The organism is Cellulosilyticum sp., assembly GCF_982396655.1.
Genome location: NZ_CEVXFV010000013.1, coordinates 1 through 57,671, shown reverse-complemented (window position 1 = coordinate 57,671; position 57,671 = coordinate 1). Strand labels below are relative to the sequence as shown.

Here is a 57,671-nt window from a genome sequence, read left to right as displayed (position 1 = left end):
TGATTTTCATCCCAGAGCATTATTTGAAGGCCGTCAGAAATAATATAGGCCTTATCATAATCATACACACCATTTTCTACCAAATCAGTTAATGGGCCCTCATAGTTTAAATGAATATATTTTTGTTCCTTTGGTGCTAATTCATAAGGGTAGTCACATGTAAAGCTGCCACTAGGATGATTTTCATCTTGAGCTAGGGTGACTGTTATTTTAAATGGGCCTACTGTTTCATCAGAACAGTTTTTTAGTCGGATAGAACCTTCTGATCGATACATTTTTTCTTTTCCTACTGAAATATCATATAAATTAATGCCAAACATCTTATTTCTATCTAAATAAATAGCGTTTAAACCAGATTGAAGTCCTCTTATTTTTTGAATGACTGGTGCATTAATGCCACTTAATAGATTCACGAAAATTAATGTACAGATAAAACACTTCCAGCCTTTATTAAACAAATAATTCCCGGTCGTATAATAAAAAGCTCTAAATAAGTTATAAATGACAATTATAAGAATGATTGTTCCTGTAAAGAAGGTCATGTCTTCATGCTTAAAAGGTGGAAATATCCGATTAAGCCATGATAAAGTATGATAATTATCATTTAGCCCTAATGCACTTATGATGAGTAGCCCTATCCAGATTAAACTATATTGCAGCCAGGTATGCGATTTGATATATGTTTTAATTTGCCGAAGTGTTTTCTTCATTTTCTCCCTCATTTCTTATAGATACTATTTTCTTTCATGAACCTAAAATTAGAATTATTAAAGTAATCTAATTGTAATATATTATAGTTGAAAAATATGATAATATAAAGCGAAGGACTGATAGGATGAAAAAGAAACACTATATTAATTTATAAAGACAAAATCTGGGGGAGAAAATGAATCAAGTTAGAGTAAAGGTAAACGGGTATAGGATTATGGTAGTTATTAATATTGCAGTGTTAATAGCTACATATTTTACATGCAAGTGGATGTATGGTTTAACGGTGCCTAAAATATATTTTGGACAGGTGGGAGTATATTCTTATATAGGTCTGGGAGTGCTAGGCATCTTGCCAGGTTTATATAGTGTATTAAGATTACTATCCTTAAATAAAGAGGAGCAACAATCTTTAGGAAAACATGTCATAAATGTAGTAATAGTGATGATTTTATGGGTGATAAGTCTAGGAAGCATTGGGATTTTAATAGTTGTAATACCACCTATAAGAGATTATACAAACAATCCTAAAGCATATTTAATGACAAATGAAGATATGGAGAGGTATGCACCTATTTACAAGCAGTTCTTCCCTACAGAAATACCTAAGGAAGCAACTGAAGTAGTGTATATTTATGAAGGATATAGTACCTTATTAGTAAGTGAAGGGAAAATAGAAGCTTCTTGGAAGTTGCCTATAAATGAATATGAAAAAAGTAAGGAAGAAATAGCGCATATAGCTTATATGGAGGAAGTCGATAAAGAGAAATATAATATTTACTTATTAAATTGTGCTTATCCAAATAGGCTTAAATTACAATTTAAGTATGATGATCAGAATCAACGTGTAATGTATAGCATGTTTGTAGGAGAAGAATGATGGTGAGTCTATTTACAACGCCTTGGGGGATATTGTGTGGAGGAGTATTTCTGATATTTGCAACTGCTGTAGTTATGCAGAAGGATGATTTAAATCGAAAAGAAACAAGGATACTAGGTGTTAAGTATTTTATCTGGTATATAGCAACCATAGTGATTAATTATAAGTTCCCACAGTGGGAAATACTGGACGAAAATATGATTTTATATTTTGTGACATCTATTTGTATGATAGAAGCAGCAGCATTTCTAATCGGGAACTGCCGTTAAGGTGTAGATGTTCATCAATATAATAGGAGATAGGTATGAAGAAAATTTTGTTTTATATGCCATTTTTTGTAGCTGTTATTTTTTATGGGGCAGTAGCATTTTTAGGTGGTCTTGCAGTTTCACCTGTTGTTATTTTGTGGATTGTATTATTGTGGATAAGTGGTTTTGTGCTAAGCAGAGCTCACTTTTGGGGTGCCTTAATAGGTGCATTGCCTGCCGTACATTTGATTTATATGGGAACACAGGACACTGGACAAATTGTGAAGGAAACGCCTATAGGTATTATGCTTTTGATATTTTATATTATCTGTGGCATTATGGTTTATTTAAAGTACAAAAAATAAGCAGAAGAATAGAAGAGTAGCCAAGGCATTGTGTCAAGGCTACTTTTAATCTTATACTTATATACTTTATATTTAAACCTATATAAGGATGTAATCAAAGTTTAACTTGATTCATATCTAATATGTTATATAATGGAATGGCTATATTTAAATATAGTAGCTTAGGCAGGGGATAAAAATATAATATAAAACGAAAAAATGACAACCTATGGAGGTGCAAAATGAAAATGTCGAAAATATTGGCAACGATTGTTGCCCTTGGTTTGATTGGTGGTGTGGGTTATAACCTCACACAAGAGCGAACCAATCAAATTGTAAGCGAAAGCAATAAGGTACAAGGTGAAATAGCACCAGAGACAGAGGTGGCTCAAGTTAGTGAAACTAATGAAACAAATGAAGAGGCAAGTGAGGACACTAATCTTGTTGCAGATAATGTAGCTGTAGAAGGGTCTGAGCCTACTCAGACAGAGGATAATGCAGAGGTTGCAATTAGCACGGAAACTAAAGAACAGGCTGCAGTAGTTGAAAGCAAATTAGCAGCTGCCAATACTGCTTTTGTAGCAGATGGTATGAATGATGTTTATGCTAAACTTCGTTCAAGTCAGAAGAAAAAATGGCTTAAACAGATTAATGAAAATGATTATTTTGATGACGATTCTCTTCAATATCAAATTAGTAGTATTTATGAACTTGGAGACAATCAATATTACATATTAGGATGGTCAGCACCATCTGATGGGAAATTAGCGTTAGCAGAAAAATGGTCAGAATCACAAAGAGAAAGTTATCCAGCGCAAGATATTTTTGAGTTGGTATTAAGAGAAGAAAATGGTAATTACTTTGTGACACAGGCTATTTATCCAAGTGAGCAGGTTTTAACAAGTGATGAAGTAGCTTTATATAAGAAAGAAGAACAAGCAGAAAGTAACGTGGCAATTGAGTATAAAAAGGTACGTAATTTCGAAGGTGTCGATGAGTACGTAAACTATTTAGATGAAGCTATTAATGAACTCAAAGGCGAAAATATTACTAGCGGAAATAATGCAAGTAGCAACAATGAGAATGCAGCTGATCTTAATGCTGCGCCAATCAATGATGCTGGTAAAAGTGAAGTAACACAATATGTACAATATGCAATTGAAGATTTATCTTCAACATCAACTGTAGCAGAAGACAATACGATTGATGTCAAAGCAGAGCTCTTAACACAAATGAAAGAAGCTATGACAACGGCTAAAGATAAATTTGATAATCTTTTAAGTGAAAATGATATTAGTTTTAATAAGAGCCTTAATACTGTTTTAAAATTGCAAACAGAAGAAACAAGCTTTAAAAAGCCTATTTACATTCAGCTTCCTGATAGCTTTGAGGATTTAGGAGAAGTGAGTGGGCTTCGCGTGGTTATTGATGAAAATAGCTATGTGTATATTAACGGGGAAGACCTTGATGCACTTGCTGGTCTTAAAATTAAAATTGAGCGCTTACAAGACAAGAAAAGTTATGAAATTACTTTCTTAGGAAAACAAGATGAAATTATACCACAACTAGATCAAACCATTACATTTGCTTTTAAAGCAAAAGATGAGTTTACGACAGTTGTAAGAGTAATAAGTGATGAAGAACAAAACTGGGGTGGTCAATATGAAGGGGCTACAAGTAGCATTTCATTTGGTACAAAATATTCAGGAACATATAAAGTCATTGATAACAATGTAAAAATCAGAGATATCGCACTACTACCAAGTAGTCAGCAATCAGCTATTAAATTTATGGTATCTAAAGGTTACTTAACACTTGAAAATGAACGTTTCAATCCAGAACATACATTTACACGTTACGAGTTTGCAGAAGCCCTTGTAAAAATGTTCTTTGCCTTAGATACGTCTCTAGAAGCGAGCTTTACAGATGTACCAACAGATAGTCAGTATTATCCATATGTAGCTTCAGGTGAAACTTATGAGATTATTAAAGGGTTTGCAGATGGTACATTTAAGGGCGATACAAAAATCTTAAAAGAACAAGTAATTTCTTTATGTGCAAGAACGATTGCAGATAAAAAGGGGTATGTTTACCCAGAACATCCAGAAGACTACTTAAAATTTGCAGATACTGATGAAATTGGCAAATGGGCGTTAGATGATATTGCCTTAGCTGTCCAAAGTGGTTTAACAACAGCAGGTGGAACCCTTAATCCGAAAGCTGAGATTACAAAAGCTGAGAGTGCAGAAGTTTTATATGGACTGTTTAACTTACTTTATGAAACAGCACCAGGTGAAAATGTTGTTGAAATGACACCAACACAAAAAACATATTCTATTTTAGGAACAGTACTTGTATTAGGTCTTGCTTTATGGCTCATTTGGAAATTTATTAAGAAATTCAAAGTCATCCTTACAATGATTGCATGTACAGCAGCGATTATTATTACTTTAATCATTGGCTTTAAGGGTGGTTTCTAGTAAGCTTATAAATCCAAATACTGTTTTTTAGATGTTAGAAAATTATGTTATAATAAATCATTCATGAATGATTAAAAAACATAAGGAGAAAGAGTGTGGAGAGAAAAAATTCAGTCTTAAAAATGACAATGCTCGCAATGTTGGTGGCAGTAGGTGTGGTTATATCCCCTATTTTAAGAATAGAAGGCATGTGCCCTATGGCGCACTTCATTAATGTGGTAGCAGCTGTATTATTAGGACCTTTATATGCCTTTTTATGTGCTTTGCTGATTGGCCTTATTCGTATGTTTTTTATGGGAATCCCACCTCTAGCACTTACGGGTGCTGTCTTTGGCGCATTATTATCAGGGATTTTATATAAAGTTTCAAAAGGAAAAATCATAGCAGCTGTCATAGGAGAAATTATAGGCACAGGCATCATAGGCGCAATTGTTTCTTATCCAGTCATGACCTGGATTTGGGGAAGAACAGGTTTAACCTGGTTCTTTTATGTGCCATCCTTCATAGGAGGAACACTTATAGGCGGCAGCATTGCCTTTATCTTTCTAGTAGCCCTCAAAAAAACAGGTCATCTAGTAAAATTTCAAAGAACTTTAGGTACAAAAACCTACGACACATCAAAACTATATTTATAAAACTGACAATACAAAGGGAGTGCCACGGCACTCCCTTTAATCGTTTTCTTTTAATTTCCCTAAACAAGCTTTTTCGTAATGTGCCAACTCTAGCCGCTGCGTCATAATCTAATGGGTGTCCATGCCCCTAGAAGACTAATCAGCAGTGGCTAGCACTTTACGAAACCCTAACCTTTTTACCCTTGTATATGTTTTTTGAGTGCTTCAAAGCTTTCCTTGCTAATGACATGTTCCATCTTACAAGCATCTTGATCGGCCACTTCTTTGCTAACACCAAGGCCTTGTAGCCAAGAGGAGAGTAGCGTATGTCTCTCATAAATCATTTCGGCAATTTCCTTGCCATTAGGCGTTAAAGAAATAAAGCCTTCATCACTAACGACAATGAAGTTTTTTTCGCGTAGGTTTTTCATAGCAACACTTACACTAGGTTTACTAAAGCCTAATTCATTAGCAATATCTATAGAACGTACAACAGGATAAATCTTACTTAAAACTAAAATGGTTTCAAGATAATTCTCTGCAGATTCATTTATACTCATTGGAATACCTCTCATTTATAAAAATATTAATAAATACTTAATTTATAAGGTTTAGGTAAGTATATCATAGATACAGTAAGAATACAAAAAGTTGAAGTTTATAAAATAATTGAGAAAAAATATCATTTTCATATTGAAAAAAAACAAAGTTAAGAATATAATATAAGCGTAAAAGAAATGAAAATCATTATTAAATTATATAGAAAGAAGATGATAGGATGCCTTTAACAATGGTAAAAGCAGGTGAACCTAATGTGATAAAAAAAGTAGGTGGCAAAGAAGAAACAAAGAAATTTCTTGAAAGCCTAGGTTTTGTTGTAGGTGGGATGGTAACAGTTGTGTCTGAGATTAGTGGGAATATGATTGTAAATATTAAGGAATCAAGAGTAGCTATTAATAAAGAAATGGCCAATAAGATACTTGTATAAATAGAAATATTGGAGGAGCGTAGATAATGAAAACTTTAAAACAAATACCATGTGGCCAGACAGTTAAGGTTAAGAAGTTAACTGGAGAAGGTGCAGTAAAAAGACGTATTATGGATATGGGTATTACAAAGGGTGTTGAAGTCTTTGTAAGAAAGGTAGCACCATTAGGAGACCCTATTGAGGTGACGGTAAGAGGCTATGAACTATCACTTAGAAAAATGGATGCGGAAATGATAGAAGTGGAATAAATTTTTTTGACTATGGGTTAGTAAATACTAACTATAGTTAGGCATAGCAAATAAAAGTTAGATAGAACAAACAAAGCCGTATGGGCGAAAGGAGACGCATATGTCAATTAAGATTGCATTAGCAGGTAATCCTAACTGTGGGAAAACAACGTTATTTAATGCACTGACAGGATCAAATCAGTTTGTAGGAAACTGGCCAGGAGTTACAGTGGAAAAAAAAGAAGGTAAGCTTAAAGGTCATAAAGATGTTATTATTATGGACCTTCCAGGTATTTATTCATTATCACCTTATACATTAGAGGAAGTTGTAGCGAGAAATTATCTTATTGGTGAAAGACCAGATGTGATTCTCAATATTGTTGATGGGACTAATATTGAAAGAAATCTTTATTTATCAACACAGTTAATGGAACTAGGTATTCCTGTTATTATGGCAGTAAATATGATGGATGTCCTAGAAAAAACGGGAGATAAAATACATATTGATAAACTAAGTAAGAAGTTAGGATGTGAAGTCGTTTCTATATCAGCGCTAAAGGGAACAGGAATTAAAGAAGCCGCTCAGAAAGCTGTAAAGTTAGCACAAAACAAAAATACAGCACAAATTGTTCATAAGTTTGACAGTCGTGTAGAGGGGATTTTAAATTCTATAGAAGATAAAATAGCAAATGAAGTACCGAAAGAACAACGCCGTTTCTTTGCAATTAAATTACTTGAAAATGATGATAAAATTGCAAGTCAAATGAAGCAGGTACCAGATGTATCAGAAGAGATTAAGTTCATCGAAGATGAGATGGATGATGATACAGAAAGTATTATTACTAATGAACGTTACAACTATATTTCTGCTATTATTGATAGCTGCTATAAGAAGAAAAATAAAGGAAAGCTTACAACATCTGATAAGATTGATCAAATTGTAACGAATAGATGGTTGGCATTACCTATTTTTGCAGTAATTATGTTCCTTGTTTATTATGTATCTGTTACAACAGTAGGAACATGGGCTACAGATTGGGCGAATGATGGTGTATTTGGCGAAGGATGGCGCTTATTTGGCTTAGAAATACCAGGTATTCCTGTGCTTATTGAATCTGGCTTAAATGCTATAGGTTGTTCAGATTGGTTACAAGGACTAATTCTAGATGGGATTGTTGGTGGGGTAGGAGCTGTACTTGGTTTCGTACCACAGATGTTAATCTTATTTATTTTCTTAGCTTTTTTAGAAGCTTGCGGATACATGGCAAGGGTAGCCTTCATTATGGATAGGATTTTCCGTAAGTTTGGTCTTTCTGGTAAATCATTTATTCCAATGCTTATTGGAAGTGGTTGTGGTGTGCCAGGTATTATGGCATCTCGTACAATTGAAAATGATAGAGACCGCAAGATGACAATTATGACAACAACATTTATTCCTTGTGGGGCAAAGTTACCTATCATTGCGCTGATTGCAGGTGCATTATTTGATGGCGCATGGTGGGTAGCACCAAGTGCATATTTTGTAGGAATTGCAGCAATCATTTGCTCAGGAATTATTTTAAAGAAAACAAAAATGTTTGCTGGAGACCCAGCACCATTTGTTATGGAACTTCCAGCTTATCATATGCCAACAGTAGGTAATGTTTTAAGAAGCATGTGGGAACGTGGTTGGTCATTTATTAAAAAGGCTGGTACAATTATCCTTCTTTCAACAATTATTATTTGGTTTATGACTTACTTCGGATGGGTTGATGGTCAGTTTAGAATGCTTGAAGATATGGAAATGGAAAACAGTATTTTAGCAGCTCTTGGAAATGGCATCAGTTGGTTATTCATTCCTCTGGGATGGGGAGACTGGAAGTCAGCAGTAGCTGCGATTACAGGGCTTGTAGCAAAAGAAAATGTAGTAGGTACATTTGGTATTTTATATGGCTTTGCAGAAGTGGCAGAAGATGGCAGCGAAATTTGGGGAACACTTGCAGGAAGCATGAGTGCGGTAGCAGCATATTCATTCTTAGTATTTAACCTCTTATGTGCACCTTGTTTTGCAGCAATGGGAGCTATCAAAAGAGAAATGAATAATGCAAAATGGTTCTGGTTCGCCATTGGTTATCAAACAGGACTTGCTTATGTTGTAGCTTTATGTGTTTACCAAATAGGTACACTTATTACAACTGGAGCATTTGGTATAGGTACAGCTGTTGCTTTCTTACTAATTGTGGCATTTATTTATCTTCTTGCAAAACCTCATAAACAAAGCACTACATTAGATATAGCAATAGGTAAATAAAATAATGATTAGAACCTGTACTTTCTTAGAGGAAGTACAGGTTTCATTTTTAGGAGGGTTTATATGGGAACAATAATAGTAGGAATTATTTTATTAGTTATAGTAGGATTTATTATTAGAAGTATGATTAAAGATAAAAAAGCAGGTAAATCTATTCAGTGTGGCGGTGAGTGTAAGCACTGTGGTGGCCATTGCCATAAATAAGATTTAATAAGTAGATAAAAATGATAGGATAGCTAAAAGTAGTATAGATTAGTAGTATAGATTAATGGAAGAGAGTAAAATTAGGCTTTGCGGCTGGTGTAATGTTTGGTTTTTTAGTTATGATGATATTAGATGTGGCATTAGGTTAAGGCGTAGTATAACCATGCAAAATTTGTAAAGGAGCGTACATTGGCTTCTAACTCGAAAGATAGATGAGTAAGTAGAGGGAATAAGTACAGTTAGGAAGAGGCTAACTGTACTTATTTATTAATGAAATAACTTTGTTTTGTATCTAGAGGCTGCATTATAGCTACCAATAGCACCATAGGAATAAAGTTTATTATACTGCGAACTAGAAGATTTAAAGTCAATAAGGATAGGTGTATCTAGAAGTTCGGGATGTGCATCAAAGAAGGGCTGATCAGCAATGTAAATAGCCTGAAGGGCAAGTGGCATTTCGCGTTTGAAAATGTTATAACGCTGCTTAGAATTATCCTCTATGCCATTGCCATCGATTAAGACTTCTCCATAAAGTAAATCTTTAGTATTTAATGTAGTCCATTTCAGATACACTTGGTCTTGAAGTTCGTTAGTTTTATCAGTGGCATAGTCAAGGCCTATTACAACAAAAAGATCACCTGTTTCATCAGAGTGTGTCATAGTATAAGTACGATTTTTTAGAGGACGGGTCTTAGTGACATTGTCTCTATACTCTACAAAGACTTGACGATTTCTTTTATTACGCATATGAATCATCCTATTATATGAGCCTATAATAGAATATGTAAAGTTAGAGAAAAGATGTCAAATATCAGAAAGGTTAAAAGGCTGTGTTAGTTACATTTTACAGCAGTTTTTTTTATATGTAAGACAAAAGAGATGGTCTTTTTTTTTCTTATCCCTATAATAGAGGTTGTTGGAAAGGATTCCGGAAAAGGAAACAAAGGAATATTATGAGGAGGGATAAGATGGATAAATGTTTGCAAAGAACAGCAAAATTACTTGCATTAATGACAACAGTAACGTGTACTTTTTGTACACCGGTATTATATGCAGCACCTACAGCAGCAGTAGTTGCTAATGATGCCACGATTAAAAAGGTAGATAAACCTTGTTTTTCTAGGGAAAGCGGATTTTATAAAGACGCCTTTTTACTTGAGATAGCTACAACTACAGCAAGTGGGGTTAAAATTTACTATACGACAGATGGCAGCGTACCGACTAATGAATCGACATGTTATGAGGGAGAAATCTTAATTCAAAATCGTACAAATGAACCGAATGTATTAGCATCAAAAACAGGGATAGGGACTTTAAGTGGTTATATACCTAATTTTAACATTGATAAATCTACAGTTATTAGGGCAATAGCATATGATGAAGAAGGTAATGCAAGTGAAGTTGTAACAAAGACGTATTTTGTAGGCATGGAGATGGAAAAGTATAATCATTTGCCGATTATATCTATAGTAACGGACCCAGATAATCTGTTTGATTATAATACAGGTATATATGTACAAGGTGCTACTTATGATGAGTGGATTGCAAATGGTGGAGACCCTAATACAACTAATAGTTGGGAACTGCCTGGTAATTATACTCAAGAGGGAAGAACATGGGAAAGACCGGTACATATTGATTACTTTGAAGGAGATGGCTCTTTAGGATTTTCACAGGATTTGGGGATGCGTATAATGGGAGGTGGCTCTCGTTCCTATGAGCAAAAGAGTTTAAAGTTTTTTGCAAGAGAAGAATATGGAAAGAAAAATGTAAAGTATCCTTTGATTCCAGGTCTTACAAAAGAAGTAGATGATACAACTCCTTTAACTACCTTTAAAACTTTTGTGCTTCGAAATGGTGGTAATGACAATTTTTATGCTAAGCTTAGAGATCCTTATTTTCAAAGTTTAGTGGAAGATCGTAATATAGAGACGCAAGGTGCTAGGCCAGTTATTGTTTTTATAGATGGAGAGTACTGGGGACTCTATTCTCTAAATGAAGATTACTCTGATGATTATATTAAAAATAATTATAATATTGATAAAGATAATGTAGTTATGATTAAAAGAGGGAAAATTGAAGAAGGTACTGAGAAAGACAAATTGCTGTATGATGAACTTATTAGCTTTGCAAAAAATAATGATTTAAGTGTAGCTAAAAACTATGACGAATTAAGTCATATGATGGATATACAAAGTTTCATTGATTTTTGTGCTACTGAAATATACTTAGGCAATGAAGATTGGATTAATTATAATAACAACTACCGTTTATGGCGTTCTCGTACCACATCAAGTCAACCTTATGAAGATGGCAAATGGCGCTGGATGATTTATGATACAGAGTATTCTTTAGACTTATATAATCTAGGAAAGAATTATGAGTTCGATGCCATTCAATATATTTATGATTGGGGAGAAATTGGCCAAGATTATTTTACACAGATTGTATTGTTTGAAGCTTTGATGCAAAATGAGGATTTCAAGGAACAGTTTGTAACGACATTTATGGACCTTGCAAATTTAAACTTTGAACCCAATAGTGCAAGTAATAAATTAGATGAGATTGTAGCACAATATAGTCCTTGTATTAATGATAGTTTCTATCGTTTTGGACCTGATTTTGTAGTGGATTACTGTGTACCACAAGATTATTTTAATGAGCAAGTTGATGCAATACGCAGTGCATTATATAATCGAAATCATTATGTACCTAATATGTTAAAAAAACATTTTGATTTAGAGAAAGACCCTGTTGATGTAACAATAACAACTAATACACCAGTAGGTGGAAGTGTAAAGATTAATACAATACAACCTGATTTTTCAAATTGTACATGGACAGGAAAGTATTTTACAGACTATCCCATTACTGTAACAGCTATTCCTGCTGAAGGATATCATTTTATTGGCTGGTTAGATGATGTGATTAGTACAGAGCAGACGATTACAGTTAATTTTGATCAAGCCATTCATTTAAAGGCTCAGTTTATGAAAGACTATAGAGAAACCAACTAAAACCTTGAAATATACTCAATGATTTCACATGACTCAAAACTATGAATAACTAGAATTTATAAATGTGAAATCTATAGATGCATTGATAAATAAGATGAAAAAAATCTAAGAGGGTGTGATACCTTCTTAGATTTTTTTTAGAATAGATGAGGTAAATGTTGGAAAAAATAAATTGCGCTTATAATAGAAAATAGGTATGATGAAAGTAGCTATATTAATAATGAAGGGGAAATAGGAATGGGGAAAAAAGTTAGAAGACTTATGATAATAAGTAGTATTGTGTTAAGTCTAGTAGGATGTCAAGGCATGGATTCATCAGCTAAAGTGATAGTGCCTCAAGAGGCAGCGTGGACGCTAGATGAAAGCACGGGGCTTGATATGCCCGAGCTTAACTATGCAGATGAAGAGAAGATTATTTTTCATGGCTACTTTGGACTATTTGTCTATGATTTAGAAAAGGAAGAAATTGTACATAGTTTAGATTTAGAAGCCATAGGTTGTGGCTATACGCAAGGTGATGCGTATTGTGAGGTGGAAGTAAGTAAGGATGGAAATATCGTACAACTACATCCATTAATCGATGAGAATATGTATATTTATAATGTAGTAGAAAATACTCTAGAGCAGGCGGAATATAGTTCTATGGAAGATAAGTTTGAGGTAGTGCCTAATGAAAATGCAAATGGTAATGTAGGCTATGAGTTAGTACAGTTAGCAAGTGGAGATGCTTGCTATCTACAAAGTGAAGATAATACATTAGGTGGGCTTTATTATGTGGCTGGAGAAAAGAAATATAAGTTATTCAAATAGTTATCAAAATTTATTGACAATACATAATATATAGATATATGATATTAGTAGAAAGCAAACGGACAACAAAGGAGTTGTGTGTAGTTAATACACGCAGCTCCTTTTTTTGTATGTACAAATAGGGCTTTCTCATATTTGCAAGTGCTTGGGAATACCATATAAAGTGGTGTTCTCTTAGGTGTTAGAGGATTTAATAAGGGGGAAGATATTATGAAGAAGAGACTATTTAGTATGTTAGTTGCATTAGGTGTGGTAGGGTCAATGTGTATTGGATGTGGTAGCAGTGCTGTATCAACAGAAAGTCCAGAAGCAATAGCAGAAACTTCAGAAGCAGCTACCGATGAAAAAGCAGCTTCATCAGATTTAAAAGTTGGCGTCATTTATGTTGGTGACGAAAATGAAGGTTATACAGCTGCACATATGGCAGGTATTGATGAAATGATGGCAGAATATGGTCTAAGTGAAGATCAAGTTATTGAGAAAACCAATATTGGTGAAGATGAAGCTTGCTATGATGCAGCAGCAGATTTAGCAGAAAGTGGCTGTGATATTGTGTTTGCCAATAGTTTTGGTCATGAGGATTACATAATCCGTGCGGCGAGTGAATATCCAGATGTTCAGTTCTGTCATGCAACAGGTTACCAGGCGGCTTCAAGTGGCCTTAGCAATATGCATAACTACTTTGATAATATTTATGAAGCACGTTATGTATCTGGCGTTGTAGCAGGTATGAAAATTAAAGAAATGATTGATGAAGGTAAGATTACAGAAGATCAAGCGCTCATGGGTTATGTAGGGGCTTATCCTTATGCAGAAGTTGTTTCTGGTTATACAGCATTTTACTTAGGTGCTAAAAGTATTGTAGATTCTGTAAAGATGGAAGTACGCTACACTAATAGCTGGGCAGATTCTTCCCTAGAGGGTGAAACAGCTACATCACTTATTGCAGATGGCTGTATCTTAATTAGTCAGCATGCAGATACCACAGGTGCACCATCTGTTTGTGAAACAAAGGGGATACCAGTAGTAGGTTATAACGTAGATATGACGAGTGTAGCACCGAATACAGCATTAACATCTCCAACAAATGACTGGGGTGTTTATTACAAATATGCAGTAGGTTGTATTTTAAACAATGAAACAATTGAGACGGATTGGTGTCAAGGTTATGCACAGGATTCTGTAGATATTACGCCTCTTGGAAAAGCATGTGCTAAGGGTACACCGGAAAAGGTAGATGCGGTTGTAGCAGCTATTAAAGAGGGTTCTTTGCATGTATTTGATACAGCTACATTTACAGTACAAGGTAAGACATTAGATAGCTGGAAAAATGATGCTGGCACAGAATATATCAGTGATAGTTATTTCCATGAATCTGAATATGGTTCAGCACCAGCCTTTTTAATCAAGATAGATGGCATTACAGAAAAATAGGAAATGAAGGTAAGTAAGATATACCGCGTAGCGCTCTAAGAGATGGCTACGCGGTCATCATATATACCATTAATGTGGAGGGGGGAGAGTATATGCGAAATTATGCTATTGAATTAAAGCAGGTTTCAAAGCATTTTGGAGAAGTAGTGGCCAATGATCATATTGATTTAAATGTACAAAAGGGAGAGATTTTAGCTGTTTTAGGTGAGAATGGCAGTGGGAAAACAACGCTGATGAATATGATTGCCGGTATTTATTATCCAGATAGTGGTAGCATTTATATGGATGGGAATGAGGTCACGATTCGTTCGCCTAAAGATTCCTTTACATTAGGTATAGGGATGATTCATCAGCATTTTAAACTTATTAATATTTTAACTGCAGCAGAAAATATTATATTGGGATTGCCAGGTAAATCCAGACTTAAAATGAATGAAGTCGAGAAGGAAGTTAAAGCCTTAACGCTTAAATATGGTTTTGATTTAAATCCTTCACAAAAGATTTATGATATGAGTGTTTCAGAAAAGCAGACTGTGGAAATCGTCAAGGTATTATATCGGGGTGCCAATTTACTTATCTTAGATGAACCAACAGCTGTACTGACGCCTCAAGAGACAAGAAGATTATTTGATGTGCTTCGTAATATGAAAAAAGATGGCAAGTCCATTATCATTATTACGCATAAATTAAATGAAGTACTTGAAATCTCAGACCGGGTAACTGTACTTAGAAAAGGAAAGTGCATTGGAACGGTAGATACTAAGAAAGCAAGTATTGAATCACTTACAGAGATGATGATGGGGGAAAAGATACAACTTAATATAAAACGTACAAAATCTAAGGGCAAAGAAAAACGTATCATAATGAAAGACGTTTCATGCGTGAATAAAGAGGGGATAACGGTGCTAAATCAAGCCTCTTTTACCGCATATAGTGGTGAAATACTGGGCATTGCTGGTGTTTCAGGAAGCGGACAGAAAGAAATGCTAGAGTCAATTGCGGGGCTTGTTCAGATTCAGCAAGGTGAGATTTTATATTATCCGCCAGCAGAAAAAGAAGGAGAAAAAGAAACGGTCAAGGAACTTTCTAAGATGAATGCAGAAGAAATTACAAAGCTGGGCATTTCATTGGCCTTCGTACCAGAAGATAGACTTGGAATGGGTCTTGTAGGGTCTATGGACTTAGCAGAAAATATGATGATAAGAAGCTACAGAGAAGGAAAAGGATTTTTTACCGATCGTAAGAAGCCAAGGGAATTAGCAAGGAAGGTTGTAAAACAGCTAGAGGTAGCAACGCCAGGTATTGAAATACCTGTCAGCAGACTTTCTGGAGGCAATGTACAGAAGGTACTAGTAGGAAGAGAAATTGCATCTACACCTTCTGTTTTAATGGTGGCTTATCCAGTAAGGGGGCTTGATATTCATGCTTCTTATGCCATCTATAACTTGCTAAGTAGTCAGAAGAAACAAGGGGTAGCCGTCATTTGTGTGGGAGAGGATTTGGATGTCTTATTAGCCTTATGCGATCGTATTTTGGTTTTAAATAGTGGTACGGTCACAGGCATTGTGGATGCAAGGAAGACAACTAAGGAAGAAATCGGTTTACTTATGAGCGGCTCTAGAAGGGAGAGGGCAATCAATGCATAGAGAACCTTTATTTCGAATGGTAAAAAGAGATACGATTTCAAAGTCTAAAAATATTATCATACATTTAATTGCTGTCTTTTTGTCACTGATTGTATGTGGCATCGTTATTATTGCGATTACGGGGCAAAATCCTATAGAAGTTTATAAGGGCATTGTAGAGGGGGCTGTGGGGACAAAAAGAAGGATATTTGTAACACTTCGTGAAACAATGGTGCTTCTGCTCATTGCAGTAGGGCTTACCCCTGCTTTTAAAATGAAGTTTTGGAACATTGGTGCTGAAGGTCAGATTCTTGTAGGAGGGCTGGCCTGCGCAGCACTTATGATTTATGCAGGAAATATTTTTCCAAACTGGCTATTAATTTTATTAATCATTGGTGTAAGTGCCCTGGCAGGTATGATATGGGGCTTTATTCCAGCTGTGTTTAAGGCACGTTACAATACGAATGAAACTTTATTTACACTCATGCTTAATTATGTGGCAATGCAGCTAGTGACCTTTTGCATTATTTTCTGGGAAAAACCAGCAGGCTCTAACACCGTTGGCATTATTAATTCAGAGACAAAACAAGGCTGGTTTCCAGCACTTTTTGGAAATGTGCAGCTTATTAATGTCATCATTGTTTTAACCATTACTTTGGGCATGTTTATTTATATGAAATACAGCAAGCAGGGTTATGAGATTGCTGTGGTAGGCGAAAGTGAAAATACAGCCAGGTATGCCGGCATTAGCGTTAGAAAAGTTATTATACGAACAGTGATGCTTTCGGGGGCTATATGTGGTATTGCAGGCGCACTTATTGTAGCAGGTTCTAGCCATACGATTTCTACAAGTACAGCGGGAGGAAGAGGATTTACGGCTATTATTGTGGCATGGATGTCTAAGTTTAATCCTTTTATCATGATTTTAGTGTCTGCTTTTTTGGTATTTATGCAACAAGGGGCTATTCAGATTGCTAGTCAGTTTGGGCTTAATCAAAACGCCTCAGATATTATTACAGGTATTTTATTATTCTTCTTAATTGGCTGTGAATTCTTTTGCAATTATAAGGTGTATTTAGGCATCTGCTTCGGGAAAAAACGTTACCCACAGCAAGCGCGTAAGGAGGCGATGTAATATGTCTGTAGTGATTGTATTTATTCAAAAGGCTATTGGTCAAGGTATTCCTATCCTTCTAGGGGCAACAGGTGAAATTACAACTGAGAAATCAGGTAACTTAAATCTAGGTATTCCAGGCATTATGTATATGGGCGGCATTGCAGGGCTTATGGGCGCATTCTTTTACGAAAAATATGCAAGTGTACCGAATGGATTTTGCGGCATGTTGATTTCGCTAATTTGTACCCTTTTAGTATCAGCTATTGGCGGCTTTATTTATAGCTTTCTCACCATTACCCTTCGTGCAAATCAAAATGTGGTAGGCCTAGCTTTAACAACATTTGGTGTGGGGTTTGGGAATTTCTTTGGGGGTTCTATTTCGAAGCTGGCAGGGGGGGTAGGACAAATTTCAGTAGCTACAACAGCTAGTGCTTACCGTGCGACTATCCCAGGATTATCAAAACTTCCAGTGATGGGGCCGTTGCTGTTTTCTTATGGCTTTTTAACCTATGGGGCTATTTTAATTGCACTTTATATGACGTACTTTTTAGAGAAAACAAGAAAAGGACTCAACTTGAAGGCAGTAGGTGAAAGTGCTGCAACAGCAGATGCCGCAGGTATTAATGTAATGAGGTATAAATATGTGGCAACTATAGTAGGAGCTGCAATTGCAGGGTTAGGTGGGCTTCACTTTGTCATGGAATATTTAGGCGGCACGTGGATGAATGATGGCTTTGGTGATAGGGGATGGCTTGCCATTGCTCTTGTAATCTTAGCATTATGGCGACCAAGTAGAGCTATACTAGGTTCCTTTGTATTTGGTGCACTTTATATTTTATATATGTACATTCCAGGACTTCCAAGATCCATGCAGGAGATTTTTAAGATGCTACCCTATTTAGTAACGATTATTGTTTTGGTTTTATCTAGCAGAAGAAATAAGCTGGAAAATCAACCACCAGCTAGTTTGGGCATACCATACTTTAGAGAAGAACGATAAGAAGGTGAGAAGATGATAGATGTAGGCATAATAAATGGTCTTGTATATATAAATCAGGAATTTCATAAATTAAATGTTTATATAAGTGGGGAAAAGATTGTAGCACTAACACAGGACGTATTAGCGGCTAAAAAGGTGATAGATGTCAGAGGCAAATATGTGCTGCCAGGTTTTATTGACCCGCATGTACACTTTGCATTAGGCGTAGGCACCAATATTTCAAAGGATGATTTTCAGGCAGGTGCGATAGAAGCTGTATATGGCGGTGTGACGACGTATATTGATTTCTTAGATCCTATTCATAAGATATCTGAGATAAAAGGTGCCTTTAAGACACGGCAAGCATTAGCAGAAAAAAGCATTGCAGATTATGCCTTTCATCTTACTGTAGCAAATCCCACATCACCAGCAAAGGAAATCATAGAAACAGCTAAAGCATATGGCATTAATTCAGTAAAACTATTTACGACTTATTCAGAGACTGACCGCAGAACTTTTGATGGCACCATTTATGAATTATTACAGGAAAGCGGGAAGCAGAAGGCTATAATTTTAATTCATGCAGAAAATGATGAGCTGATTAATAAGGCAAAGGATATTTTAGTGAAAGACCATGAAAAGGCAAGACCAACACTTGCAGAAAATATAGAGGTCGTAAAGTTGGCACAAATGGCAAGAAAGACAGGTGGCAATCTCTATATCGTTCATGTAAGTGCTGGCAGCACGGTAGCGCTTCTTCGTAAGGTATTTCAGAAGGAGTTAAAGAATCATCAGATTATATTAGAAAGCTGTCCCCACTATTTTCTATTAAACAGTACATGTTTAGATTGGAAAGATGGCTATAAGTATACAATGACGCCACCTCTTAGAGAAGAGGAGGAAAGAAAGCTACTAAGTTGCTACATAGATGAGATTACAACGATAGGAACAGACCATTGTCCTTATACCAAAAGGCAGAAGGCACATGCTTATACTTCAGAAATTCCTATGGGAATAGGGGGGATACGTTATGCTTTCCTCAATATGTACAATGCCTATGGCTTTAAAGTGATTGATAAGTTTACAAGAGGGCCAGCAAAAGTCTATGGGCTCCAGCAAAAGGGGGCACTTTTACCGGGCTTTGACGGAGATATTGTTATTTTTGATGCAGCAGGTGAAACGTTTGTTAATGATGCCATGAGTGTATATGACAAGAAACACCTTAAGGGATGCATTGAAACCGTTTTAATAAGAGGAAGTGTTGTATTGGAGAAAGGCAGTTTGAAGACACACCAGGGGATGTATATCAGAAGGGGGGGAGGCAAATGACAGATATTAGTAAAGCCGTCACTAAGAAAGACCATGTGATTAAAATGAGTGGTAAGGCAAAGTATATTGGTGATTTAAAGTTTGAGGGTATGTTATATGGCATGTTGGTACGAGGAACTATAAGCTTTGGCAAAATTGAGTTAGTGCATCTGCCTAAGTTGCCAGAGGGTTATTATGTTATAGATGCGAGTGATGTGCCAGGAGAAAATCTCCTGAAAGTTATTACCAGTGAACAACCGATTTTTGCAGCAGATGAAGTGCGGTATATAGGTGACCCTATTTTAATGATTGCAGGGCCTTGTAAAGAAGAAGTTAGGAGATTGGTGGAAAGCGTAAAAGTAACATATAAGGAGAAAGTACCTATTTTATCTATCGAAGAAGCTACCCAATCAGTAGCTTCCTATCATTACATAAAAGGTGACCCTGAGCATACTTTTAAGAAAGCAAAAAGCATTATAGAGGAAACATTTACTACTGGTTATCAAGAACAAGCTTATATTGAACCACAAGGAGCAGTAGGGATTTATAAAGATGGAAAAGTAAGTGTCTATGGTTCTATGCAGTGTCCTTATTATGTACACAGTGCGGTGATGCAGGCGATGGGACTTGATGAAAAACACGTACAGATTATACAGACAACAACTGGAGGGGGCTTTGGGGGAAAGGAAGATTATCCTTCTTTAATTGCATGCCAAGTAGCGGTGGCAGCTAAGAAAACAGGAAAACCGGTACAGCTTATTTTAAATCGTAGGGAGGATATGGCAGTTACACCCAAAAGACATCCGGCTATTTTAAAATATAGTGCAGCATTAGACGAGAACAATGAAATTATAGGGATTAAGGCAGATATTAAATTAGATGCAGGTGCCTATGCCGGTTTATCTAGCGTGGTGCTGCAACGTGCGTTAATTGCAGCAGTAGGTGTCTATAATATTCCCAATTTAGATGTTAATGGGGCAGCTATGCTTACTAATCGGGTTTCAAATGGGGCATACCGTGGTTTTGGGGCACCGCAAAGCTTTTTTGCTATTGAAACTTTGATGAATCATATTGCTTTAAAGATAGGGCTTACGCCGCTTAAAATACGTCAGAAGTATTTTGTTAAACAATATGATTTAACAGCTACCAATGGACAGTTTCATGATTATGTGCCTATACCGGATATGTTGCGCCACATAGAAAAGGTTTCTAATTATAGTGAGAAATATAAGGCTTATGCCAAGATGCAGACAGGTCGTTTTAGAAGAGGCATTGGATTATCAGTATTTTTACATGGCTGTGGCTTCACGGGGTCTGCAGAAAAAGATTTGATTAAGTCTGTAGTGAAACTTGTGAAGTATAAGGATGAGACAGTAGAAATTTTAGCTAGCAATACAGATATTGGGCAGGGGATTAAGACGACCTTTAGTAAGATTGTGGCACAAATTTTAGAAATACCCTTGGAAAATGTGAAGATTGAAAATCCAGATACAGACCTTGTCCCTAATTCAGGGCCGACTGTTGCTTCTAGGTCGCTTATGATAGTAGGCAAACTTTTGGAACGTGCTGCACACAAGATGAAGGCAAGATGGCAAGAAGAAACCTTTGTGATAGAAGAACACTATCAGCATCCAAATATGATTCCTTGGGATATCAATACCTTTCAAGGTGATGCTTATCCTACTTATTCCTATGGAATGAATGTCGTGGAGGTAGAGACAGATATACTTTTAGGGGTGACAAGGCTAATAGGTGTATGGGGTGTCTTTGATGTGGGTAAAACCATTGATGAAACAATTATGAGGGGGCAAGCAGAAGGGGGCATGTTACAGGGAATAGGCTATGGTTCTATGGAAAAGATGGAAAATGTAGCAGGCAGAATTTATCAATCTAGCTTTACAGATTATATGATTCCAACGGCAAAGGACACAGTGAATTTTCAGGTGGCATTTATTGATAATCCTTATAAGGAGGGTCCGTTTGGGGCGAAAGGGGCAGGCGAGTTAACACTTATTGGAACTGCACCAGCTTATGAAGCCGCAGTAGAACAGTCTATTGGCAAAGTAATGTATGAGATTCCTGTGACACCAGAGAAACTCATGGAGGTGATGATAAATGATTAACTTTTATTTAAATGGTATGGCAGTAACAACTGATTGCGAACCACATAGACGTTTATTAGATGTTTTACGTGAGGAATTTCAGCTTACTGGGCCGAAAGAAGGTTGTGGTGAAGGTGAATGTGGGGCATGTAGCGTTTTAGTAAATGGAAAGCTAATGAATGCTTGCATTGTAGCCATGGGGAGTATGCAAAATGCTAAAGTTGTGACCATAGAAGGCTTTAGGGAAACAAGGCGCTATAAACTTTTAGAAAAAACGTTTGCTAAGGCAGGTGCAGTACAGTGCGGTTATTGTACACCTGGGATGATTATGGCAGCAGAAAGCTTACTTTCTAAAAAGGCTCATCCCACAGAAGAAGAAATTAGAGAAGGCATTTCAGGGAATTTATGTCGCTGTACAGGTTATAACATGATTATAGAAGCTGTAATGATGGCAGCACAGGAGGGGGAAGGCTTATGGTAACAGGACATTATCCTAAAACAGTGAAAGAAGCCTGCAGCTTTCTTGTGCAGTATCAAAATACTTTGCTAGTAAATGGCGGTACCGATCTTATGGTAATGAAAAAGACGGCGGAACATATGGTATTTTTAAATCAAATACAAGCATTAAAAGCAGTTACAAAAAAAGACGGAGTGCTTTCCATTGGTGCATGTGCTACATATTTTGAGTTATTAGAAAACGAAGAAGTACCAGAGATTTTAAAACAGGTGATACGGCAGATTGCTTCACCTGCCATACGTGATGCTGGAACAATGGCAGGAAATGTTTGCAATGCCTCACCAGCAGGCGATACATTGCCTTTACTTTATGCATTATCAGCCCAGGTAGTGTTGGCAAGTTTAGAACAAGGTAAACTCATGATAAAAAAGATGCCCATTGCACAATTTATCTTAGGGATAAGGCAGATTAAACTTGCAGCCCATGAAATCGTTATAGGAATTGAAATTTCAGAAGATGCATGGCAAGACATGAATGTTCATATGTATGAAAAGGTAGGTGCCAGAAAATCAGAAGCGATTTCCAAGCTTTCCCTCATCGGATTAGGCAAGGTAAAAAAAGGGATACTTTGTGATGTACGCATTGCCTTTGGCGCTGTGGACATAACAGTTGTGAGACGAGGTGAGTTAGAGGCGAAATGGATAGGTAAGAAGGTAACAGACATAAAGGCACATCAAGAAGAATTTATAAATGATTATGCGGCATATATTAGGCCTATCGATGATCAGCGCTCCACGGCCTCATATCGCAAACGGGTATGTTTAAATTTGCTTCAGGAATTTATAAACCAGCTGACCCTTAAGGCATGTGATGAAGTCCTTGATTTAGTGGATGTTAGCGTTTAATCAGAAGTGAGGTTAAAGGAGGCAGAAGGCATGATAATTATAGGAAATGGACCCGTTATAACAAGAGATGAAATAAAACCTTATTATACAAATGGTGCTGTTGTAATAGAAGGGACGGAGATTACGGAAGTCGGACCTTTTGAGAAGGTCAGATCAAAGTATCCAGAAAGTGACATTATAGATGCAAAGGGAAAGGTCATTATGCCTGGCTTTATTAATGGGCATACCCATATTTATAGTGCCTTTGCAAGAGGGCTTCATTTGAAGGGGCCTGTACCTCAAAATTTTATAGAAACGCTAAAAAGCTTATGGTGGAAAATTGACCATCATCTTTCACTAGAAGAAGTGTATTATAGTGCGTTAGTAACGTATATAGAATGTATTAAAAATGGCGTAACCACTGTTATTGATCATCATGCCAGTTATGGCAGTGTAGTAGGTAGCTTGTTTGAGATTGAAAAGGCAGCTCAAAAATTACATGTGAGAACATGTCTAGCTTATGAAATTTCAGACCGTGAGGGGAGTGAGAAGACGAGGGAAGCCATAGAAGAGAATATAGCCTTTATAGCATATGCCAAGGCAATGGCAAGTGATATGGTTAAAGGACTAATAGGCCTTCATGCCTCATTTACATTAAGTGATGAAACATTGGCGCAGGTTAGAAAAGAAAATGTCTTTGGTGCAGGATATCATATCCATATTGCAGAAGGTAGGTATGATGCAGGCTTTAGTAAAGAGCGCTATGGGAAGTCTGTGGTAAGAAGATTGTTTGATGAAGAGATATTAGGAAAAGATACGTTGGCAGGTCACTGCATCCATATAGACAAGGAAGACAGAAAGCTTTTAAAAGAAACGAAGACCACAGTTATTCATAATCCAGAGTCTAATATGAATAATGCAGTAGGGGCACCAGATATTATTGGCATGTTAGATGAAGGCTTAAGAGTAGGACTTGGTACAGATGGTTATACCAATGATATGCTTGAATCTCTAAAGGTGGCCAATATTTTGCAGAAACATCAGCGAGGTTTGCCAAATAGAGGATTTGATGAAGCTTGCAGGTGTTTATTTCAGCATAATAGTGAAATGGCAAGTAAGGTGTTTGAGTGTCCTATTGGTATTTTAAAACAAGGGGCTAAGGCGGACCTTATAATGATGGATTATACACCTTATACCCCTATGACAGCAGAAAATATTAATGGACACCTTATGTTTGGCATGCAGGGGGCAATGACTGATACGACAATTATAAATGGTCAAATTGTTATGCTGCATAGACAGATAATGGGGATAGATGAAAAGGAATTACTTGCAGCGTGTAGGCAGCAAGTAGCAGCGTTTTGGAAAAGATTAGATTAGGCGTTAGAAGGAGGGGAGAGACAATGCGTGATAAAATGCGGCCTATGTTATTTGAAAAGATGATTCAGAGTCTTATGGCAGAATATAATCAAAGTAAATCATTTTATGGGGTGCCGGTTATAGAGACGACAGAGGAGGTGCCTATAGGACCAGCAGCGGGGCCACATACACAGCTCGCGACTAATATTATTTGTGCCTATGCAGCAGGCGCCACTTATTTTGAACTTAAGACAGTACAGGTTTTAGAGGGTAAGGCACTAAATATTACAAAGCCTTGTATTTATGTAGGGTATGAAGTTTATAACACAGAGTGGTCCACAGAACTGACAATTAAAGAAGCTGGAGATGAATATATCAAGGCTTATTTATTAATAGGTGTTTTAAGTAGAGTTTTAGGTCTTAGACCATTAGAAGATGTTCATTTCATTATGAGTGTGGGCTATGACTTAGAGGGAATTAAATCCGCTAAGGTAGATGCCTTTATAGAAACAATGAAAAAGGCCAGTTTATCAGAAGAGTGGCAAAAGGACTGTCGCTACATTAGAACAAATGGCCAGAAGCTTTGGGGACTAAGTGACTTAGAAATAGATGAGATACTCTGTTGTGACAGGATTTCAGACACAGTGACATTATCAACGTTACATGGATGTAAGAAGGAAGAGATTGAGGAAATTGCTACTTATTTAATGAAGGAAAAGGGCCTTCATACTTATGTGAAATTAAATCCGACCTTGTTAGGGGAAGAAAAAATAAGACAAATCTTAGATGCCAAAGGTTATGAAGATGTTCGCTTTGTCGGGGAAATGTTTGAAAAGGATTTAAATCTTGGTGAGGTTCAGAAGCTCATAGCAGATTTGCAACAGGTTGCAAAAGTATGTCAGCGTACATTTGGGATTAAACTGACCAATACTTTACCTGTTTGTATTCAGCATCAGGAGCTAATGGGTGAAGCGATGTATATGTCTGGTCCCATACTTTATCCTATAGCAATGGGAGTCACCTATGAACTGGCAAAATATTTTAGAGGTGATATCAAAATATCATATTCTGGCGGTATTGATACAAGTAATATAAAAGCATTATTAGAAACGGGCGTTTTTCCTATTACGGTGTCTTCATTTTTATTAAAACCAGGGGGATATAAAAATTTATCTCGATTAATAAAGGCAAGCAGAAGAGAGGATAAAAGTGAAGAGCAGGTAAGTGGTAGACTTCAAGTAGAAAAACTTAAGGCATTAGCTGAGGCAGCAGTTTTAGATAAAGATTATGATTATAAAGCAACACACTTATTTAAAAGGTCTAAGGCATATGACATGCTGTGCAGTAAGTGTGAGAACTGCATGGATGTTTGTCCTAATCGGGCGAATGTGGCAGTACAGATAGAGGGAAAAAAATATATTGTACATATAGATGATTTGTGTAATGAATGTGGGTGCTGCGCTTGTGAATGTATTAGAGGCCATAGCCCCTACAAAGAGAAATTGACGCTCTTTACAGATAAAGAAAGCTTTATGAATAGTACTAATGATGGGGTGCTTTGTAGGTGCGAGGTAATACTAAGTCATAAAGGTGAAAATCTAATTTTAGCTTATCGTAAAGATGGCAAGCTTCAGAGTGTATCTCCTTTAGTAGCGACAGTGGTGAGTAAAATCAAAAAGGAAGGTAGGCTATAATATGGGATTTGAAATTGTATCAAGAGAAGGTAAAAAAGAAGCTAAAGCCGATGTAAGCTTTGTGGGAAAAGAAGTTGCCCAAAGTGCAAAAAAGTATCATGAAAGTTTCCCTATGTATCAGGAAACACCTTTAAGAGCATTAAATGCATTGGCAGGGGAGCTGGGGGTAAAAGAAATTTATATCAAGGATGAGTCTTATCGCTTTGGGCTGAATGCCTTTAAAGTGCTAGGTGGCAGCTTTGCCATTGGCAGTTATATTGCGAAGCAGTTAGGTATAAAGAAGGAAGAACTCACTTATGAGCAACTTGTTTCTAGAGAAACAAGAAGAAAGCTTGGGAAGATGACCTTTATTTCAGCTACAGATGGCAATCATGGAAGAGGCGTAGCATGGACGGCTAAACAGCTTATGCAAGATTGCGTAATTTATATGCCTAAGGGAAGTAGTATGGAGCGATTGAATCATATTAAAGCAGAAGGTGCAAAGGTTAAGATTACAGATTTTAATTATGATGATGCTGTGCGTTTAGCAAGCAAACATGCTGCAAAAAATAATTGGGTTTTAGTTCAAGATACATCATGGCCAGGTTATGAGGAGATTCCTATTGCCATTATGCAAGGTTATACCACTATGGTCTTAGAAGTTTATGAGCAGCTTAAGGGGGTTAAACCGACACATATTTTTGTGCAGGCAGGAGTTGGTTCTTTTGCAACAGCAGTAGCAGGATTTTTTGCAGATGTTTATGGAGAAGAAAAACCTGTGATTACAATAGTAGAACCTAATGAAGCCGCTTGTGTTTTTAAAACGATGAAAATTAATGATGGAAAGATTCATCCTGTAACAGGTTATATGCATACCATTATGGCAGGCTTAGCTTGCGGTGAAACTGTAACTGTGGGGGTTGATGTTTTAAGAGATTATGTGGAGCACTTTATTTCTTGTCCGGATTATGCAGCAGCAGATGGGATGCGCGTTTTATCGTCGCCTTTAAAAGATGACCTCCGTATTATTGCGGGGGAGAGTGGTGCAGCTGGATTTGGTTGTATGTATGAAATTATGACAGACAAAGGGCTTGAAGATTTAAAGATAGCATTAGGCATTAACGCAGAATCGGTTATTTTGTGCTTTAACTCCGAGGGAGATACAGATAAGGCAAGTTATAGACGGATTGTGTGGGAAGGTGAAGAAAGTAGAATTAGAGAATAGGCGTAGAGAATAGGAAATAAAAAGAGCAGTAAGATGCGTAGAGAGTTTATGGAAGGAGTGAGGAAGATGCTTAGTGAGAGTAGGAAGAGGGCTGTTACGACATTGTGCCAAGAATTAGTTCGTGAAAGGAGTTATTCTGGGGAAGAGCAAGGTGTAGTTAGAGTGCTTGAAGCATATTTTAGGAGAAGTGGGTTTGATGAGATAAGACGAGATGGATATGGTAATGTGGTGGGCGTGATTAGGGGGAAAAAGCCTGGAAAACGTATTTTGTTTGATGGGCATATGGATACTGTACCTGTAGAAGACGAAGAAAAATGGATATATCCTCCTTTTGGCGGAAAAATTGTAGATGGGAAGATTTATGGGAGGGGGACTTCGGATATGAAAGGAGCTGTAGCAGCTATGGTGGAGGCTGCAGCTAACTTTGCTAAAGATACAGGCAAGGAATTTGCTGGAGAGATTTATGTAGCTGGAGTAGTTCATGAGGAATGTTTTGAAGGTGTTGCGGCCAGAAGCATTAGTGAGATGGTGAAACCAGATTATGTCATTATTGGCGAGGCATCCAACTTAAATCTAAAAATTGGGCAGCGTGGCAGAGGTGAAGTGAAGATGGAGACCTTTGGGGTACCAGCTCATTCTGCTAATCCCGAGAAAGGCGTTAATGCGGTTTATAGTATGTGCAAGTTGGTAGAAAGGATAAAAGAGTTTAAGGCACCTCATCATGATATATTAGGTGATGGTATTCTAGAACTCACTGATATTAAATCAAGTCCTTATCCGGGAGCATCTGTCGTCCCAGAGTATTGTATGGCGACTTATGACAGAAGATTACTTGTAGGAGAGACAAAGGAAAGCGTCCTTGCCCCCCTTCAAAAGATTATTGATGAACTAGCAAAGGAGGACCCTCAGTTTAAAGCCAAGGTGTCTTTTGCTATAGGAGAAGAAACGTGCTATACAGGGCATAAGATTTCAGGAGAGAGATTTTTCCCCGGTTGGTTATTTGATAAAGAAGAGCAATATATACAAGATGTTTTAGAAACACTAAATCAAATGGGCTTTCAGCCAGAAATCACTCAGTATAATTTTTGTACGAATGGCAGTCATTATGCAGGTGAAGCAGGGATTAAAATACTTGGTATGGGGCCTTCACTAGAAAGCCTTGCCCATACCATTGATGAGTATATTGAAATTAGCCAGCTAGAACAAGTAACAGAATGTTACTATGGCATTATAAAAGCATTATTAAAGTAAAGGTGGTGGCAAGATGGGAATATGTATCAAAGATGCCACCATCATCGATGGCACAGGAAAAGGGCGATATAAAGGAAGTATTTATATAGAAGGAGAGCGCATTAAGCAGATTATAATAGGTGAGCCTGCTTTAAATGAGAAAGTGGAAATCATTGAGGGTACAGGACTTATTTGTGCACCTGGATTTATTGATACGCATAGTCATAGTGACCTAGTGGTTTTATCAAGCCCACAGCTTTTGCCTAAATTAGAGCAGGGAATTACAACAGAGGTTCTAGGGCAAGACGGTATTTCTATGGCGCCCTTACCTTTAAAATATATTGCTCCTTGGCAAAAGAACATAGCAGGATTAGATGGGAAGGATGAAAGTTTAGATTGGCAGTATGAAACTACGGCAAATTATTTAAGGTGCATTGAAGCAGCTGAGCCTGCTTTAAATGAAACGTATTTGTTACCTCATGGTAATGTAAGAATGCAGGCTATGGGATTAGATGATAGGCCACCTACAAAACAGGAACTAGAGAAAATGTGTGACATTGTAAGAGAAGAAATGGAAAATGGTTGCTATGGGCTTTCTAGTGGACTAATTTATATGCCTTGCGCTTACGCAGGCGCAGAGGAGCTTATTGCGCTTTGCAAGATTGTAAGTGCATATAAGGGAGTATTTGTAGTCCATCAAAGAAGTGAGGCAGATGATATCTTAGAGTCTATGGATGAAATCATTAAGATTGGTAAAGCTTCTGGCGTCAATGTTCATTTTTCTCATTTTAAAGTATGCGGCAAGTCCAACTGGGGTAAGCTTGAGGCTATGCTTAGAAAGCTGGATGAAGCTAAAAAAGAAGGGGTTAACGTTTCCTTTGATCAATATCCCTATGTGGCAGGTAGCACGATGCTAGGTGTGATTTTACCGCCTTGGGTACACGATGGGGGGACAGAAGAATTAGTAAAACGTCTGCAAGATAAGGCCCTTCGCAAGAAAATAAAAGAAGATATTGAAAAGGGCATTCCAGGATGGGATAACTTTATTCAATTTGCAGGAACAGAAGGCATCTTTATTACAAGTGTAGAAAGTCAGGAAAATCAAGATGTGGTAGGGTTAAGCCTTGATGGCTTAGGCAAAAAAAGAGGAAAAGAAGCCTTAGAGGCGGCTTTTGATTTACTGTTAGAAGAAAATAATGCAGTAGGCATGGTGGACTTTTATGGTATAGAAGAACATGTGAAGACAATTATGAGCAGACCCGAAATGAATGTGTGTACCGATGGCTTGCTTTCAGGAAAGCCTCATCCTAGAGTTTATGGGGCTTTTCCAAGAGTACTTAGTAAATATGTCAGACAAGAGAAAGTACTTACCTTAGAAGAAGCTATTTATAAAATGACAGGCAAAGCAGCACAAGCTATAGGAATTAAAGAAAGAGGCATTATTAAAGAAGGCTATTATGCAGATCTTGTTTTATTTGACTTTGAGACAGTAAAAGATAAAGGAACCTTCCAAAACCCAAAGCAAACACCAGAAGGCATTGTCTATGTCATCGTAAATGGTAAACTTGCCATCAAGAAAGGGATACCGACACAGATTCGAGGAGGACATGTACTAAGAAAAGGAAAGGGATACCGACACAGATTCGAGGAGGACATGTACTAAGAAAAGGAAAGGGGTGAGAAAAATGTATGCGTTTAGGGTAAATGACATGAATCAGCAAGTTGAAGAAAATATTAATATATTAGAGTATTTACGGGACCAATTAGATTTAACATCTGTTAAAAATGGGTGTGGTGAAGGAGCCTGTGGTGCCTGCATGATTTTAGTTGATGGGAAGAAAATGCGGGCATGTTTATTAACTGCTGCCAAAGTAGAAGGGAAGTCACTGGTTACCGTAGAAGGATTAAGTGCAAAAGAAAAGCAGGTTTATGAATATGCCTTTTCAAAGGTAGGCGCTGTACAATGCGGCTTTTGTATACCAGGAATGGTGATTAGTGCCAAGTCCTTATTGGACGTAAATTTAAATCCTACTCAGGCTGAGATTGGTGAGGCTATAAAAGGCAATATTTGTCGCTGCACAGGATATAAAAAGATTATCAAAGCCATAGGATTAGCCGCAAAATGCCTAAGGAGAGAAGAAGAACCTATTTTAGAAGAAACTATTGGCAAAGTAGGTGAGGCTTGTGTAAGACCAGATGCAAAAGATAAGATTTTAGGTATAGGGAAGTTTGCAGGGGATATTAAAGTAGATGGCATGGTCTATGGGAGTGCCTTAAGAGCAGCATATCCTAGAGCTTTAGTCAAAGCTATAGATTTAACTAAGGCTTTAGCGCATCCTGAGGTCGTAGCAATTGTTTTAGCAAAAGATATACCTGGGGAGAGAGTTTTAGGACATTTAACGAAAGACTGGCCAGCCCTTATAGATGTGGGAGAAGAAACGAGATATTATGGCGATGCAGTTGCCTTAGTTGCAGCAAAATCCAAGAAGGCATTAGCAGAAATTAAGGCTTTGATTAAGGTGGATTATGAGGAAAGAACCCCGGTCTTTGATCCTGAAGAAGCCATGCATTTAACGGATTATAAAATTCACGAGACAGGTAACATCTATCGGGTAGAGAAGGTTAAGCGTGGCAATGTGGAAGAAGCTTTGAAAAATTCCGCTTATGTGGTCACTAAGACCTATGAGACACCTGCTCAGGAACATGCTTTTCTAGAACCAGAAAGCGCCTTAGCAGTACCAGAAGGCGATCATTTAACGGTATATACAGGGGGACAGTCCATCTATGATGAGTACCGAGAAATTAGACGTTTATTAGGTATTTCAGAAAGCTGCCTTACTGTAAGGGGCGCTTATGTAGGGGGAGCCTTTGGCGGAAAAGAAGATATGAGCGTACAGCATCATGCAGCTTTACTTGCTTATATTGCCAAGGTTCCAGTACAAGTAACACTTACAAGAGAAGAAAGCTTAATGGTGCATCCTAAACGTCATCCTATGAAGATGGTACTGACTACAGGCTGTGATAAAAAGGGGAAACTGACAGCTATGAAACTGCGCCTTATTTCAGATACAGGTGCCTATGCTTCATTAGGAGGACCTGTACTTCAAAGGGCTTGTACACATGCAGCAGGGCCTTATAATTATCAAAATATTGATATTATAGGTACCAGTGTTTATACCAATAATGTGCCAAGCGGTGCCTTCCGTGGTTTTGGTGTAACGCAAACTATATTTGCCACAGAGTGTAACTTAAATTTATTAGCAGAGAAGGTAGGAATAGATCCTTATCAAATCCGTTATTTAAATGCACTGCGGCCAGGAGACGTTTTGCCAAATGGTCAAATCGCCGATGATAGTACAGCCATTGTAGAAACATTAGAAGCTGTAAAAGATACATATTATGCTAATTTTAACCATGCCGGTATTGCCTGTGCGATTAAAAATGCAGGCTTAGGGGTAGGTGTACCAGATACAGGACGCGTTAAACTTAAAATTGTAGGGGGCAAGGTAAGCTTACGTACTAGTGCAGCTTGCATGGGGCAAGGTATTGCAAGTACAATGAGGGCCATTTGCTGTGAAGCAACACACTTAAGGGCAAATGAGGTTGTGGTTGTAAGTCCAGATACAGATATTACGCCAGATTCAGGGACAAGTACAGCCTCTAGGCAAACGGCTATTACAGGTGAAGCCACTAGAAGAGCTGCCTTAAAACTAAAAAAAGATTTAGAAACGCATACATTGCAAGAATTAGAGGGGAAGGTGTATTATGAAGAGTTTACAGTGATTACAGATCCTATAGGGACTAATAAGCCTAATCCAGTGAGTCATTTATCTTATGGTTATGCTACTCAAGTAGTTATTTTAGATGGGGCTGGGAAGGTGAAAAAAGTGGTAGCAGCCCATGATATAGGAAGAGTCATTAACCCTTTGAATGTGGAAGGCCAGATAGAAGGCGGTGTAGTGATGGGACTAGGCTATGGGCTTACAGAAAATCCAAAGCTCATAGAGGGTAAACCTAGTGTGAAATATGGTCAACTCGGGCTCTTTCGCGCTCCTAATGTACCAGAGATAGAGACAATTTTAGTTGAAAAAAATAAAGATCAGCTTGCCTATGGTGCAAAAGGTGTAGGGGAGATTACGCTTATACCTACGGCACCAGCTGTACAAGGCGCATATTATAAATATGATGGCATCTTTAGAACAAAGCTGCCATTAGAACATACAGCTTATAAAAAATGAGTAAATAAGTATTAAACATTAGAAGGCGTGTGGGAAAATGAAAGAAAAAGCTAAACTATCAATAGGTGCAGTCATTGTAGCAGCAGGCTTATCTTCTAGGATGAAGGCGTTTAAACCATTAAAATTATTAGCTGGTAAACCAATGATTCAGTATAGTATAGATACAATGCGGGAAGCAGGCGTTACCCAGATTATTGTGGTAACAGGTTATCAAGCTGAAAAGTTAGAAGCCTATTTAAAACCACAAGGGATAAAATGCATCTATAATCCTTATTATCAAGGGACAGATATGTTTGACTCAGCCAAACTAGGATTGAAAGCCATTGCCAATCAATGTGAAAGGGTATTTTTCACCCCAGGAGATATTCCTCTCTTTAACGTAGAGACACTAAGGACACTTATGGCATATAAGGCATTAGTAGCAAAACCAGTTTATCAGCAGCAAGGTGGGCATCCTATTATAATAGATTGCAGTTTAGTTCCTAAGATTTGCACATATGATGGCAATCAGGGGTTAAAGGGCGCATTAATTAACTGTCAGGAATCTATTGTTAGAGTCGAGGTGAGTGATTTGGGAATTTTAATGGATGCAGATACTAAGGAAGCGTTTAAAGAAATAGAAGAAGCTGCATCCTCAAGAATACTTCAAGATATAGAATAAATTCAGTATAGGTGAATATTATGATATGGAGAGGAGTTGATGTAGTGCGAATAAGCGGAAATAATACTCGGGACGGACAAAATTTATATAATGAATGTAAAAAAATGCTGTCTTACCATGTTGTTTTAACCATGCAAGATGGAAGTCAGATGGACGGTATTATTGAAAGCGTAGAACCTACCTCTATTAATGTTCTTGTGGGTGAGGATGCGATATATCAAGATGATGAAAATCAATCTAATGTACAAAGGCAAAATGAAAGTCAATTTAGTATGCAAGGACCATATGGTAATCCTAGAAGGTTTAGAAGGTTTAGACGTAGAAATTTACCACTGACTAGTTTATTAGCATTATCCTTATTACCATATCCACGTTATGCACCACCTTATCCTTATTATGCGCCACCCTATCCTTATTATCCTTACCCCTACCCTTATTAATGTACGGAGTTAAAGGAGAAAACTAAAATAAGAATCAAGTATGTAAGATATTAAAAATAAATAACTACGGGCTGTAGCAAGGTTAGAATACTATCTTGCTACAGTCCTTTTATTTTGGAGTAGGAAAGGAATGATTTGATACTGATTTTATCGCAGACTTTATTTACATTTAGAAAACAGGGGAATTTTTAGTGATTAGCAAGGAAGAATATGTACTGATTTTCATAAAAAATAGGATTTAGGCACTGAAAAATTGTTAATTTTATCTATAATATACTGCTAAAAATGTCTATATATAGAAAAAATAGAAGTAAGGAGGAATTTATGAGAAAATTAAAACGAATAAGTACCATACTACTAGCTATAACAATGCTAAGTGGATGTAGCCAAAGTAGTAACATACAGGTAGAAAAACAAGAAGTTCAAACAGATGTTGTTAATTTAACTGTATGGGGAGGAAGCAATGAGCAAGAATTATTGGCTGAGATGGTTGAAAGTTTTAAAAATGAATATGCTGATGAAGCAACATTTGAAATAACAATTGAGCCAGAAGAAGAGGGCACATGTAAGGAAAGAATACTTGCAGATGTAGGAGCAGCCCCAGATGTCTTTACATTTGCAGATGACCAGCTTATGGAATTGGCTGCTGCTGGTGTCATTGAACCTATTGAGGCAGAAGCACAAATAAGAGAAAATAATGTAGAGGGAGCTGTGGAAGCAGCCACTATTAATGAAAGAATTTATGCCTATCCGATGACTGCTGATAATGGTTACTTTATGTTTTACAATAAGAAGTATTTATCACAACAAGATGTAGCAACACTTGACAAAATCCTTTCAGTAGCTGGTTCGTTAAATAAAAAGGTAACAATGGACTGGACATCAGGTTGGTATTTATACTCATTCTTTGGTAATACAGGACTTAAAATGGGGTTAAATCCAGATGGTCTTACAAACTATTGTGATTGGAATAGTAAATCAGCTGAAATAAAAGGTGTGGATATAGGAAATGCCATGTTGGCGATTGCTAAAAATCCAGGCTTTATGAGCGGCGGAGATGAGCAGTTAATTGCAGGGGCTAAAGATGGGAGTGTCATAGCTGGTATAAGTGGCATATGGGTTTCTAATGCATTGCAACAAGCTTGGGGAGATGATTTTGCGGCAGTAAAACTTCCAACATATACAGTTGCAGGTAAAGAAGTACAGTTAGCATCTTATGCAGGCTACAAGTTGATAGGTGTTAATGCCTATTCAGAAGAAAAAGAATGGGCAATGAAATTAGCACAATGGCTTACAAATGAAGAAAATCAGACAATTCGTTTTATAAAGAGAGGATTAGGGCCAAGCAATAAAATAGCGGGAGCTACAAAAGAAGTAAAACAATCACCTGCTATTCAGGCTTTAATTGAGCAGTCGACATATGCGAGCTTACAAAGAGTAGGCGCAAAATATTGGGATCCAGTAAGTACATTTGGTAAAAGTTTAGTAGAAGGGAGAGCTTCAGCTAATAATATGCAACAGCTTATGGATACGATGGTAAAAGAAATTACTATGAAAGTAACAGATTAATAAGAATAGAGTGTTGCAAAAATTTTTAAAATTAATAATATTATTATATTGATATTGACATATAAATGCTAAAGTCAATATATGTATTTTGGTAAAAAAAATACATATACAAAAAATGACATTATTTGCCGATATATATATTAAAGATAAAGGGAGATATAGGAGATATATATGAAAAAGATAAAGGTTATTATGACTATCTTATTATCGCTTATGCTAATAAGTGGCTGTAGCCAAGAGATACAGCATGAAGATAATAATGTACAGGGAGAGCATGTTAAACTTACAGTTTGAGGTGGTCCTAATGAACAAGAGTTATTGACTAAAATGGTTGAAAGTTTCAAGGCAGAGTATGCTGATGAAGCAACATTTGACATTATAATAGAGTCAGCAGATGAGGGGGACTGTAAGGCCAGAATACTAGCAGATGTAGGAGCAGCGCCAGATGTCTTTACGTTTGCAGATGATCAGCTCATGGAACTCGCTGCTGCTGGGGTGGTTGAGGTGCTAGAAACAGCAAGCCAAATTAGGGAAGAAAACGTAGAGGGAGCAGTGGAGGCGGCATCTATAGATGGAAATATTTATGCTTATCCAATGACTGCTGATAATGGGTACTTTATGTTTTATAATAAAAAGTATTTATCAGAAGAAGATGTCACAACATTAGATAAGATGTTAAATGTAGCAAGTGCTTTAGACAAAAAAGTGACTATGGATTGGAGTTCTGGTTGGTATCTTTATTCATTCTTTGGTAATACAGGTCTTAAATTAGAGTTAAATCCAGATGGTATTACAAATTATTGTGATTGGAATAGCCAGTCAGGGGAGATAAAGGGGGTTGATGTGGGAAATGCCATGTTGGCAATTGCTAAAAATCCTGGTTTCATGAGTTGTGACGAGAAAGATTTAATTATAGGTGCTAAGAATGGAAGTGTCATAGCAGGTGTAAGCGGCATATGGGCGGCGAGTGAATTGAAGTAGGTATGGCAAGATGATTTTGCAGCGGTGAAATTGCCAACCTATACAGTTTCAGATAAACAGGTACAGTTAGCATCTTATGCAGGATATAAGCTGCTTGGTGTAAATGCCTATTCTGATGAAAAGGAATGGGCAGCAAAATTAGCACAGTGGCTTACAAATGAAGAAAATCAAACACTTCGTTTTAGAGAAAGAGGATTAGGACCAAGTAATACAATGGCAGCTTCTGCAGAAGAAGTAAAGCAAACACCTGCAATAAAAGCGTTAATTGAGCAATCGCAATATGCAAGTTTACAAAGAGTAGGTGTAAAATATTGGGAGCCAGTTGCTGAATTTGGTAAAAATATAGTAGCAGGAAATATAGGAACAGATAGTATGCAACAGACTATGGATGAAATGGTAAAAGCAATTACCACGAAAGTGGTAGATTAATCGGTATATCAGCCAGTGGAGGGAAAAATGAATAAAAAGGGACTAAATAGTATTAGAGTACTTATCATGGGGCCAGTTATTTTATTAGCAGCTTTAGCAATTATATCTAATGCAATGGGAATCAGTCGTATTAATAATGTAAATGAGAAAGCCACTACAATAGCAGATAAGTATATGGTAAGCGTTGCAACCTTAGGAGAAATTCAGAGGGCAACAGAAAGTATTCATAAGCAAGCATTAGCACATATTGTGGCAATTGATTTAAGTACTAAAATCGAGCGTGTCACAGCGATTAAAGAAGAAAGTAAGCAGTTAGAAGCCAATTTAACAGCATATAAACAGTATATCAATACCGAGGAAAATGAAGTCTATAATGAGCTTTTATCAAGCTATAGTAATTTCAAAAGTGCCTTAGCTAATTTAACGGCATATAGTGCAAGTAATAAAACAGCAGAAGCCTATAACTATGCAAACGTGGAACTATCCACATTTGCAAAAGAAATGAATGCACAGATTAAAGTCTTAGAAGAATCCATAGAACAGGCTTCAGAAGTAGCACGTCAAGAGTTAAAAACAGTATATAAGAATGCTATTGTTTCAAGTATGATAGTTGTTGTATGTATTGTAGCTTCAATTATTGCAGCTATTTATTGCATTATGAGAAGAGTTGTTTTACCAATTACACAGACTGAGCAAGAATTAGTAAGTATTATTCAAGGGATTAATGAAAAAGAAGGGGACTTAACAAAACGTATCACAGTTAAATATGATGATGAAATAGCTGCCTTAGGGAATGGGATTAATACTTTCCTAGATGAACTTCAACATATTTTTGGTATGATTAGTAGAGATTCTATCAAGATGAATAATCTAGGAGAAGAAGTATTAGAAAGCGTTAATCTTTCAAAAGATAGTGCAGCAGATTTATCTGCATTAACACAGGAGTTATCAGCTACAATGGAAGAGGTGTCTGGTAATACACATGTCATTAATACAAGTGCTACTATGGTAGGCGAAGATGTTAAGAGCATTGCAGATAAGGTTTCACAAATTAATGTATATTCAAAGGATATGAAGAAAAGTGCAGAGCAAATGGAAGAGTCTGCACGCATGAATATGGCACAAATTGAGCAAACTGTAAGTCAAATGTTAGGGGGGTTAACACAGGCTATGAAGGATTGCGAAAATGTAGATCATATCAATAATCTTACTAATGACATTCTTAATGTAGCAAGCCAAACTAACTTATTAGCATTAAATGCATCTATTGAAGCAGCTAGAGCAGGAGAAGCTGGAAAAGGATTCTCTGTTGTAGCAGAAGAAATTAGAAAGTTAGCAGACTCAAGCCATAAAGCTGCTAATAATATTCAAGAAACTAATGAACTTGTAACAAATGCAGTACATAACTTATCAAATCATACAGATACACTCATTAAGTACTTACAAGAGTCTATTCTTCCAGAGTTTATAACGGTTGTAGAATCAGGAAATCAATATAAGCAAGATGCAAACTATATTGAAACAGCCATGGATGAGTTTGATGTAAAGACAAAAGCTTTAGAAGAAGGGGTTTCAGAGATTGTAAAAGCTATCAGTACCATTACATGTGCAATTAATGATAGTACAGAGGGTATTAATGGGGTAGCAGAAAGTACACAAGATCTTGTAGTAGAAATGAATAGTATCACAACATTAATTAATGAAAATCATAAGATTGCAAGAGAATTAAAGACAGAAACAGAAATCTTTAAAAAGTTATAATTAATAAAAAGCGCCTAATGTAGCATGCATCATGTTTCCATTAGGTGCTTTTTTAGTGCCAAATGAGTGGACTTTGTAGCGTGACTTAGAGGTAACAGGCAGTTTATGTAGGAATAAATACAGCCTAAGTGGAAAACGATATTTTTATAAGAAATTATAAAGGTAGAGGGTAATAAGTTATGCACAATTTATTTAAAAGAGATAAGATGGCAGAGTCTTTTATAGTTGCAATGCTGCTAGCTTTAGTAGGCGGTTATTTAGATATATATTGTTATTTAGCTAGGGGAAAGGTATTTGCCAATACACAGACAGGTAACCTAGTTTTATTAGGTTATAATATTGCACAAGGAAATATGAACAAAGTCATTTATTACTTGTTTTCTATTTTTTCTTTTATGGGGGGAGTATGTAGTGCTAAATATATTGAGTACAAATTTAAAGAAGGTAAACATTTTTATTGGTTACATATTACTTTATGTATTGAGATGATTGCCTTATTTATAGTAATGTTTATTCAAGAAGGAAGGCTTAATGTTATAGCCAATGTTATTGTGTCCTTTGTCTGTGGATTACAGGTACAGAGCTTCCGAAAAGTAAATGGTAAGGCTTATTCAACAATTATGTTTACAGGTAACTTAAAAAACTTAGCAGATCAGTTTTCACATTATTTTATTACAAGAGAGAAGGAATCCTTAGAGAATGGGAGTATTTATCTAGGTGTAACATTAGCCTTTGTGATAGGCGGTTGGCTTGGCGCACTTACAACAGATGAATATGGTATAAAGGCAGTAGGCCTAGCCAATATTATATTATTAGTAGTCTTTATAGTATTATATCAAGAAAAACATAAAGTAAGGGATTAAGTATTCAAAAACATTTTAAGAAAAATAAATAGAATTGAAAATAAGAAAGTGTAAAAGATGGGGAGAAGAATTTGTATATTTATTACAAGAGATAAAATCTGTATTAGATAAAAAGTATAAGAATACCTCGTGATTTTAGAAAGATATATCTAAAATGAGAAGGAAAAATTTTGAAAAAAATAATCCATAATATCCATAATGTGATATAATGAAAAACAAAAAGATAAAAAATATTTAGAAATTATGGGGGTATAGTTTATGGAAATTAGGGATGTAGAGGTAATTAGAGAACAATTTAGTGCGAGTGATGCAAAGAGAGATTTAGGACTTAGAACACCTGATAACATTCAAAGATATGATAATATCGCTTATGATGTACATGGTGATTTAAATACTTTAGATGTTTATCATCAAAAGGGTGTACACACAGCAATGCCAACGATTGTTAATATTCATGGTGGGGGATGGATATATGGCAGTAAAGAGGTTTATCAATTTTATTGTATGGACTTGGCACAACGTGGCTTTACGGTTGTAAACTTTTCTTATCGCTTAGCACCAGAGGACCCTTGGCCTGCTGCATTAGTAGATATTAATAGTGTATTTACATGGATTTGTGAACATGCTAAAGAATATTGCATTGACCTTAACAATGTATTTATAGTAGGCGATTCAGCTGGCGCACAGCTTACAAGTCAGTATGTAACGTTATTAACTAATAAGGAATTTCAAAGATTTTATGAGTTTGAAATGCCTACTGGAGATATTCATATTAGAGCAGTTGGGTTAAATTGTGGTTTTTATGATGTAAAGAAGTATATACAGGAAGGTAAAGAAGGGTGTGTTTATACTTATTTAGGCGATCGTTTAGAGGAAGCTATTCCGGCTATGGATACAATAAAATATATCACGAAGGATTTTCCACCTGCATTTATTATGACAGCTCACTGTGATTTCTTAAAAGACCATGCAGAGCCTATGTATAAGACATTGACTAAGCTAGGTATTCCTTGTGAATATAAGGTATATGGTAGTCCTGATAGAGATGATATTGCCCATGTTTTTCATGTGAACATTAAGCTAGAAGAAGCAAAAGAATGTAATGATGATGAATGCAATTTCTTTAAGCAGTTTATTGGATAAAGGATAAGAATAAAAGTGTTGGTATACCTCCCCTTACTAAATAATATATTTATTATTGGTAATAGGAGGTATAATTTTATGAAAAAAATATTACTTAGATTTAGGATACTCCTAATGGGAAGTACTATGATCATAGGGAATATTTGTCCTATACATGCCAAGGAGAATGCTATACAAAATAGTCAAGTGATTATTAACAAGGATGAAGTTGCAATGAAGCGTATGGAAACTTATGAAGACTATACAAAAGCCTTGAGAAAATCAAAAACACATCAGCTTCTTTCAGCAGCAACTGCAGATTTAAATGATGATGGCATGAATGAACTTATTACCTTTACATTATATGACCATACTTTAACCTTTGAGGTATTTGGCTATGAGGATGAAATAAAATCAATAGATAAAATAGATTACGACTATGTAGGCTATAAGTTTACAGGTGATATGGAATTTAAACTCGTCTATAATGAAGAGACAAATGACTATGCTATTAGGTATGAGCATAAACAAAGCAGTTTAGGGTACACCTTAAGAGAAATGAAATATTATAAATTAAAGGATGATAAACTACAGGAACATTTTTATCAAAGTTTTTATGATAATACCGAACGCAATATTGAACCACCTAGGGGGATTATTAAAGAAGAGGAATACATGGATGGTGAGAAGGTTTCTATTCTAAGATACAGACAAGAAATTAATACGTATAAAGAAGAAAAAAGACTTCTAAAAATAGGCATTCAATATCCTAAGGGCATGGATTATACCAATAGAGGAGGTTCACTTTAGAAGAAGGAAAGTGTGATTTAAAAAATCGTTAGAAAAAAGTTAAAAAAAAGAAAAAGAGAAGGTATATGATTGGCTTATAAAAAGTATAAGGAGGTATTAAAGTGTTAAAAGGCAATCATATATCTGTTTTTAAGGATTTAAAAAATAAGGGGAAAAGGCTTTTGAAGAATTTATTATGGAAAGGTTGTATGCTAGTAATGATAGGCGGCTGTTTTTCAAATATCACCTATGGAGAAATGATAGATCAGAATAGACAGATTTCACAATTCATAGATGATTATATGACACATGAAATACAAGAGAGACATATTGTGGGAGCATCTGTTGTAGTCATTAAAGATCAAAAGGAGATATTGAAAAAAGGCTATGGATATAGTGATGAAGAGTTAAAGTGTGCAGTTGACCCTAATACAACAACATTTCCTATTGCTTCAATAAGCAAATTATTTACTGCTATAGGGATTATGCAGCTGTATGAACAGGGAAAAATAGATTTAAATGAGGATGTACAGCAGTATACCGAGGGCATTAAAATAAATAATCCTTATGATAAGAAAGTGACCTGTAGCAACTTACTGACTCATTCAAGTGGGATGGATGAAGGTAGTGAACTTTTAGGTAGTACGACAGATGAAAAAGAAATTAAGTCTCAAGAAACTTATTTTATACAACATGCATTAAATGTAATTGACCTGCCAGACACCGTATGCCGTTATTCAAACTTAGGTTATAATTTGTTGGGATATATTTTGGAAAGAAAATCTAAGCAAGATTATGAAACTTATATTAAAGAAAATATATTAGATAAGCTAGAAATGACACGTAGCAGCGTAAGAATACCAGATGAAAATATGGCAAAGGGATATTATTATAAAGATGGAGAGTATGGACAAGTACCGTATGCTTATCAATATACTTCAGGCTCAGCAGGTGTTATTAGTACGGCAGCAGATATGGGGAATTTTATAAAGGCCTTATTAAATGAGGGGGATTTTAATGGCAGGCAGCTTTTGCAGAAACAAACAATGCAGAATATGTATGCCAAAGAGTTTAGCAATGATGAAATTTTACCAGGTATGGGCTATGGCTTCATCCGTGAAGAGCGAGGTGGAAAGCTTATTTTAAAACATGAAGGGGCGCTACCAGGGTATATGTCCACATTGTTGTTGATTCCTGACCAGAATCTAGGAATTTATATTGGGATTAATACGTTTGATGCGTTGCCATTTCAATTTGAGAAAGATTTCTTGGATAAATTTTTAGGGGAGAGTAAGATGCAGCAGCCTACTATAAAGATTGCAGATGATTTAAAGAGATATGTAGGAAATTATAGAAATTATGATGGTATTGCACAGAGTAATATAATGAAGGCCTTCATTATATTTGACCCTACGACACAGACAAAGGTTAGTCTAGATAGGAATGGTGTACTAAATCTGGAAGAATATAGTCAAGAGAAAGAATGCATATCAACCCGTCTTTATGAAATTGAAAAGGGAAAATTCATTAGGGAAGATAATGGTGGTTATTATGTGTTTCGTATAGGGCAAGATGGACACATAACTTATGCTTTTAATGAAGTGAGTCATAATGCTTATAAGAGGTTACATTGGTATGAATCAAGAAATATACTTCTAGGTGTCATAGGAGGCACTATAATCATTTTTGTAATCGATTTGGTTAGGAGTATAATAAGAGTAGCAAGAAAAAGAAGGTTTATAGATATAGGAAATATACTAGCTGACTGTTGTATGATAGGAGGCTATGTAGGTACAATTGCAGTGGTGATTAATATGATTAATCAATATGAGTATCATTGGATAGATAGCGTATATATAATGCTTACGACTATTTTAATAGGTATAGCCTGGACATTTATACGTGGAATATGTTATAGCGTTGCAATGCTGAACAAAAAGATAGCATTCAGAACGTTTATTTATCAAATGCTGATAATGGTTACATGCATATTGTATAGCAGCGTGTTAGCTTACTGCCAGATGATAGGATATAAGATAATTTAAATAAGGGGAGAGTCGATGTTTCAGATACTTGTAGTAGATGATGAAAAGGAGATTGTTGAATTGGAGGAAATCTATCTGAAAGAAGCCGGTTATGAGGTACTTAAAGCTTATAATGGGAAAATGGCATTGGAATTTTTAAAAAAGGGAAAAATTGATTTGGTAGTCCTAGATATTATGATGCCAGAAATAGATGGACTAGATGTATGCTGCAAACTTCGAGAAAAGGATAAAATTCCTGTAATTATAGTAAGTGCAAAGGGGCAAGAAATAGATAAAATTAAAGGACTTCAGTCTGGTGCAGATGATTATATGGTGAAGCCATTTTCACCATTAGAATTGGTGGCAAGAGTACAATCTCAGTTAAGACGGGCCCATTACTTTAATCAGGAGCTTCAAAAGAAAGAAGATACCTTAATTAAAATTAAGGAAATTGAAATTGATAAAGCAAGGCATCAAGTATATCGTTTGGGCAAAGAAATTAAGTTAACACCTACAGAGTATGATATTTTAGTATTATTGGCTGAAAATATGGGAAAAGTATATAGTTCAGAAGAAATTTATCGTGCTTTATGGAAAGAGAAGTACTATGAGGGAAATAATACAGTAATGGCACACATGTGGCGCCTTAGGGAAAAAATTGAGGAAAATCCTAAGGTGCCTCAGATTATACAGACGGTTTGGGGAGTGGGATATAAAATTGAAAACAACAGGTATTAAAATTTATATTATTAAGCAGTTTGTAATAAGTAGCATTTGTGCGTTTATATTAACTTTTCTTACGTTCATTATATGCTTTGGAGGTCTACATATTATTTCTGAAGATGTATATATCAAGCTTCTAAATTATGGTAGTCATAATGAGTTATTTATGATAGGAAATTTGGTCATAACAGGTGCAGTATTTGTAATATATTTCTTTGGTATATTTATGAAACGTATGGATGTGTTAACGGACTATATAAATGAAATGGGACAGTGTGTGGTAGAAATTGCAGAAGGTAATTTAAATGTTCGGATACCTATTATACAAAGTAATGAGCTAGGTATGCTGGCAGCTCATATTAATCAGATGACACAAGATTTAAATCAGTTTATAGAAAAAGAGCATGAATGGGATCAACAGAAGTATAATTTAATTACAAATTTATCCCATGACTTAAAGACGCCGCTTATGTCTGTTACGGGTTTTCTAGAGATAATTCATCAGAGAAGATATGAGAGTGAAGAAGCATTACAGCATTATAGTTACATAGCCTTTGAAAAGGCTAAGCAACTGAAAGAAGCTATTGATAAATTATTTGAATTATCTAAATTAAACAACAGTCAAATAACTTTGAATAAGGAAACTATTAATATGCAGGAGTTAGCAGAACAGGTACTTATGGGATTCATTCCTGAATTAGAAAGTAAGCAGTTAAGTTATGAAGTAAAGATAATGGCAAAGAATACTGTTATTTATGCAGATCCAATACTGATGGTACGTATGCTGGAAAACCTTATTGCTAATGCCATTAAATATGGTGTAGGTGCAAAATATGTACAAATTTATATGGAAGAAATAGGCAATAAAAGGTTACTAATTCATGTTATTAATGATGGTAGACCTATAGATAAGGTGAGTCAGGAAAAAATATTTGACCGTTTTTATCAGGCCGAAAAAAATATGGATGTATCAGAAGGGAACGGCGTAGGACTAGCCATTGTGAAAACGATTGTGGAATTACATCACGGTGAGATTATGGTAGAAAGCAATCAGGAAAAGACAGACTTTATAATAAGCTTATTATATACATGAGTGTAAACGTAATAATTGAAGTTAATTGATATGAAAAGTAAAGAGATGACGGATAATTAGAGGAATGAAAGTGAAAAGGAGAAGAAGTAAATTAAATATTAATCTTTATGGCGAAAAGATGAATCTGAAATTATATATTGTGTTATCTGAAGAAAATCGTAATGTTTATATAGTAGAAGAGATATTTTAAAGGTTATTATAATCATCCTTGAATTGAGGAGTTGCATAGATATTAAAGCTATAGTACTCTTAAAGAGGTATTTCTGAAAAAACAATAGAAGAGAACTATGTGTGATAAGATTTTATAAACAAGTATATACAACTTTAAGGATAGGATAGGAAAAAAATGACTAAGAAATGTGTACAATGCGGTAAAACTTTTAAGCTGACTGAGTCAGAAATTCACTTTTATGAAAGTAAAGGGTTATCGCTTCCTAAACGATGTGAAAAATGTAGGAAAGAAAATAAAAAACAACAAGCTCATAAAAGTAGTTCAGGTTCTAATAGGTCTGGGCAATCTACACGTAGATCACCATTTATTGCAGTATTAGCAATTATTATTGCAATTATTGGATTTATATTTAAAGGACCAGACTTCTTTGTTAACCATGAGATAGGAACTCAAGCGCCAGCTACTGAGCAAATTCAAAGTGTTACTTATAATTTTAGAAATGAGAAATATCTTGTAGATCACTTTGACAAGCATAAAGACGAATTTGATTATAGCAATGCGCAGGAATATTTAAAAGGTGCCAACCGCGTCATCAATGATCCAAATGCCCTACATAAACTAGAAGCAGAGGATGGAGATGAGGTGTATTACTTAGAAGCAACCAATGAACTTGTGATTGTTTCAACAGATGGTTACCTAAGAACTTATTTCAAACCAAGTGATGGCATAAAATATTTTAATAGAACCTAAAGAGAAAGAGAGTGCGGCGAAGACAGCCCAGTAATATCGAAGTGTGTCGCTCTGCTTTGAACCCGCAATGAAAAAGAAAATGTCATATTTTTTTGAAAAAACTTATATATTGTACAAAATTATTCGAAAATAGTGTACAATATAAATGGCTGATTCTATTAGAATGTAGAATGAGAAATAGAATGTAGAATGAGAAAAATATGTGAACGGGAGATAAAAATGAGTAGATTAATTGATTTAACAAAGCCTATTATCAGTGAAGACATACGTGAGCATGAGTTATTACAGATAAAGATTAAGCATAAAGCACATAGAGAAAGTGAGGGAGAACTAAATTTTGTAGGGCTTCCTAAAGCGTATTATCCTGAAGGATTTGTGGGCTGGGCTAATGATGAGATTGAGAAATTAGGTGTGCACTCAGTTACACATATTGATGCGCCTTGGCATTATGGCGAAATGACAGATGGCAAAAAAGCAATGACTATTGATGAAATTCCTTTAGAGTGGTGTTATGGTGATGGTGTAGTTATTGATATGACACATAAGAAGGATGGCGAGGTTATCTCTAAACAAGATGTGAAGGAAGAACTAGAAAAGATAGGTGTACAATTGAGTAAAGGAATGATTGTACTTATTCATACAGGTAGAGATAAAATAATGTATACTAAGGAATATCTTTTTAGAGGAACAGGCGTAAGTAGAGAAGCAACTGAGTGGCTCATTGACCAAGGCATTAAAGTCATGGGTATTGATCAATGGGGATGGGACTTACCCTTACCTCAGCAAGCAGTAGAGGCAAAAGCAGGGAAAACACCTAATCCTTTCTGGGAAGCACACCGCGTAGGTTGTAAAAAGGCGTATTGTCATATTGAACAGATTGTAGGATTAGATCAATTGCCAAGTAGTGGATTTAAAGTTATGGCTATGCCATTGCCCCTTAAAGGCTGTTCAGCATCACCTATCCGCCTAGTGGCTATTATTGAAGATTAAAATCATGCCAAAAAATCCCCTTAGCAAACACTTGCTAGGGGATTTTTAATTAAGCGTTAAAACTTTTAATTAAGCATTAAAACCAAAGTATTTATTTGTGTTGTTGAATGAAATATCTTGAACCATTTGTCCAAGTGTAGCCATATCAGCTGGATATTCTCCGTTTTCTACCCATCCACCAATTAAGTTACAAAGGATTCGTCTGAAGTAGTCGTGTCTTGTGTAAGATAAGAAGCTTCTTGAGTCTGTAAGCATACCAACGAAGTTACCAAGAACTGAAAGGTTAGCAAGGCTTGTCATTTGATCAATCATACCTTGTTTTGTATCGTTGAACCACCAAGCAGAACCTTGTTGGATTTTACCAGCGATTTCTGAGCCTTGGAAGCATCCTAAGATTGTTCCGATAGATGCATTGTCATTAGGATTTAATGAGTAAATGATTGTTTTTGGAAGTGCTGCTTTTTCTTGTAATGCATTAAGGAAGGCTGCAGTACCTTCTGCACAGTTACGTGTGTTGATGCAGTCAAATCCTGTATCTGGACCAAGATTTGCAAACATTGCTTTGTTATTGTCACGGATTGCACCATAGTGAAGTTGCATTACCCAACCACGTTTTTCATAAGCTTCTCCAAAGAAGAGTAAAAGTGCAGTTTTGTATTTTTCCATTTCATCATATGTAACTTTTTCACCAGCTAAAGCTTTAGCAAGAATTGCTTCGATTTCTTCTTTTGTAGCTGGATTATATACAACATAATCAAGACCATGGTCAGATGCACGGCATCCCATATCATGGAAGAAGTCTAAACGTACATTTAATGCTACGAATAAGCTTTCGAGGTTTGTGATAGCAATTTCACTTACTTCTGAAAGATGACGGATATATGGTACGAATGTTTCTTTTTCAATATTTACAACTTTGTCTGGTCTCCAAGCAGGAAGTACTTTTACGTTGCAAGTTTCATCTGCTGCAATTTGTTTGTGATATTCAAGAGAATCTACAGGATCATCTGTTGTACAAATAAGTTTAACATTTGAAGCTGCAATAATGTCTCTAACTTTTAAACCAGATTGTAATTTTTCATTACAAAGGTTCCAAACTTCTTCAGCTGTTTCACCATTTAAAACGCCTTCATAACCGAAGTATTTACGAAGTTCTAAATGTGTCCAGTGGTAAAGTGGGTTTCCAATAGCTTTTGGAAGTGTTTCAGCCCATTTTTGGAATTTTTCTCTGTCTGTCGCATCGCCTGTGATGTATTTTTCTTCTACACCGTTTGAACGCATTGCACGCCATTTATAGTGGTCTCCACCAAGCCAAACTTCTGTAATGTTTTTGAACTCTTTGTTCTCCGCAATTTCTTTTGGGTTGATGTGGCAGTGGTAATCAATGATTGGCATGTTAGCTGCATAATCATGATATAAAGTTTTAGCTGTTTCACTTGCAAGTAAAAAATCTTGATCCATAAAGTTTTTCATCGTCAAATCTCCTTAATAAAAAGTTTCAGAAAAATATTTAAAAACTAAAAAAGTTTTTAAAATTACAGTTAAATTTTAAATGTATCTCTTTCAATTAATTTACCTGAAAGAATCATTTTGTTTGTAACAGACTTTCCTTCAAATACATCTGTAAGGACATTAACTGCCATAGAGCAGAGTGTTTCCACCATATTGTCTACACTGCTTAGTGCAGGCAAGGTACATTCACAAAGCAGTGAGTTGTTAAATCCTATAATAGCCATATCTTCTGGTATTTTAAAGCCTTTTTTGATTAGTGCATTCATGGCACCGATAGCAATCTGATCTTCAGAAGCTAAAACGGCTGAGAAAGTATGTTCTTTCTCTAGAAGGCCATTAATGGTCTCTTCAATTGCTTGCATATTTTTTTGTGTTTTCACAACTAAGTGAGGAACAACAGGCCATCCGCAATCTTTAAGCGCTTGCTTGTAGCCATTTAATTTTTGTGTGCCACTATAGGTATCTACATCGTAAAGATAGAGTATTTCATGACACCCTTTTTTATATAGAGAAACTACATTATCATACATAGCTTGATATTCATCACATGCCACACAATATGTGTTAGGCACATCCATGACACCATTGATGATAATAGTAGGAATCTGCCTAGCAATATTTTCAATATGTGAGTTATCTACATTTTCTTTAAAGGTAGAACCAATAAGAATTAATGCATCTACTCGTTTTGCCATAAGAAGATCCATGCATTTTTGTTTGTCTTCTAATTTATTCCCTGTAGAACAGAGAATAGAGTCATATCCATAACCTCTTAAGGCATTCTCAATAATGGAAACTGCTTTTGCATAATAAATATCTGAAACATCTGTACATAGTACACCTATCATTTTCATTGTATTAAGCCCAAGACCTCTGGCAAAAACATTAGGTGTATAGCCTGCTTCTTCAATAACACGTAATACTTTTTCTTTTGTCTTAGCGCTTACATTAGGGCTACCGTTGAGTACCCTAGATACAGTGGCAATGGAAACGCCAGCTGCTTTTGCAACATCATATATATTCAAAAAATTCACCCCTCTGGATATGTAAGTGCTTACATAAATGATTATAATTTTAAAAAAAAATAAAGTCAACGGGTATTAAAAATTTTTATAAATATTATTGACTTTTATATTTTTTATTATTACAATCAAAAATGTAAGGGCTTACAAAAACGGCCTACAAAACGGAGGTAAAACAAGATTATGAAAAAAGTGAATGAAGTTGCAAACAAAAAAGTGCGCCCACTTAAAGTAGTACAATACGGAGAAGGAAACTTCTTAAGAGCATTCGTTGAACAAATGATTGACGTAGCTAATGAAAAAGAATGTTTCGATGGCTCTGTAGCATTAGTTAAACCTATTACTTTTGGAAACCTAGAACGTTTCGAAGCACAAGATAATACATACACTGTAATCCTTAGAGGTAAAGCAAATGGGGAAACAGTTAATGAAAAAAGAATTATTACATGTGTATCTGATAGCGTAGCTGCTAATGAAGATTATGAAAAATATGAAGCATTATCAAAAGTTGATACACTTGAATTTATTGTATCTAATACAACAGAAGCTGGTATTGTATATGATGAAAGCGATAAATTTGAACTCGCACCTCCAAATACTTACCCAGGTAAACTTACAAAATTCCTTTTTGATAGATATACACACTTCAATGGTGATATGACAAAAGGGTTAAAAATCCTTCCAGTAGAACTTATTGAAAATAACGGTGGAAAATTAAAAGAATGTATTCTTAAATACGTAGAACTTTGGAACCTTGGCGAAGCTTTTGCTAAATGGGTAGAAGAAGCTAATATTTTCTGTAATACATTAGTAGATAGAATTGTAACAGGATATCCAAGAGAAGAAGCAGCAGCACTTTGCAGCGAACTTGGATACCAAGATGATTTATTAGACGTAGCAGAACCATTCGGTCTTTGGGTTATTGAAAGTAAAGAAGATATCTCAGCATCATTCCCACTTGACAAAGCTGGATGTAATGTAGTGTTTACAGATAACTTAAAACCATACAGAGATCGTAAAGTGCGTATCTTAAATGGCGGTCACACAGGTACAGTTCTCGCTGGATACCTTGCTGGTCAAGATATTGTTAGAGGTTGTATGGAAGATAAAACAGTTCGTACATACATGGAACACTTATTATTCGATGAAATCGTACCAACAGTAGACCTTCCACATGATGAAGTTGTAGCATTCACAAACTCAGTTATTGAACGTTTTGAAAATCCATTCATCGACCACAGTGTACTTGCGATTTCTCTTAACTCAGTATCTAAATGGAAAGCTAGAAACCTTGTAAGCTTCCACGATCACTACGAAGCTAAAGGTTCTATTCCTAAATACTTAACATTCTCATTTGCTGCACTTATGGCATTCTACCATGGTACAGAAATTGTAGATGGTGCTTTAATCGGTAAACGTGGCGAAGAAACATACAGAATCATGGATGACAAAGATGTACTTGAATTCTTTGCATCAAGAGTTGGTAAGGTAGATACTGCTACACTTGTTAAAGACTTCACTTCAAATACAAAATTCTGGGGCAAAGACTTAGGCGAATATGCTAACTTCAATGAAACAGTTACAGCTCACTTAAACAGAATTGCTGAAGTAGGTATGAGAACTGCACTCGAAGAACTTATAGGAGAATAATTCTATGTTAGATTTCATCAAAATTAATGAAAAAGACAATGTAGAAGTAGCTTTAGTTGCCACTGAAGCTATTCCTGCAGGACATAAAAGAGCTTTAGTTGATATCAAAGCAGGAGAGCCTGTTATCAAGTATGGTAACCCTATTGGGATAGCAACTTGCGATATCAAAGCAGGCGATTGGGTACATACGCATAACCTCAAAACAGGACTTGGCGATCTTCTTGAATATAGCTATGAGCCAGAAGTAACACCAATCGAAATGCACGCGCCATCAACATTCATGGGTTATAAAAGACCAAATGGCAAAGTGGGTATTCGTAATGAGGTTTGGATTATTCCAACAGTTGGCTGTGTAAATGATATTGCTAAAATTATTGAGAAACAAAGCCAAGAATTAATTAAAGGAAATGTAGAAGGTATTCATACTTTCACACATCCATATGGTTGTTCACAACTTAGCGAGGACCATGTTAATACACAAAAAGCATTAGCAGGCCTTGTAAATCATCCAAATGCAGGTGCGGTACTTGTACTTGGCCTTGGCTGTGAAAACAATACTATTGAAAGCTTCAAAGAAGTAATCGGTGATTATGATGAAAACCGCGTTAAATTTGTAATTTGTCAAGAACATGAAGATGAGGTAGAAAAAGCACTAGAAGTGATTGCAGAATTAGTAGAGTATGCAAGTACATTTACTAGAGAAGAAGTACCAGCATCTGAACTTATTATTGGTCTTAAATGCGGTGGTTCTGATGGATTCTCAGGGATTACAGCGAACCCACTTGTAGGTGCTGTATCTGATAGATTAATTAGTGAAGGTGGTACAACTATTCTTACAGAAGTACCAGAAATGTTTGGAGCAGAAACACTTCTTATGAAACGCTGCATCAACGAAGAAATCTTTGATAAAACAGTTTCACTTATTAATAACTTTAAAAACTACTTCATCAGATATGACCAAGTAGTTTATGAAAATCCATCTCCAGGAAATAAAAAAGGTGGTATCTCAACACTTGAAGATAAATCTTTAGGATGTACACAAAAAGGTGGTTCAGCGCCAGTAGTAGATGTTTTAACATATGGTCAAAGTGTATGTACTAAGGGGCTTAACTTACTTCAAGCACCAGGGAATGACCTTGTAGCTTCTACAGCACTTGCTGTATCAGGCGCGCACATCGTACTTTTCACAACAGGTCGTGGTACACCATTTGGCGCACCAGTACCAACAGTTAAAATTTCAAGTAACAATGAACTCTTCGCTAAGAAGAAAAACTGGATTGATTTCAATGCAGGGCAATTATTACTTGGAAAAGAAATGAAAGAAGTATCAGAAGACTTCTATAGCTATATTTTAGATTTAGCATCAGGAAGAATTCATTCAAGAACAGAAGAGCACGGTATCCGTGATCTTGCTATCTTTAAAGATGGCGTAACACTCTAATACATAATTAGGTGACAACACATTTTAAAAATATATAATTTAAGCGGAGGTAATAAAATGATTTTAGATCAATTTAGTTTAAAAGGTAAAGTTGCAATCGTAACAGGAGCTTCTACAGGTTTAGGTCAAGGAATTTGTTTAGCATACGCTGAAGCAGGCGCTAAAGTAGTAGGCGTTGACTATGTAGAAATGCCAGAAACACAAAAAGCTGTTGAAGAAAAAGGCGGAGAATTCGTAGGTGTTGTAGCTAACCTTATGTCTACAGATCCAATCGAAGGTATCATCAATACTGCTATGGAAAAATTCGGCAGATTTGATATCTTAGTAAACAACGCTGGTATCATCAGAAGAGAAGATGCTATCGATTTCTCTATGCAAAATTGGGACGATGTTATCAACATTAACTTAAAAACAGTATTCTTCTTCTGCCAAGCTGCAGCTAAAAAATTCATTGAACAAGGTAATGGCGGTAAAATCATCAATATCGCATCTATGCTTTCATTCCAAGGTGGTATCCGTGTACCATCTTACACAGCATCTAAATCAGCTGTAATGGGTATTACAAGAGCTATGGCTAATGAGTGGGCTAGCAAAGGTATCAATGTAAATGCTATCGCTCCAGGATACATGGCTACAAACAATACAGCAGCTCTTAGAGCAGACCAAGATAGAAGTGAAGCTATCTTAGATCGTATTCCAGCGGGTCGCTGGGGAACACCAGAAGATATGCAAGGTCCTGCAGTATTCTTAGCATCAGAAGCATCTAACTACGTAAATGGTTACACAGTAGCTGTTGATGGTGGATGGTTAGCTAGATAATAAGGTTGTCAAAATAAGGGCCGCTGGGTCACTTGACTGCTGATAGCTACACTCTCCATAATTTGTGATGCTCTAAGCTCAATGTTTAAAGTAACGCAGTGAACTCGCTTTGCTCAGACAGCACGGCTAAAACCACTTTAAATATTTCACTAAGAGCATCATCAAATTATTCCAAAGGTAGACTATCAGCAGTCAAGTACCCAGCTCTCTTTTTGAAGCCTTAGGGGGAGAAAAGAGAGAGGCAAACTGTTTTACTTTGTAGGAAGCAATTAAATACTTATAGAGGGTAGGGAGTATTGCCGAACTGGTGAGAGTTTGAGTGATACTGCTTATAAAGGAGCATATAACCATGGAAGTAAGATATAGTGTGAGCCCTAAAGAGGCTAAGACAATGACTACTGAGGAAATGAGAGAGAATTTCCTTATTCAGAACTTATTTGTACCAGGTGAAATCAAATTTGTGTATAGTCACGTGGATAGAATTATTGTAGGGGGCGCTGTTCCTACAACAAGCCCGATTGCTATCGAGGGTGCAAAAGAACTTGGTAGTGATTACTTCTTAGAAAGAAGAGAAATGGGTGTTATCAATATCGGTGGCAAAGGTACTATCGTAGTAGATGGTCAAAGAGTAGAAATGGAAACAAAAGCTGGTCTTTACATCGGTAAAGAAACTAAAGAAGTTTCTTTCGAGAGTGATGATGCAGCAAATCCTGCTAAATTCTATATCAATAGTGCACCAGCACACCATGTGTATCCAATGCACAAAATTCGTTATGAAGATGCTAACAAACGCTATCTTGGAACACCTGAAGAAGCTAATGTTAGAACACTTAACCAATACATTCATCCAGCAGTTTGCGAAAGCTGCCAACTTTCAATGGGTATGACAGAACTTCAAAGCGGAAGCTTATGGAATACTATGCCTTCTCATACACATGAAAGAAGAATGGAAGTATACTTATACTTCGATATGTCAGAAAACGATGTGGTATTCCATATGATGGGTGAACCACAAGAAACAAGACACCTTGTAATGCAAAATGAAGAAGCAGTTATTTCACCAAGCTTCTCAATTCATAGTGGTGTAGGTACAAAAGCGTATACATTCATCTGGGGAATGGTTGGTGAGAACCAAAACTTTGATGATATGGACCACATTGCAACAAAAGATCTTCGCTAATTGTCGACAGGTTAGTATAGATCGGAACGCTTAAATAATTACTTTTAAACAAAACATGAATACCAAACTGAACTATTAAAAAACTGAACTAAAAAACTGAACTAACATAAAATAAAAATAAAACGTATTATATAGAAATACTTTAAAATCGCCCTCAAGTAAAAGCACTACTTTAAGCTTAAAGTAGTGCTTTTCTCAACTAAGAATTAATTATAAATATAAGTATAAAACAAGAAGGAGAAATGATAATGTATATTGGATTACGTGCACATGACTATGGAAAATCTGGGCTAGAAGACTTATTTAGCCGTATTTCAGGAGATGGATTCCATCGTATTCAGCTTGCTATTCCTAAAGCAATAGAAGGTGTAGGCGGTATTGAAGGAGTAGATGATAAGCTTATTGCAGAGATTAAGGCAGCTTGTGAAAAATATGATATTAAAATTCCTGTATTTGGTTGCTATGTAGAACTTGGCATGTTAGATGCGGCAGAAAGACAAAAACAGGTAGATAAATTTTTAATAGGTATGGATATAGCCAAAGCACTTGGTGCAGAGTGTATCGGTTCAGAAACAACACACTTCAATATTCATGCAACAGATGAAGAAAGAAGAGTTGCTTTTGAGGGACTTGTAGATTCTGTAAGACAAATTGTGAAAAAAGGTGAAGAAATTGGTCTTGACGTTGCGATTGAACCTGTAGCACTTCATACGTTAAATACCCCAGAGCTGACAAAAGAATTATTAGAACTTGTGCCATCCGATAGACTTAAAATTATTTTTGATCCTGTTAATTTACTTACAAAAGATAATATTAAAGGGCAAGAAAACTTATGGGATCGTGCTTTTGAAGCCTTTGGTCATAAAATATGTGCATTACATATGAAAGGAACAAGACTTAATAAAGAAGGCGAGCTTGAGAAAACAACTCTTCAAGACAATGAAGCTAACTTTAAACGTGTCATTGACTGGGTTAAAGTAAATAGACCAGAAGTAACTGTATTAAGAGAAGAAATTAAACCAGCAGAAGCAAAAGCAGATTATGCTTTTATGAGTGCTTTAGTTGAAGCATAGTTAAGGGTAAAAATTATAGATATATAAAATTATATATCTATAATAAGTAAGTTAAAACCTGCTAATGAAATCAAGACCTCATTAGCAGGTTTTATGATGTAGAGACTTGTAAATAAGAATGATAAAAAGAAAAATAGTAAGTAATTATTATTATTGAATAAAAACAGTTGCTTATATATAAGTTTGCCTACATAATAAATAAAGGAGATTATGTTGAATTGGGGAATATATGATTAGCAAAAAGGAGTATTGCATGAGTAAATCAATTTGCAAAAGGCAAGGCATAATCTTAAGTGTAGTTATGAGTTTGCTAATAGGTCAAATGCCATTATACGCTGAAGCAGAAGATAGTCTGCAAAAAAGTAGAGACTATACGAAGTCAGTTTTGGCACCTATAAGGTGGACACGTAGTAGTGAGGAGAAGGAAAAAGTATTAGGTGTAGTGGAGCGAAAATGGGATTGGCAGACGGCTAATAGCATTGAGACACCTATAACAGAAGAAGTGCTTATATGGGATGGACCGTATAATTCATATTATAGACGTTATATTGATAAAATAACGGGAAAGATACATTCTTCTGCTACATGGAAAACACAAAATAGAGTAGATCTTAGGAGATTTAGAGGATATTTTGAAATTCCAGAAGGATATACAACAGAAGATTTTGTGAGGCTTAGCTCTGTTGTACAAGAGCAATATAGTCATTTGAATAATGGGAATATCATTCCTATTAATGATAATATTTATGTTTTTGTATATCCAGAAGAAGTAAGTGGCCTTATTGATGATAATTCAAATTCAGAGTATTATTTTATGAATTATTTAGCATTCTGGACTGGGACAGCTAATAAGACCAATAATGGTGTGATTCAATCATTTTATGGAAAATCAGGAACTTATGCGGATCGTAATACCCAGATAGGGCCTAAGGTAACAGATGGATGGTATGCAGAAGCAACTATTGATAATATAGGAAATGTTATGCATGAGACAACAGGTGGCGCTAGTAGTGGTACGAAGTTTGTAATTGATATCTTTACAGAAGATAATTCACCAGGTGGTGGTGGTGGTATGGATGAAATGGTTTTAGAATTTGAGGAAAATCCTAAGGCGGAAGTACATGCCTTTTCAGAGACTTATGCCATTCCATCAAATAAGATGAGTATAGTACAAGAAACAAAGGGACTTTTAGCTAATGATAGTGTAAATAAAGCAGTAACAGCTAAAATTATAGAAGGTACAAATGATGCATTTCGTACGGTTAAAGCAAATGAAGTAGCCTATGATATTTATAAGGATGAAGAGAAAGTTGCCCATATAGCATATGCTGATGAACGTGGACAGTTTGTAATCAAACCAGAGAACAATTATGTCGGTGAGATTCAATTCGATTATGAGGTAAAAGATAAATTAGAAAAGTTTGATGTGGCAACAGCCTATTTATATGTTATGCCTTATGTGGATGTAGTGTATGAAGCGCGCGAGACACAAAAGGTACTTTTACAAGTTAAGGCACAATATGGAAATCCTTATGGAGAATTACCAGAGGATATAATTTGGATTAATGGGACGGCTAATGTGCGTGAAGAACTAAATATTGAACCATTAGATATATCGAAGCTAGATAAAAATAATAATTATGATTTTATTCAAGGTGAAATTAATCAGAATGGTGAGTGGGTAACAGAGGTTGAGGTATTGCCTTATACATATAAGTTCACACAGGCAAATCAAGAAATAAATCTTCAATATGAGGTGTCAACTAAAGATGTCCAGGTAAATATGTATCATCAATATGAATATAATAATGATGATGATGATTATAATATTCAAATGAGTTTAGAAGTAGGGACAAATTTGCAAGTTGAGGACTATATAGATACAACAGCTAATGGAAAATATGCAGCTTATGAAAAATATGAAATAGATGAAATAGAAATATATGAAATGGAAGCAGAAGGTTCTTCTAGATTAGAATTAGCAAATATAAAGGGGAGGGAGTCAATCATACTTGAAGGTGATAAAGTATATGAATTGACTTTTAAATATAAAAGAAAAGAAATTATACCGCCAGAACAAGGCGGTTCAGGTGATGTGGAAGAACCAGATAAGCCAAGTGTACCAGGGGAAGGAACAGAAGAACCGGATAAGCCAAGTGTACCAGG

The 57,671-nt window shown here is 36.0% G+C and carries 49 protein-coding genes and 1 pseudogene (1 of these 50 running past the window's edge); 45 read left to right on the top strand and 5 right to left on the bottom strand.

Going from position 1 to position 57,671, the window contains the following annotated elements:
• Window positions 1–710, bottom strand: partial view of a hypothetical protein gene (locus AC1VAQ_RS07765; protein ID WP_302597265.1) — the 5' portion only. 25 nt of this gene lie to the left of the window's left edge; only the first 710 of its 735 coding nucleotides appear in the window; the start codon lies at window positions 708–710; its stop codon lies off the left edge, out of view.
• A gap of 176 nt (window positions 711–886) precedes the next feature.
• On the opposite strand from AC1VAQ_RS07765, the gene AC1VAQ_RS07760 reads away from it, so the two are divergent.
• From AC1VAQ_RS07760 to thiW, 5 genes are all read left to right on the top strand, one after another.
• Window positions 887–1,588, top strand: coding sequence for a hypothetical protein (locus tag AC1VAQ_RS07760; RefSeq protein ID WP_302597266.1), 702 nt, complete (start codon window positions 887–889; stop codon window positions 1,586–1,588).
• A 2-nt stretch (window positions 1,589–1,590) separates the two neighbouring features.
• Entirely contained in the window at window positions 1,591–1,857 is a 267-nt protein-coding gene (locus AC1VAQ_RS07755) for a hypothetical protein (protein ID WP_302597267.1), read from the top strand.
• 35 nt (window positions 1,858–1,892) lie between these two features.
• On the top strand, window positions 1,893–2,201 hold the full coding sequence (locus AC1VAQ_RS07750; protein ID WP_302597268.1) for a hypothetical protein: 309 nt from the start codon (window positions 1,893–1,895) through the stop codon (window positions 2,199–2,201).
• 221 nt (window positions 2,202–2,422) lie between these two features.
• On the top strand, window positions 2,423–4,660 hold the full coding sequence (locus tag AC1VAQ_RS07745) for an S-layer homology domain-containing protein (protein WP_302597269.1): 2,238 nt from the start codon (window positions 2,423–2,425) through the stop codon (window positions 4,658–4,660).
• 95 nt (window positions 4,661–4,755) lie between these two features.
• The gene (gene thiW / locus AC1VAQ_RS07740; RefSeq protein WP_302597270.1) at window positions 4,756–5,295 is read left to right on the top strand and encodes an energy coupling factor transporter S component ThiW; all 540 of its coding nucleotides are present in this window, start codon (window positions 4,756–4,758) and stop codon (window positions 5,293–5,295) included.
• Window positions 5,296–5,471: 176 nt separating this feature from the next.
• On the opposite strand, the gene AC1VAQ_RS07735 is transcribed toward thiW, so the two are convergent.
• Window positions 5,472–5,834, bottom strand: a complete 363-nt coding sequence (locus tag AC1VAQ_RS07735) for a metal-dependent transcriptional regulator (protein WP_302597271.1) — start codon at window positions 5,832–5,834, stop codon at window positions 5,472–5,474.
• A 218-nt stretch (window positions 5,835–6,052) separates the two neighbouring features.
• On the opposite strand from AC1VAQ_RS07735, the gene AC1VAQ_RS07730 reads away from it, so the two are divergent.
• The 4 genes from AC1VAQ_RS07730 to AC1VAQ_RS07715 all read left to right on the top strand — a co-directional run bounded on the left by AC1VAQ_RS07730 (window position 6,053) and on the right by AC1VAQ_RS07715 (window position 8,983).
• Window positions 6,053–6,262, top strand: a complete 210-nt coding sequence (locus AC1VAQ_RS07730) for a FeoA family protein (protein ID WP_302597272.1) — start codon at window positions 6,053–6,055, stop codon at window positions 6,260–6,262.
• A 26-nt stretch (window positions 6,263–6,288) separates the two neighbouring features.
• Window positions 6,289–6,510, top strand: coding sequence for a FeoA family protein (locus AC1VAQ_RS07725; protein WP_302597273.1), 222 nt, complete (start codon window positions 6,289–6,291; stop codon window positions 6,508–6,510).
• A gap of 100 nt (window positions 6,511–6,610) precedes the next feature.
• Complete coding sequence (feoB, locus tag AC1VAQ_RS07720; protein WP_302597274.1) at window positions 6,611–8,779, top strand: ferrous iron transport protein B; 2,169 nt, start codon at window positions 6,611–6,613, stop codon at window positions 8,777–8,779.
• Window positions 8,780–8,842: 63 nt separating this feature from the next.
• A complete protein-coding gene (locus tag AC1VAQ_RS07715) occupies window positions 8,843–8,983 on the top strand; it encodes a FeoB-associated Cys-rich membrane protein (protein WP_302597275.1) in 141 nt (46 codons plus the stop codon).
• A gap of 267 nt (window positions 8,984–9,250) precedes the next feature.
• Here the strand turns inward: AC1VAQ_RS07715 and AC1VAQ_RS07710 are convergent, their stop codons facing one another.
• Window positions 9,251–9,730 (bottom strand): staygreen family protein, encoded by a 480-nt coding sequence (locus AC1VAQ_RS07710; protein ID WP_302597276.1) that lies wholly within the window; start codon window positions 9,728–9,730, stop codon window positions 9,251–9,253.
• 221 nt (window positions 9,731–9,951) lie between these two features.
• Here AC1VAQ_RS07710 and AC1VAQ_RS07705 point away from each other — a divergent pair, with 221 nt between their 5' ends.
• The 30 genes and pseudogenes from AC1VAQ_RS07705 to AC1VAQ_RS07560 all read left to right on the top strand — a co-directional run bounded on the left by AC1VAQ_RS07705 (window position 9,952) and on the right by AC1VAQ_RS07560 (window position 46,808).
• Window positions 9,952–12,000 carry a CotH kinase family protein gene (locus tag AC1VAQ_RS07705; protein ID WP_302597277.1) on the top strand — a complete coding sequence of 683 codons (2,049 nt, stop codon included), beginning with the start codon at window positions 9,952–9,954 and terminating at the stop codon, window positions 11,998–12,000.
• 237 nt (window positions 12,001–12,237) lie between these two features.
• Complete coding sequence (locus tag AC1VAQ_RS07700; RefSeq protein WP_302597278.1) at window positions 12,238–12,810, top strand: hypothetical protein; 573 nt, start codon at window positions 12,238–12,240, stop codon at window positions 12,808–12,810.
• A 210-nt stretch (window positions 12,811–13,020) separates the two neighbouring features.
• Complete coding sequence (locus tag AC1VAQ_RS07695; protein WP_302597279.1) at window positions 13,021–14,244, top strand: BMP family ABC transporter substrate-binding protein; 1,224 nt, start codon at window positions 13,021–13,023, stop codon at window positions 14,242–14,244.
• A gap of 92 nt (window positions 14,245–14,336) precedes the next feature.
• The gene (locus AC1VAQ_RS07690) at window positions 14,337–15,890 is read left to right on the top strand and encodes an ABC transporter ATP-binding protein (RefSeq protein WP_479903768.1); all 1,554 of its coding nucleotides are present in this window, start codon (window positions 14,337–14,339) and stop codon (window positions 15,888–15,890) included.
• Window positions 15,883–17,004 carry an ABC transporter permease gene (locus tag AC1VAQ_RS07685; RefSeq protein WP_302597281.1) on the top strand — a complete coding sequence of 374 codons (1,122 nt, stop codon included), beginning with the start codon at window positions 15,883–15,885 and terminating at the stop codon, window positions 17,002–17,004. The genes AC1VAQ_RS07690 and AC1VAQ_RS07685 overlap by 8 nt, the downstream gene beginning before the upstream one ends.
• Window position 17,005: 1 nt before the next feature.
• Window positions 17,006–17,986, top strand: a complete 981-nt coding sequence (locus tag AC1VAQ_RS07680; protein WP_302597282.1) for an ABC transporter permease — start codon at window positions 17,006–17,008, stop codon at window positions 17,984–17,986.
• A gap of 12 nt (window positions 17,987–17,998) precedes the next feature.
• On the top strand, window positions 17,999–19,294 hold the full coding sequence (locus tag AC1VAQ_RS07675) for a dihydroorotase (RefSeq protein ID WP_303243834.1): 1,296 nt from the start codon (window positions 17,999–18,001) through the stop codon (window positions 19,292–19,294).
• Entirely contained in the window at window positions 19,291–21,396 is a 2,106-nt protein-coding gene (locus AC1VAQ_RS07670) for a xanthine dehydrogenase family protein molybdopterin-binding subunit (protein WP_302598261.1), read from the top strand. The genes AC1VAQ_RS07675 and AC1VAQ_RS07670 overlap by 4 nt, the downstream gene beginning before the upstream one ends.
• Window positions 21,389–21,856 (top strand): (2Fe-2S)-binding protein, encoded by a 468-nt coding sequence (locus tag AC1VAQ_RS07665; RefSeq protein WP_302598262.1) that lies wholly within the window; start codon window positions 21,389–21,391, stop codon window positions 21,854–21,856. Before AC1VAQ_RS07670 ends, AC1VAQ_RS07665 begins: the two co-directional genes overlap by 8 nt.
• The gene (locus AC1VAQ_RS07660; RefSeq protein WP_479903767.1) at window positions 21,850–22,737 is read left to right on the top strand and encodes an FAD binding domain-containing protein; all 888 of its coding nucleotides are present in this window, start codon (window positions 21,850–21,852) and stop codon (window positions 22,735–22,737) included. Before AC1VAQ_RS07665 ends, AC1VAQ_RS07660 begins: the two co-directional genes overlap by 7 nt.
• A gap of 30 nt (window positions 22,738–22,767) precedes the next feature.
• The gene (ssnA, locus tag AC1VAQ_RS07655; RefSeq protein ID WP_302598264.1) at window positions 22,768–24,096 is read left to right on the top strand and encodes a putative aminohydrolase SsnA; all 1,329 of its coding nucleotides are present in this window, start codon (window positions 22,768–22,770) and stop codon (window positions 24,094–24,096) included.
• Window positions 24,097–24,119: 23 nt separating this feature from the next.
• A complete protein-coding gene (locus AC1VAQ_RS07650) occupies window positions 24,120–25,769 on the top strand; it encodes a selenate reductase (protein ID WP_302598265.1) in 1,650 nt (549 codons plus the stop codon).
• 1 nt (window position 25,770) lies between these two features.
• Window positions 25,771–26,973: a diaminopropionate ammonia-lyase gene (dpaL, locus tag AC1VAQ_RS07645; RefSeq protein ID WP_302598266.1), complete on the top strand. Its 1,203-nt coding sequence runs from the start codon at window positions 25,771–25,773 to the stop codon at window positions 26,971–26,973.
• A 66-nt stretch (window positions 26,974–27,039) separates the two neighbouring features.
• Window positions 27,040–28,224, top strand: a complete 1,185-nt coding sequence (locus AC1VAQ_RS07640; RefSeq protein ID WP_479903766.1) for a YgeY family selenium metabolism-linked hydrolase — start codon at window positions 27,040–27,042, stop codon at window positions 28,222–28,224.
• Between the two features lie 13 nt (window positions 28,225–28,237).
• Window positions 28,238–29,866 carry an N-acyl-D-amino-acid deacylase family protein gene (locus tag AC1VAQ_RS07635; protein ID WP_479903765.1) on the top strand — a complete coding sequence of 543 codons (1,629 nt, stop codon included), beginning with the start codon at window positions 28,238–28,240 and terminating at the stop codon, window positions 29,864–29,866.
• Window positions 29,867–29,888: 22 nt separating this feature from the next.
• Window positions 29,889–32,441, top strand: coding sequence for a selenium-dependent xanthine dehydrogenase (xdh, locus tag AC1VAQ_RS07630; RefSeq protein WP_302598269.1), 2,553 nt, complete (start codon window positions 29,889–29,891; stop codon window positions 32,439–32,441).
• Window positions 32,442–32,478: 37 nt separating this feature from the next.
• Window positions 32,479–33,102 carry a nucleotidyltransferase family protein gene (locus AC1VAQ_RS07625; RefSeq protein ID WP_302598271.1) on the top strand — a complete coding sequence of 208 codons (624 nt, stop codon included), beginning with the start codon at window positions 32,479–32,481 and terminating at the stop codon, window positions 33,100–33,102.
• A gap of 20 nt (window positions 33,103–33,122) precedes the next feature.
• The gene (locus AC1VAQ_RS07620; RefSeq protein ID WP_302598272.1) at window positions 33,123–33,542 is read left to right on the top strand and encodes a hypothetical protein; all 420 of its coding nucleotides are present in this window, start codon (window positions 33,123–33,125) and stop codon (window positions 33,540–33,542) included.
• A 324-nt stretch (window positions 33,543–33,866) separates the two neighbouring features.
• The gene (locus AC1VAQ_RS07615) at window positions 33,867–35,111 is read left to right on the top strand and encodes an extracellular solute-binding protein (RefSeq protein ID WP_479903764.1); all 1,245 of its coding nucleotides are present in this window, start codon (window positions 33,867–33,869) and stop codon (window positions 35,109–35,111) included.
• A 171-nt stretch (window positions 35,112–35,282) separates the two neighbouring features.
• Window positions 35,283–35,405: a hypothetical protein gene (locus AC1VAQ_RS07610; RefSeq protein WP_479903763.1), complete on the top strand. Its 123-nt coding sequence runs from the start codon at window positions 35,283–35,285 to the stop codon at window positions 35,403–35,405.
• Between the two features lie 18 nt (window positions 35,406–35,423).
• Window positions 35,424–36,521, top strand: a pseudogene (locus AC1VAQ_RS07605) (extracellular solute-binding protein); the annotation flags it as partial.
• 27 nt (window positions 36,522–36,548) lie between these two features.
• Entirely contained in the window at window positions 36,549–38,282 is a 1,734-nt protein-coding gene (locus AC1VAQ_RS07600) for a methyl-accepting chemotaxis protein (RefSeq protein WP_302598275.1), read from the top strand.
• A gap of 206 nt (window positions 38,283–38,488) precedes the next feature.
• Window positions 38,489–39,145 carry a YoaK family protein gene (locus AC1VAQ_RS07595; RefSeq protein WP_479903762.1) on the top strand — a complete coding sequence of 219 codons (657 nt, stop codon included), beginning with the start codon at window positions 38,489–38,491 and terminating at the stop codon, window positions 39,143–39,145.
• Between the two features lie 258 nt (window positions 39,146–39,403).
• On the top strand, window positions 39,404–40,288 hold the full coding sequence (locus tag AC1VAQ_RS07590) for an alpha/beta hydrolase (protein ID WP_479903761.1): 885 nt from the start codon (window positions 39,404–39,406) through the stop codon (window positions 40,286–40,288).
• A gap of 78 nt (window positions 40,289–40,366) precedes the next feature.
• On the top strand, window positions 40,367–41,077 hold the full coding sequence (locus AC1VAQ_RS07585; protein WP_302598278.1) for a hypothetical protein: 711 nt from the start codon (window positions 40,367–40,369) through the stop codon (window positions 41,075–41,077).
• A 161-nt stretch (window positions 41,078–41,238) separates the two neighbouring features.
• On the top strand, window positions 41,239–43,101 hold the full coding sequence (locus AC1VAQ_RS07580; RefSeq protein ID WP_479903760.1) for a serine hydrolase domain-containing protein: 1,863 nt from the start codon (window positions 41,239–41,241) through the stop codon (window positions 43,099–43,101).
• A gap of 15 nt (window positions 43,102–43,116) precedes the next feature.
• Window positions 43,117–43,818 (top strand): response regulator transcription factor, encoded by a 702-nt coding sequence (locus AC1VAQ_RS07575; RefSeq protein WP_302598280.1) that lies wholly within the window; start codon window positions 43,117–43,119, stop codon window positions 43,816–43,818.
• A gap of 211 nt (window positions 43,819–44,029) precedes the next feature.
• Entirely contained in the window at window positions 44,030–44,896 is an 867-nt protein-coding gene (locus tag AC1VAQ_RS07570) for a HAMP domain-containing sensor histidine kinase (protein ID WP_479903759.1), read from the top strand.
• Between the two features lie 346 nt (window positions 44,897–45,242).
• Complete coding sequence (locus AC1VAQ_RS07565) at window positions 45,243–45,818, top strand: zinc-ribbon domain containing protein (RefSeq protein WP_302598283.1); 576 nt, start codon at window positions 45,243–45,245, stop codon at window positions 45,816–45,818.
• 219 nt (window positions 45,819–46,037) lie between these two features.
• Window positions 46,038–46,808, top strand: coding sequence for a cyclase family protein (locus AC1VAQ_RS07560; RefSeq protein ID WP_479903758.1), 771 nt, complete (start codon window positions 46,038–46,040; stop codon window positions 46,806–46,808).
• 69 nt (window positions 46,809–46,877) lie between these two features.
• On the opposite strand, the gene uxaC is transcribed toward AC1VAQ_RS07560, so the two are convergent.
• Window positions 46,878–48,281 carry a glucuronate isomerase gene (uxaC, locus tag AC1VAQ_RS07555; protein WP_302598285.1) on the bottom strand — a complete coding sequence of 468 codons (1,404 nt, stop codon included), beginning with the start codon at window positions 48,279–48,281 and terminating at the stop codon, window positions 46,878–46,880.
• A 68-nt stretch (window positions 48,282–48,349) separates the two neighbouring features.
• Window positions 48,350–49,354, bottom strand: a complete 1,005-nt coding sequence (locus AC1VAQ_RS07550) for a LacI family DNA-binding transcriptional regulator (protein ID WP_302598286.1) — start codon at window positions 49,352–49,354, stop codon at window positions 48,350–48,352.
• 171 nt (window positions 49,355–49,525) lie between these two features.
• Here AC1VAQ_RS07550 and AC1VAQ_RS07545 point away from each other — a divergent pair, with 171 nt between their 5' ends.
• The 6 genes from AC1VAQ_RS07545 to AC1VAQ_RS07520 form a co-directional block, all read left to right on the top strand.
• On the top strand, window positions 49,526–50,992 hold the full coding sequence (locus tag AC1VAQ_RS07545; RefSeq protein WP_302598287.1) for a tagaturonate reductase: 1,467 nt from the start codon (window positions 49,526–49,528) through the stop codon (window positions 50,990–50,992).
• Window positions 50,993–50,996: 4 nt separating this feature from the next.
• The gene (locus AC1VAQ_RS07540; protein WP_302598288.1) at window positions 50,997–52,433 is read left to right on the top strand and encodes a UxaA family hydrolase; all 1,437 of its coding nucleotides are present in this window, start codon (window positions 50,997–50,999) and stop codon (window positions 52,431–52,433) included.
• 57 nt (window positions 52,434–52,490) lie between these two features.
• On the top strand, window positions 52,491–53,252 hold the full coding sequence (kduD, locus tag AC1VAQ_RS07535; protein WP_303243835.1) for a 2-dehydro-3-deoxy-D-gluconate 5-dehydrogenase KduD: 762 nt from the start codon (window positions 52,491–52,493) through the stop codon (window positions 53,250–53,252).
• A 349-nt stretch (window positions 53,253–53,601) separates the two neighbouring features.
• Entirely contained in the window at window positions 53,602–54,432 is an 831-nt protein-coding gene (kduI, locus tag AC1VAQ_RS07530; protein ID WP_302598697.1) for a 5-dehydro-4-deoxy-D-glucuronate isomerase, read from the top strand.
• 248 nt (window positions 54,433–54,680) lie between these two features.
• Window positions 54,681–55,505: a sugar phosphate isomerase/epimerase family protein gene (locus tag AC1VAQ_RS07525; protein WP_479903757.1), complete on the top strand. Its 825-nt coding sequence runs from the start codon at window positions 54,681–54,683 to the stop codon at window positions 55,503–55,505.
• 253 nt (window positions 55,506–55,758) lie between these two features.
• Window positions 55,759–57,671 (top strand): hypothetical protein (locus AC1VAQ_RS07520; protein ID WP_479903756.1); only part of this gene is annotated, 1,913 nt, incomplete at its 3' end.

Coding starts and splice junctions, on each gene's coding strand:
- AC1VAQ_RS07760 (WP_302597266.1), top strand. CDS start 887: ATGAATCAAGTTAGAGTAAAGGTAAACGGGTATAGGATTATGGTAGTT.
- AC1VAQ_RS07750 (WP_302597268.1), top strand. CDS start 1,893: ATGAAGAAAATTTTGTTTTATATGCCATTTTTTGTAGCTGTTATTTTT.
- AC1VAQ_RS07745 (WP_302597269.1), top strand. CDS start 2,423: ATGAAAATGTCGAAAATATTGGCAACGATTGTTGCCCTTGGTTTGATT.
- AC1VAQ_RS07735 (WP_302597271.1), bottom strand. CDS start 5,834: ATGAGTATAAATGAATCTGCAGAGAATTATCTTGAAACCATTTTAGTT.
- AC1VAQ_RS07730 (WP_302597272.1), top strand. CDS start 6,053: ATGCCTTTAACAATGGTAAAAGCAGGTGAACCTAATGTGATAAAAAAA.
- AC1VAQ_RS07725 (WP_302597273.1), top strand. CDS start 6,289: ATGAAAACTTTAAAACAAATACCATGTGGCCAGACAGTTAAGGTTAAG.
- feoB (WP_302597274.1), top strand. CDS start 6,611: ATGTCAATTAAGATTGCATTAGCAGGTAATCCTAACTGTGGGAAAACA.
- AC1VAQ_RS07715 (WP_302597275.1), top strand. CDS start 8,843: ATGGGAACAATAATAGTAGGAATTATTTTATTAGTTATAGTAGGATTT.
- AC1VAQ_RS07710 (WP_302597276.1), bottom strand. CDS start 9,730: ATGCGTAATAAAAGAAATCGTCAAGTCTTTGTAGAGTATAGAGACAAT.
- AC1VAQ_RS07705 (WP_302597277.1), top strand. CDS start 9,952: ATGGATAAATGTTTGCAAAGAACAGCAAAATTACTTGCATTAATGACA.
- AC1VAQ_RS07700 (WP_302597278.1), top strand. CDS start 12,238: ATGGGGAAAAAAGTTAGAAGACTTATGATAATAAGTAGTATTGTGTTA.
- AC1VAQ_RS07695 (WP_302597279.1), top strand. CDS start 13,021: ATGAAGAAGAGACTATTTAGTATGTTAGTTGCATTAGGTGTGGTAGGG.
- AC1VAQ_RS07690 (WP_479903768.1), top strand. CDS start 14,337: ATGCGAAATTATGCTATTGAATTAAAGCAGGTTTCAAAGCATTTTGGA.
- AC1VAQ_RS07685 (WP_302597281.1), top strand. CDS start 15,883: ATGCATAGAGAACCTTTATTTCGAATGGTAAAAAGAGATACGATTTCA.
- AC1VAQ_RS07680 (WP_302597282.1), top strand. CDS start 17,006: ATGTCTGTAGTGATTGTATTTATTCAAAAGGCTATTGGTCAAGGTATT.
- AC1VAQ_RS07675 (WP_303243834.1), top strand. CDS start 17,999: ATGATAGATGTAGGCATAATAAATGGTCTTGTATATATAAATCAGGAA.
- AC1VAQ_RS07670 (WP_302598261.1), top strand. CDS start 19,291: ATGACAGATATTAGTAAAGCCGTCACTAAGAAAGACCATGTGATTAAA.
- AC1VAQ_RS07665 (WP_302598262.1), top strand. CDS start 21,389: ATGATTAACTTTTATTTAAATGGTATGGCAGTAACAACTGATTGCGAA.
- AC1VAQ_RS07660 (WP_479903767.1), top strand. CDS start 21,850: ATGGTAACAGGACATTATCCTAAAACAGTGAAAGAAGCCTGCAGCTTT.
- ssnA (WP_302598264.1), top strand. CDS start 22,768: ATGATAATTATAGGAAATGGACCCGTTATAACAAGAGATGAAATAAAA.
- AC1VAQ_RS07650 (WP_302598265.1), top strand. CDS start 24,120: ATGCGTGATAAAATGCGGCCTATGTTATTTGAAAAGATGATTCAGAGT.
- dpaL (WP_302598266.1), top strand. CDS start 25,771: ATGGGATTTGAAATTGTATCAAGAGAAGGTAAAAAAGAAGCTAAAGCC.
- AC1VAQ_RS07640 (WP_479903766.1), top strand. CDS start 27,040: ATGCTTAGTGAGAGTAGGAAGAGGGCTGTTACGACATTGTGCCAAGAA.
- AC1VAQ_RS07635 (WP_479903765.1), top strand. CDS start 28,238: ATGGGAATATGTATCAAAGATGCCACCATCATCGATGGCACAGGAAAA.
- xdh (WP_302598269.1), top strand. CDS start 29,889: ATGTATGCGTTTAGGGTAAATGACATGAATCAGCAAGTTGAAGAAAAT.
- AC1VAQ_RS07625 (WP_302598271.1), top strand. CDS start 32,479: ATGAAAGAAAAAGCTAAACTATCAATAGGTGCAGTCATTGTAGCAGCA.
- AC1VAQ_RS07620 (WP_302598272.1), top strand. CDS start 33,123: ATGATATGGAGAGGAGTTGATGTAGTGCGAATAAGCGGAAATAATACT.
- AC1VAQ_RS07615 (WP_479903764.1), top strand. CDS start 33,867: ATGAGAAAATTAAAACGAATAAGTACCATACTACTAGCTATAACAATG.
- AC1VAQ_RS07610 (WP_479903763.1), top strand. CDS start 35,283: ATGAAAAAGATAAAGGTTATTATGACTATCTTATTATCGCTTATGCTA.
- AC1VAQ_RS07600 (WP_302598275.1), top strand. CDS start 36,549: ATGAATAAAAAGGGACTAAATAGTATTAGAGTACTTATCATGGGGCCA.
- AC1VAQ_RS07595 (WP_479903762.1), top strand. CDS start 38,489: ATGGCAGAGTCTTTTATAGTTGCAATGCTGCTAGCTTTAGTAGGCGGT.
- AC1VAQ_RS07590 (WP_479903761.1), top strand. CDS start 39,404: ATGGAAATTAGGGATGTAGAGGTAATTAGAGAACAATTTAGTGCGAGT.
- AC1VAQ_RS07585 (WP_302598278.1), top strand. CDS start 40,367: ATGAAAAAAATATTACTTAGATTTAGGATACTCCTAATGGGAAGTACT.
- AC1VAQ_RS07575 (WP_302598280.1), top strand. CDS start 43,117: ATGTTTCAGATACTTGTAGTAGATGATGAAAAGGAGATTGTTGAATTG.
- AC1VAQ_RS07570 (WP_479903759.1), top strand. CDS start 44,030: ATGAAACGTATGGATGTGTTAACGGACTATATAAATGAAATGGGACAG.
- AC1VAQ_RS07565 (WP_302598283.1), top strand. CDS start 45,243: ATGACTAAGAAATGTGTACAATGCGGTAAAACTTTTAAGCTGACTGAG.
- AC1VAQ_RS07560 (WP_479903758.1), top strand. CDS start 46,038: ATGAGTAGATTAATTGATTTAACAAAGCCTATTATCAGTGAAGACATA.
- uxaC (WP_302598285.1), bottom strand. CDS start 48,281: ATGAAAAACTTTATGGATCAAGATTTTTTACTTGCAAGTGAAACAGCT.
- AC1VAQ_RS07545 (WP_302598287.1), top strand. CDS start 49,526: ATGAAAAAAGTGAATGAAGTTGCAAACAAAAAAGTGCGCCCACTTAAA.
- AC1VAQ_RS07540 (WP_302598288.1), top strand. CDS start 50,997: ATGTTAGATTTCATCAAAATTAATGAAAAAGACAATGTAGAAGTAGCT.
- kduD (WP_303243835.1), top strand. CDS start 52,491: ATGATTTTAGATCAATTTAGTTTAAAAGGTAAAGTTGCAATCGTAACA.
- kduI (WP_302598697.1), top strand. CDS start 53,602: ATGGAAGTAAGATATAGTGTGAGCCCTAAAGAGGCTAAGACAATGACT.
- AC1VAQ_RS07525 (WP_479903757.1), top strand. CDS start 54,681: ATGTATATTGGATTACGTGCACATGACTATGGAAAATCTGGGCTAGAA.